Here is a 57671-nt window from a genome sequence, read left to right as displayed (position 1 = left end):
TTCATCCCCCACTGATTATTAGTTGAACCAATCGGGCGTTTACGGGCAGTTGATCTCCCACCTAACTTCTTTGCTCCAGCCGCATTTGGAGGTGGGAGTTTTACTGCCCGTTAATGCGGGATAAACTCTCGTCTAATCGTACAAAAATCATCATGATATTGTTTTATGAATGCATTAATTTCTTTTTCTGTATATTGTTTTTCAGCGTTTAACTTGCTAATCAAATGCTCTAACAGTACTAACTTTTTCTTTTTTTGACCTGGAATCGATTTTAAACGATCCTCTTTATCGAAAAAATTACGAATGGTCGTATCACGAAATTTCATTTGGCTGTCAGTCATTTTATTTTCCTCCTTATTATTTATCCTTTTCCTTGTCTTTTTCACCGAAAAGGTCCAGTGCATACCCTACGCTTATAAGGAAATAGTAGAATCCAAGAAATGCTAACGTATCTTTTACGCTAGTATGTTCTTCTTTGCGAAACAAAATAGGTGATATGGTGAAAACGAGGAAATAGACGCATGGATATAGTATGAAATAATAGTTGAATTTTTTTCTCATAGCTCCTCCTCTTTCTGTATATGATTCTATTCAAATATTTGTAATCCCTTTTTTAATATTCCCCTCTCCTTTAGGTAGGTCTACAGGAATTTTTAAATAAAAGTGATATGTTCTATCCAATGATCTTTCACATATATTTACATGGATGAATTACAAGTCAAGGGGGAATATGAATGCGGTGGATTTATTATGATCCTTTGTTTGAAGTAGATCAAGTCGTTCCATCTGTTAGAACTTCTTCGCCATGGGCTGGGCATAACAAGTTTGCTTACGATCTCGTTACATTTTTCAAACCTAATACACTAGTAGAATTAGGAACATATTATGGATCTTCCTTCTACAGTTTTTGTCAGGCTGTTAAAGATGAACAACTCCCGACACAATGTACTGCAATTGATACTTGGCAAGGAGATCCACACGGTGGTTACTATGGAGAAAATGTATTCGAAACCGTAACAAATGTGCTGGACACGTGTTATCCAGGAATCGGAAAAACGATTCGTTCTACATTTGATGATGCTTTAAATCAATTTGAAGATGAAAGCATCGATTTATTACATATCGATGGGTTTCATACGTTTGAGGCGGTCTCACACGATTATGTTACATGGTTACCAAAACTTAAAAAGAACGGTATTATTTTATTTCATGATATAGCCGTCTTCGAAAATGGGTTTGGTGTACATCTATTATGGGATACTTTAAAAGCACAATACCCTCATCTAGAATTTTCACATTCGTACGGTTTAGGTGTCCTCTTCCCAAAAGGACATGAAGAAAAATTTGAAAATGTGCTCACTAAAAATAAAGAACTACAGCAAAAGTATGGAGGATAATCCTCTAATTAAAATAAGATAAATAAAAAAGCACCATTTCGGTGCTTTTTTATTTACGCTTCAAGTGATTGATTTTCAGCAATATTTCTAAATTGTCGTTTGTGCATCCAAGTTAATGAAGCGATTGTTCCAAGTGATAATACAACGATAAAGATCATGAGTATCCCTATATTTTGCCACATGAAGTTAAAATCACCGCTTGATACGACTGCTTTAAACCCTGATACAGAGTATGTCATCGGTAGCCAAGCATTAAAGGGTTGTAAATACTTCGGAATCAACTCTAGCGGGAATGTTCCAGCGCTAGTTGTAAGCTGCATAATTAATGTTAAGATCGCAATGAAACGGCCCGCATCACCGAATGCTGTTACTAAACATTGAATTAATGCAATGAATGCTAAACTTGTAATAATGCTAAAGAGTATGAAGTATGGAATGCTTTGTACTTCTACACCTAATCCGAATAGTAATATGACATCTGCTACTATTGCTTGAATAATACCGACTGATAATAAAACACCAAACTTACTAATAAACCAGCTGAATCCTGATTTCGGAACGCCGACTGTATCGCGTAATGGGTATACGATAGATAATAGTAATGCCCCAACGAATAAACCGAGTGATAAGAAGTACGGTGTAAATCCTGTTCCGTAGTTTGGAACTTCCGCTATTTTCTCCACCTTCACTTTTACTGGGCTTGCAAACATATCATACGTTTTATCCGTTCCTTTTACTTCTCCTGTCTTTTCTGCACCTTCACCAAGTTTCTCAGCAAGTGTACCTGATCCATCATTTACTTTTACGAGTCCATCTGTCACTTTTCCTGAACCGTCTGTTAGTTTATTTACTCCATCGATTAGCTGGGTTGAGCCAGTTGCCATGTTATTTAGACCACCATTTAGAGTACCTAAGCCAGTTGTTACTTGACCCGAGCCATCTGCTAATTGATTTACGCCACCTATTATTTTGTTTGTTCCTACAGATAATGTACCTAAACCGCCTGTCACTTGGCTTGAACCATCTGCTAATTGATTTACGCCACCTGCCATTTGATTTGCTCCTGCAGATAATGTGTCTAAGCCACCTGTTACTTTACTCGAGCCATCTGCTAATTGATTTACACCACCTGCCATTTGATTTGCTCCTACAGATAATGTGTCTAAACCGCCTGTTACTTTACCCGAGCCATCTGCTAATTGATTTATCCCAGCAATTAATTGACCAGATTCGTTTTTAAATTTATTTGCGCCTTCTTTAGCAGCACTTAACTCCTTACCAAATCTTTGGAAATTTGCAACAAAACCTTTTTGTACACTATCTAATTCTTCAATACCACTCATTAAAGATTGTAATTCCGCTGTATTCGGTAGTTTGCTTTGTCCATCACCTGTTTTTTGATTTATTTCACCTGTTAATTGTTTTACTTCTTCATTTAATTTATTTGTTCCACCTGCTACTCCAATAGCTTTCTGCTGAACTGTCGCTGTACTTTTTGCCGCATTTGTTATATATGGTTGTAACTGCTCTTGATATTCTTTTGGTAAACTCTCAATTTGTTTTTGCAAATTAGCTACATCTTGTACTGCATTTTTCGCATCCCCTACTGTTGACTGAGTAATTTCATTTAACTGATTTACGTTTTCTTCAGCTCCATTTATTTTCTCATTTACTTTATTTAATGTAGAAGGACCTTTTGACTGCATTTCCTCTAAACCTGCAGCAGAACTTTTCACTTTACTATTTAAATCTTCCAAACCCTTTTCAATTTTTTGAGAAAATCCCTCTAATTCACTTTGTCCGCCAACAAGTTTTTCCATACCAGTTGATAATTCATTCGTTCCTGTTTTTAATTCACCTGTTTTACTTACTAATGTATTCAAACCTGCTGTTACTTTCTGAGATCCATCTTGTAATTTCCCTATACCTGTCTGCATCTCACCTGTTTTGCTATTTAACGTATTTAAACCTGCTGTTACTTTCTGAGACCCATCTTGTAATTTTCCTATACCAGTCTGCATCTCACCTGTCTTACTATTTAACGTATTTAAACCATCTGTTACTTTTCCAGACCCATCTTGTAATTTCCCTATACCAGTTTGTATTTCACCCGTTTTGCTATTTAATGTATTTAAACCATCTGTTACTTTTCCGGACCCATCTTGCAATTTATTAGATCCATCTGCTAATTTCTGAACTCCATCTTTCATCTCCCCAGATTTCCCTTGAAGTGTATGGAGTCCATCCGTCACTTTACTTGATCCATCATGCAACTCACTAGCTCCATCATGTAACTTATTTGCTCCGTCCGCTCCATCTGCTAATCCTTTTGATACGTCTTTAATGGAATCAAACATTTTCTCTGCATATGTTTTCGTTAACGTGCTTGATACTTCACCTTTAATTTTTTCAATGGCTGTTCCGCCGATTTGTGAAGATAAGAAGTTTAAACTTTCATTTGGAATATATTCTAAGTTTAATGGTTTCGGATCGTCTTGTAATAACGTTGTAGCGTTACTTGAGAAGTCATCTGGGATACGTACTAACATGTAATACTTTCTGCCTTCCATTCCCTCTTTCGCTTCTTTTTCACTTACAAATTCCCATTTAAAACTTTTATTATCTTTTAAGTTATCAACGAGCCCTTTCCCCACCTCAATTGGTTTCCCATCAAGTTCTGCACCTTTATCTAAATTGACTACCGCAACTGGCAAGTCATCTAGCTGTTCATACGGATCCCAAAAGGCCCATAAAAACATACCCGCATATAAAATCGGTACAAATAAAACCGCAATGATTGGGATTAATATTTTTTTACTTTTTATAATCTCTGCAAATTCTTTACTAAGCAACTTATGCCATTTCATAATTTATCCCCCTTTTTAAAATTGACCAAAATGTCTATTTAGTCATTTTTACCCAAATAAAAAGGCTATATCTGTTCATACATATGCCTTATCCCCCAATTTATACTATGCACATTTTCATCTACTTGATTATACTATTTAACCACCCTTCTCATACTTTTGACCAATTTGTTCAATTAGTCATTTTTTTATAATATTAAAAGGATTATCTTAATTTGACAATCCTTTTAGTAAATAAAGTTCGAATAATTCCGATATTTTTTCTTTTTCTAACGGTTCATGATTTTTTTCCCAATCAAAAATAAGCGATACGTATAGGCGAAGCATAATAAATGCTGTAATTTCTGGATCACATTTGCTAATCTCACCTTTTTCAATCGCAATCTCTAAATAAGATTGGATGACAGAAATGATTTCCACATCTACTTGTTGCATCACTTCTTGTACTTCTTTCGTTCCCATATCACGCTCTTCTTGAATTAGTTTAATCATGAGCTGATGTTCTTTTCTAAATTCTAATATGCTATATAATGCTCTATGTACATTTTCAAAAAATGAAATATCTGAACGAATTGCGTCTTTTGCGACTTGCTTCATTTCTGTAATTAAATTAGAAATAATTTCGCCAAATAGTTCTTCTTTATTTTTGAAAAAAGTATAAATTGTTCCTTTTCCTACATTCGCTAACTTCGCAACTTGATCCATCGTCGTTGCTTTATAACCGAATGCTGAAAAAGACTTTGTTGCAGCTTCAATAATAGAACGTTTTCGATCTATCGCCACATCGTCACCTCCAAAAATGACCAATTGGATGATATAGTCAATTGGTACATCTTTGATATTACCACACGCTTACATTCTATACAAGTTCTCTTTTTAGTTATTCCCAGTTTAAAAAAATTCCAGTCAATCTATATAATACTGTCATAGTGTATCAGAAAAAAAGGGGAAAGGAAAAGATGTTCTTCAGATATAATTTTTATGAACACCTTTTTCTTATTTCAACGTAGAAAGCGTAATTTTGTCTAAACTAGAATTCCATATGTCCTCTCTTTTCCTTTCGCTCTGACAATCTTCTTCTACAGTTAAACCTTACCTAACAATACAAAAATTCCTCTTTTTCTAATAATCAAATAAAAAAACAAGAAAATGTTTACAATTAATAGTAATATAGAAAATAGACAAGTTTATCAAAATAGTGGAGGCTTTTTTAGTCATGATGCGTGCGCTTCGTTTAAATATAAAGCAAGCTTTTTGTAATCGTGTTTCTTTAATTATTATGTTTAGTGGATTCGTTCTTATTTGTATTTATCATTATTATTATGTAATTCGTTATTTAGGAGATGCTGCGAATGGACCTATATCAACGGATATTAAATGGATTGGATTTCGTGGCAATGAAATGGATGTTTATTTGTTATTAATGCCAGTTATTGCGAGCCTTCCCTTTAGTACAAGTTACAACTCGGATAAATCAGATGGTTTTAAACCGTTTGTCAGTAAAGAAATTTCTATATTTCCTTATTCAGTAATGAAATATATCGTTACATTTTTTTGCGGAGGAACTCTTTATACGTTTCCATTCATCTTATCATTATTATTTTGCAAATTAACCATTCCAGACGGAGAACCGACGGCTGGTTCAGGTATTATAAATGATAACGGGATGTTCGCAAACTTATATTACGATACTCCCATCACTTACATTACTGTATATATCGGAATTAATTTTTTATTTGCAGGTTTAATGGCTCTTTTAGGACTTGCTGCATCTGCATGGTCACAAAAAGATTATATGGCGCTTCTATTTCCATTTGCAACTACCGCCATTCCTTACATCCTGCTAAATACGATATTCCCTACAATAGGCGGGGCACCTATTCATTTATATGATCCAAGGCAACCGCTGCATGGCATGTCACCATATATTTTAACAATACAATGTACCTTCTTCCTCCTCGTTAGCTTATTCATGTATATACAAGGAGTAAAGCGCGATAGAAAAAAATATAGAAGAAGACTGCAAAGAAGAGATCGGTGTAGAAAAGCGTTTCAAGCATAAAAAACCTAATTTCCACATTTTATCTTGGAAATTAGGTTTTTTATTCATTTACGGCGTACCAGCCACCCCCCATAAAATAACAACCGCCGCAAAATAAATTGCTTTAGTACCTACAACTAAACATAATGAAATAATTGCATATTTACTCCACTCTCTTCTTGCTCCTATTAAAGTAAAAATGACTGCCAAACTAAATGTTATATAAGAACTTGCTGTATTTATTAGGTTATACGTAATATCTAAATTCTGTGTAAGTCCTGTTATCTCGGCTATAAACTGAATCATGACGATACTACTAAAAAAGATTGCGATTTGATTCATTAATTTCCCACTTATTAACGCTTGCATCTTTAGCCCCTCTTCCGAAAACTAAATATTCAATTAATTTTATCACCATATTACAAAAAAAGGAATTCTATCTTCATAATTATATGACGATGTAAAAACAAAAAAGAACGCTTAGTTACCTAAGCGTTCCCCTACTTTAAGAAGCCTTCTTCAAATCAATTTGAGCAAGTACTGGATCGTGGTCACTTACACGTCCATGTTCTTTCATAATGTTTGAGTTTAAGTGTACTGGGTCTACAATTGTGTGCTGTACAATGTTATTTGTTACTAAAATATGATCTAGCACTTGTGCGTTACCTTCATGAATGTACGTGTAACGATTCTCTTTCGGTACTGTGTTTAACATATCTTTTAATATCGTTCCTTGCAGCGCTTCTAAAGGTTTAGAGAATTCAAAGTCATTCATATCACCTAATACAACAACTGGCGCATTCGTATTCTTTTTCTGAATACCTTGTACGAAATGATTCACTTCTTGTGCTAATTGAACTCGTTTTTCTTCACTCTTTAATACGAGCGGCTGCACTTTTCCAAATGGCGTTGCATCTCCTAGTTTTGAGTTTAAGTGATTTGCAACGACAACAACGTTTTGTCCTTGGAACGTAAATTCTGCTGCTAACGGTTTACGTGTACTTTCAAATAAAGGATTTTCGTCTCCAATACGAACAACATTTTTATCAAGTAACTTCGGTACTGCTGCTAATTTCACACGCGATGGGTTATAGAAGAAACCGACGCGAATATTCGCTCCTGGTGCTCCCCCGTCTTGATTGTTGCTTGGCGCAATTTCTACATACTCATACTTCGGACCACGAATTTCTACCACTGCATCAATGATACGTTTTGCGCTTAATGAAGCATCTGTTGTACCGTCATTAATCGATCCGTTATTATCTTGCATTTCCTCTACACCGATAATATCTGGCATTTTTAAATTGTATTTAATAGAATACGCTAACGCTTTTACTTTTTCATCTGTTGTTTCTTTTTTGTTCGCTGAGAAGTTTTCAATATTATATGTAGCAACTGTTAACTTATCAAGACGCGGCTGAATATTTGCCCCTACTTGCTTAAATCCACCGTCTACTACAGATGGTAATTCAGTTACTGGTGAAATGCGGTACGAACCGTAATCATATCCTACTACCCCTGTTATATCTCCAGTGAAAGCATCTCCTACTTTTGCAACATAATCACGAGGTACTTTTACAGAAAGACGCTCTGGATTTAATTGGTTTTCATCTAAAAGAGGTGTACCATACTTCGTTACTACTTTATCTCCGCCATTTTTTACTGTTACATATAAATTTCCGTTTTTCTGAGGTGCAATAATTTTTGGTGTTGGCATCGTAACGCGCATACCTTCTACACTTTCATAAAAATCGATTGCATCTTCATTTGGATCAAATAAGCCGAATGCGTCATTATCAATAATTTGATCAGGAATTTTCACACCGTTTTCCCCTAGTACAATCGGTGCTGGTAAAGGTTGATCTTTTGCGATTACAGCAATGCGACTCGCCTTAATTTCCGTCGTCGTTAAATCTGTTTCAAATCGTTCTGCATATCCAGGTCCAACATATTCTTCTACTTCTCCATCAACTTGAATAAGATCTCCTACCGCTACATTCGCATCTTTTTTGTATACATAAATACCTTCTGACGTAGCTGGGTCATTATCCGGTTGATTATCTTCTATATAAAAACCATTTTTATCAAGCGCTGTTACAACGCCTTCCACATTGTTTACTTTCTTCCCAGTGTAAGGAGAAATATGTGATTTCCCTTGAATATCATGAATACGAACTGGTTCATTTTTTACGATAATAAATGAAAATGTCGAAACCGCTGAAGAAGTAAGCCCTTCTTTTTCTGCGATTGCTTTCACTACACTATTTTCATTCACTACAATTTGTCCGTTATAACGAACGCTTTTATTTGTAGGATTAGAGCCATCTAACGTATAGTAGATTGTCGCTCCTTCTGTATTCGTTGTTAATGTTACCGCTGTTCCTTTCGCAACTTCCCCGCCATTTGGTGATGCCACTACATCGCTAACGCGGTTTTGTTCTTCTCCGTAAAACTTATGAGCTGTTACTGATTTTAAACCTGGGCTACCGAAATATAATTCAAGCGTCCCTGTTAAGCTAACTTTCTTCCCGATATTTTCAGGATGATCTTTCACGTTTACAGCCGATCTCACATCGCCTTTTGGCAACTGAACAGGCATGATTTTGTCTGGATTCGTTTCGTTTGGCGAATCGGCAATTGCCACGTTTGTGTCGTCAAACTTAGCCGGATCTTTCGTGTATTTAGAAGGACTTTGCGTATACCCAACGATATATCCTTCCACTATCCCCTTCGTTTTCCCTTGCTGCTTAAATACTTGAATTGCTTTTTCTACTGACATAGAAGTAGTTTCTTCCGCCTGCGCTAAAGTTCCAGTAAATGAAAGCAATAACATTAATGATAAAAAGACACTTAATAATTTCTTCACAGCCATCTCCCTCTCCCTATTTCATATTTTCTCAACATTTCTATCATATCAAATGATTCGTTATATAGAACTATATTTCGACAACTTTTACACAAAATTCATTTAATTTACAACTTTTCAAACTATAATACAAAATAACTTATATAGGTTTATTGACTAACAGGTATTTTATCCAATAAACAAAACGCCTTCAATATAATTAAAGGCGTTTTGCTTGAACTATTTTAATGTGCGACTAATTCGGTTTCCATTTCTTTGTCTAAATGAGATAACACACGTTTCACCGCTAACTCACCTTGCTCAATACAAGCCGGAAGACCAGAACCAGCGTAAGAACTACCTGCCAAATACACACCTGGCAACTCATTCTCCATAAATGTTGTGAGCTTTTTCATTCGCTCTTTATGGCCAACTGTATATTGAGGCATCGCTTCTTTCCAGCGGCTTACAATTGTAAACTCTGGATCCTCTGTAATATCCATTGTCTTTTGTAAGTCCTCTAATACGAGCTGCACAATTTCTTCGTCCGTTTGTTCAACAATCGCTTCATCACCAGGTCGTCCAACGTAACAACGAAGAAGTGCCTTTCCTTCTGGCGTTGTATGCGGCCATTTTTTATGTGTCCACGTACACGCTGTAATCGTGTAATCACTATTTCTTGATACGACAAATCCCGTACCATCAATATCACGCTGAATTGCAGACTTCGGGAAAGCAAGTGCCACGTTTGCAACTGATGTAGACGGAATGTTACGGAAGAAACGAAACTGCTTGTACTGCGCAAACATAGACGGCAATATTTTATGCGGTGCTGTAACTACAATCGCGTCTGCTTCCATTTCTTTTCCGTTACTAAGAGTAATCGTATAACTATCACCAAGTTTTGCAACTTTTTCAATACGAGTTCCCTTCATTACCATATCATTAGGAATCTTCACTTCAAGAGATTCTACTATAGATTCTAAACCGTTTTTCACAGTTTTAAAGATTCCCTTTTTCAATTCAGCCTTCTCTTGCTTTGGAGCGAGCGTACGCATACCGAGTGAAATACTACGATGCTCCTGTTCAATTTGATAAATTTGAGGGAATGTTGACATTAAACTCATTTCATCAATATCCCCTGCATAAATACCAGATAATAATGGCTCAATTAAATTTTCAACGACTTCATTTCCAAGGCGATGCCTGAAAAACTGCCCGAGTGATTGGTCAGATACTGGCTTTGATCTAGGCATTAACAGATCAAAACCAGCTCTTAGTTTACCAATTGGGGAGAACAATCCGGAAAATAGAAACGGCGTAATTTGCGTTGGAATTCCCATCATTGAACCGCTCGGCATTTTATGTAACCGATTGTTTACGAGAACGAACGATTGACCGGTCGCATTATTTACAAGTTCAGCATCAAGTCCTAATTCTTTCACTAATTTAGCTGTGCTCTCTTTTCTTGCTAAGAAAGAATCAGGGCCACGTTCAATTGTAAATCCATCTTTTTGAACGGTTTGAATTTTCCCGCCAAGTTTACCGGACGCTTCTATAAGCAATGCATCTATCGGCAAGTTTTTTTCACGAATTTCTTTTTGTAAGTTATACATTGTTGTTAATCCTGTGATGCCACCGCCGATGATCACAACTTTTTTCCTCAAGTAAGCTCCCCCTTTCTACTTACATTACAGATTCTTTTTTCTTTAATACAACATCTGCTAAACAGTCGATAAATGCGTCCGATGCGTTTGGCATTTCTGGACGATAATATTTCGCGCCAATTTCATCCGTTACAACTTTACACTCAAAGTCATTGTCATATAAAACTTCTAAATGTTCCGCAACAAATCCAACTGGTGCATATACGAATGAACTGTATCCGTACTTTTCATTTAGTTCTCTCGTTAAATCTTGTACATCTGGACCAATCCAAGGATCTGGTGTATTTCCGGCACTTTGCCAGCCAACTGCATAATTTGCTACTTCTGCACCGCGTGCAATATAGTCAGCTGTTTCATTTAATTGCTCTGGATATGGATCGCCGAGTGCGATAATTTTTTCTGGTAAGCTATGTGCAGATACGATTAACACTGCTTTTTCACGTTCTGCTTCTGACATACCGTTATATATACCTTTCACTGCATCGACCCAATACTGAATAAATTTCGGTTCTTTATACCAGCTATCAATGCCGTGAATTGTTAAGTTTCCAAGTTTTTCTGCTTCTTCTTGCGCTCGTCCTACATACGACTTCACACTAAAAGTAGAATAGTGAGGGGCAAGAACGAGTGCAATTGCATCTTCTATTCCACCTTTATGCATAGCTTGTACTGCATCTTCAATGAACGGTTCAATATGTTTTAAACCAAGATACATGTGGTACTCTACTTCATCTTGCATTTCATTTAAACGCGCCTCTAACTTTTTAGCTTGCTCTAATGTAATAGTAGCTAAAGGAGAAATACCACCAATTGCACGGTAACGCTCTGTTAAATCTTCTAGCATTTCAGGACTTGGCTTTCTTCCTCTGCGAATATGTGTATAGTAACGTTCAATATCTTCTTCTTTATATGGCGTTCCGTATGCCATTACAAGCAAACCAATTTTCTTTTTCATACAGACAATCTCCTTTACTTCGCTAACTGTTCTTTAGAGTACTCATGAATAAATGTAGTTAAGCGTTTTAATGTATCTGGATTTACTTCTGGGAATACGCCATGACCTAAGTTAAAGATGTAACCTGGCTGCTTCATCCCTTGATCTAAAATACCTTTTACATGTTCTTCAATAACAGGCCAAGGTGCTAGTAAGAATGAAGGGTCCATATTTCCTTGTACCGCCTTATGAACACCGCGCGCGCGTGCTTCTTCGATCGGTAAGCGCCAATCTAAACCTACTACATCAAGAGGCAAGTCGTGCCATTCATTCACTAAGTGTCCAGCCCCAACGCCGTGCATAATCATTGGAACACCCATCGTGCGAACTTCTGCAAAAATACGCTCCATCGCTGGTTTAATAAATATGCGGTAATCCGCTACATTTACTGTTCCAACCCAAGAATCGAAAATTTGAACCGCTTTTGCTCCTGCGTTAATTTGCGCTTTTAAATATGTAATAACCATATCTGCAAGCTTATCCATTAAAGCGAACCAAGCTTTCGGCTCTGCATACATGAACGCCTTCGTATTATGATAGTTACGAGAAGGACCGCCTTCAATCATATAGCTCGCTAACGTAAATGGAGCTCCCGAAAAACCGATTAACGGTACATCTAACATTTCTGTCGTTAATAAACGAATTGTATCTAATATGTAAGGTACGTCATCTTCTGGATTGATTTCCCCTAGTTTTTCTACGTCTTGTAAAGAACGGATTGGCTTATCGATAACTGGGCCAATACCAGATTTAATTTCAACATCAACACCAATTGCAGGTAGTGGTGACATAATATCTTTATAAAGAATTGCTGCATCTACGTTATATTGATCAACTGGTAACTTTGTAACGTAAGCACATAACTCTGGATTATGTGTAATTTCAAATAAAGAATACTTTTCTTTTATCTTTCTATATTCCGGCTGCGAACGACCTGCTTGACGCATATACCATGCTGGTACATACTCTGTACGTTCCCCCCTACATGCTTTTAAAAATGTCTCATTTATAGTTCTTACCAAGACCCTAGCTCCCTTCCTTACCAATGCTTTTTCTTTAAATATGCTCTATTCCGATATTTATCTTTTTTTACTATACAGCTTGTAAAAACAAAATGCATAACATTATGTACGTTGTTCATTAAATTGACACAAACATTCGTAAAACCGCTTACTATTTTCACAACATTCTTATTATAACACAGAGAAAAACTATGGTTTAGCTACTTTTGACTTTTCTCCTTCACGGTTCGTTTGTGTGTTATATGGTACAATGTAAAAACTTGGTTTTGAGAATATATTTATAAACTTTTCCTCATATTTCCCTGTTCCTTTTACCGTTCCAACGTGAGTATGCATTCCTTTTTCAACTTTATAAATCCGGTACATAATTCTCTCATCAGGAAGCGGCGTCCAGCTTAGTTTCATTGCAAATAAACCGAAAGGACTAAAAGCTAGTTTTGCTTCCACGTTTTGAATCTTATCTAAACGAATTGGCAGTCCAATTGTTTCAACACCTTTTGGCCTATGAAAACTCGCTTTATCTTGTATATTTGCTTTCGTTAAAATCTTTTTAAATAACATCGTTGCCGATGCATTTCCATCTTGTAATTGATGCTCTTTATCGGTGCGGTCATAGCCAATCCAAACTGCACCTACTAAATTCGGTGTATATCCAACAAACCACATATCGCGCGCACCATGGTCATCATTCGGCAGTGAAGTTGTGCCTGTTTTTCCAGCTAAAGCTCCATTATATACGCCAGCTTTCGCCGTACCTTCTTTCACAACTCCTTCAAGCATCTTTGTCATATACCATGCCGTTTGCTTTGAAAAGACTTTCGTTTCAGCTTTTGATGATTCTCCAATGACTGCCCCGTGTCTATTTAACACTTTATCAATAACGTGCGGTTCGATAATATTCCCGTTTGCTAAAAAAGAACGGTACATTTTGACAAGATCAAATGGAGAAACACCGTTTTTAAGCCCGCCAAGTGCTGTGCTTAAACCTGAGTCCGCAATATGAACATTCCCTTTCTCTAAATATTGCTTTCCCTCATCTACCCCTAATTCATTTAATAAAGATACAGCTGGCACGTTTGCTGATTCTAATACCGCATCGTACATCGTCATCTCTTTCGTATACTCATGATTATAATTTCGAGGTTCATAGCCTTCAAACGAACTTTTTTCATTCGTTAATAAAGAATATGGATTATATTTCTTCGTCTCAAGTGCTGGTCCATATACGATAAGTGGCTTTAAAACAGAACCCGGCTGCCGCTTTGCAAAAACACGATTAAGCCCTCTCGGAACATACTCTCTTCCACCAATCGCGGCTTTAATTCCGCCAGTCTGGTTATCCATTAATAAAAATGCACCTTGCGCCCCGTTTTCTTTACCAGGGAAATTTCTCGCATCTTGAAACTGGTTATATGCTACCTTTTGAACTTTTTCATCCATTGGTACGACAAACGTATATCCTCCGCGCAGTACTTCTTGATGCGATAAACCGTATAAACGCGCTGCTTCATCTATAACCATATCGATATACGGCATATATGCGAGTTCACGTTCATCTGCATTTTTATAAAGAGCGATTGTTTTTCCTTGGTAACGAACACTATCTTCCGCTGTTAAATAGCCTTGTTTATGCATAAGTGACAAAACAAGATCACGGCGCTCTTTACTCTTCTCAGGAGATAAGTACGGTGAATAGCCATTTGGCGCTTTCGGAAGCCCTGCAAGCATAGCTCCCTCTTCCACTGTTAAATCCTCTACATTTTTATTAAAATACAATTTAGCCGCCGCTTGAATACCATATGCCCCGTGACCGAAATAAATATGGTTCATATACATTTCAAGAATTTGCTGCTTCGTATATTTTTGCTCTAATTGAAGAGAAATTGCGACCTCTTTCAATTTACGCGTAAATGTTTTTTCGCGAGTTAAAAAGACATTTTTAGCTAGTTGCTGCGTAATTGTACTACCGCCTTCTACCTTCTCTCCAGCTAACGCGTCTTTATAAAGCGCCCGAAATATAGAAGGGTAATCAATTCCTTGATGCTCATAAAAACGAGAGTCTTCCACAGCAATAAATGCTTGCTGCACGTACTTTGGAATTTCTTCGATCGGCACGAGCTCTCTATTTTCTACATATAACTTCGTAATTTCTTTTCCTTTCTGGTCAACGATACGTGATGAAGAGTGGAAAACAAGCTGCTTTTCATCCATCATATAGCCACCAGCTAACACAATAAGTTTATAAAATACAATTGCTACTACAAACGTTGCTAACCCGCCCAATAAAGTCCACTTTGCTTTCTTCATACATCGGCCTTCTTTCCAAATGATGGTACATTTATTATTTGAAAAAGAAGTATCTTTATGTATATAATCTTCGAAGTTTTTCACAAGAGTTGATATAATAGAGACAAACTATAAAGGGGGCATTAAAATGAAGGCTATTATTTCATACGAAACACCTCTAGAACAAGCACATTTCACTGCAAAAAATAACGAAAAAGATATGTTTTATAAAGAAAATACTGAAGAATCTGTAGAATCCTCACTTCAATATGACGTATTAGACGCTGTTGGAGAATTTAAAGGACAACCTGGCTACATCGTTTGTAACAACATTTCTGTAACAGACGAAGGTCGCCCTGTATTTGAAAACCGTTTTAAAAACCGCGCAGGTCTTATCGAAAACGAACCTGGTTTCCAAGCAATCCGCGTTCTTCGCCCATTAAGTAATGATACATATGTCATTTTAACGATGTGGGAAACAGAGCAAAACTTTAAAGACTGGACAGAATCACGTTCATTCGAAAACGCTCATAAAAAACGCCCTGCACAAGCAGAAGGACAAGGACAGACACAAGCGCATCCACATGCAGAAGGGCAAAAAAGCATTTTCTCTCGCCCGTCGTTCGTGACTACTTTTGATGTGTTAGTTTAATTTTCGGAGTTCGGAGCCTGCGATATGTGAAATTATATCGGCGCAACTCAAATTATATCAGCGATTTTTTGAATATATCGACTTATCGACAAATGACGACACAAAAAAGGAAACACCATTACACACTGGTGTTTCCTTTTTCTTTGTACCAATTATATATGCGAAGCGCGTCTTCTTTTCGCATATGCTTCACTTCATAACCATGTCCCGCTACCGATACGGCAGCTGTACATAACTCGTCTTTCTTTTGAAAATGCGACTGATTATATCCTACTGCTTGAACATGCCTTCTTCGCATGATCCCTGTATATTTCGCAAGGCCTCGGTACACCATTACTAACTGATTTTCTCGTATCATATATCCACCACTTTTATATCTAGCGTATGCAAGTAACGTAAATACAATAAATAACGGTATAAGAACGAACAACGCAGTATGTTGTTTAAAATATATACTCGCACCGGCGATCGGCATTGCGAGCACAGCACTTGTAATCCAGCCCATTACGACATAACGACGCAATGCAGCCTTCGGTAAATGAACGATTTCTTCTTCTATTTCATACGGCAACTGTAAATATGTAAGTAACTGCTGCACATCTTTCTTCTTCATAAAAGGATGTAACATCACTTCATTCCCGGCGGATTCTATACTTTGAATCACTTCCACTTCGACAGAACAATAACCGAAAGGCTGGCGGAGAATTCCTTCTTTCACAGTAATCGCTTGAATGCGGTGTAATTTTAAAACAAACTCTTTCTTATCAAATAACCCTTGAACGATGCGAATTTCATTTCCTTTTCGCTCTATTTTAAAGTTCGCATATTTTAGCGCATAGCCAGCTGTCGAAACGACCCACGAAACCACCATTAAAATCGCGGCCATAACGATTAATTCATATACACCGTTATCCATCACATACGCTTCCACTTTATTTATGAGCCATTTTGGAAGAAATTCATTAAACTCTGTGTAAAGGATTACTAACATAGAGAACACTAATCCAAATCTGCCGGATGTAATAGATGCGAATAAAATTTCTTTCGCTGTTAACTGATAAACTGTCTTACTTTCTTCTTCTGCGAGCGTCTCTTCACTCACAACTCTTCTCTCTTTATGTAATAAAGCAATCAGTTCCTTCGCTTCATCTTCTCTAATACCAGCTAACATCACTTCTGGCTCACTACCGCCGCCCGCTACTTCTATATTTAATTTCGTAAGTCCAAGCATTTGATAAATGATAGTAGAAGATGTACTAATGTTTTGCACACGGTCTTTATTTAAATAACTTTCCTTCTTCACAAAAACACCGTGTTTTATATGTAAAATATTATTCTCAATCCAGTACACTTTGAAATACCATTTAATTGCTGAAAAAATAGCCATAATGAATAAAACAAACAGAAGGAAAAGATAAAATAAATACCAAGGCTTCACTTGTTCTTCAGGTTTAAACATAACAAGAATAATAAGTGGTAACAAACTCGCAATTCGAATACCTAACAAAATCGTGATCGGATGTTGCCTCTTATACACCCTCATCACTCACTTTCGCAAGCTCTCCAATTTGTCTTTTCAACTGCTCTGCTTCTTCTTTCGTTAAACCTGGAATACTATGAGAAGTTGCCGCTGTTGAAATATGTAATTCTGCTAAATTATACTTTCTCATAATCGGCCCTTGTTCAATTGTAACGTGCTGCACGCGGATCATCGGAATAAGCACGCGCTTTACAACGAACATTCCCTTTTGAATCTCAATCTCTTCTTCATTTAATCTGTAACTATAATAACGTTGACGTAAATTTGGAAATACAAAATAATCAAGTGGTATGTATATAACTGCTCCTGTCACTAACAATCCAAACAACCAACCCCACCAGTTAAAGTTAATCATAAAAAAGAAATACGCAATTACGACTGCTAGTATAACCGCCGCCCCAATTAAAGCATGAATTCTCCACACTTTTAGCATATTAGAATGAATCTCCTTTTCTAACGGCTGCATCTCATCACTCCAATTATATGAATTTATTAATTATATATTAGCAGAAAATAAGGCTTTATATACAATTTTGTAAAATTATAGTTATCACATCATATCGAGCATTTCTTTAAAATTCCCTTCATTAATTGAATACACATAAATAAAGAAGAACCAATAGCCTCTCTTCTTTCTACAAATCATTTCTTCTATAATAACTTTATTATTAAATATAAATTTCTTCTTTCCAACTACTGGATTTTGATTTGACCACAATTAAATTTTCATTTTCCCATTTTAATGTGCCTAAAAATCTTGAATACACCATTTCGTTACCTACCTCTTCCACCAATAACTGATCGCGAATCTTTAAACCCTTTTCATCATACACCTCGCATCGTAGCTGGAAACCTTTGACGCGATGAATCCCTTTTAATATCGCTATCTTCTTACGGCTTGGGCTTTTTTTAGGTGTCTTCCCTACTAAAAATATCCCTTCATAGTTTTGTTTCACAATTTCTCCTAAAGACTTTTCGACATACTCTCTAACAATAGATGGTGAGAGAGTAGAGTTTACTTCAAGTCCGGGGATAACATATTGACGTACTAGTTTACAAAACTCGTTGTATTTCTCTTCAACTGAATCAAGTGTTAAAAATCCCATAAAATCATAAGGAATATCTACACGAATTTCCCCTAAAGATCTATTCACGTTATATGAAATATCAGTGTTTTCATTAGCTAAACAGTAAACAGTAACTTGCTCAATCTCTCCTAATCCCATCTCAAAATCGCTAATTGCCTTTGAAAAAATTAACTCAAAAATCCTAATTTCATGCACACGCAAATAATGTTTTTTAGGACGTTGTTTTTTCCAATCATAAAACTTTACTTTGAGCACTATAATTCACTCCTTTTAATAAAAAACACTATAAAAATAGTGTAATCCTACAATATCATAGCCTCACACATCAATTATATTAAAAATAAAGCTAGTTTTTTATAATTTTTTTGATATAATTACTTACGGGAAAAGGGAAGACATTTATCTTCCCTTGTGTTTTTATTTGCATCTAGTACTTTTGCTAGATGCTTTTTTTTATGCTAAAAAGGTATCCTCCAATAAGAAGGATACCTTTTTACTTTCATTATCTCTGTTTTGTTGCTGTTAAAATCCCACTGCCTAGTACACTTGCGATTTATAACTATCTAAAGTTACAGATTAATAGTAGATTCAGAAAAATAACTTTACATTTTGTAGAATAATTTTTCTATGTCATATCTCCGTTACATCGTACTACTTCACTTTCTACCTGTGTTGTTCCACAATCGCACCCTATTCTGGAATAAGCTAATGAATATTTTTCTCATTCTATCATTTTTCACTTTACTAGGGACCCGAAAATCAACATATTATTTGAAGCTTGGAGCGAAGATAAAAGAAGTACAAAATCGTTTAGGCCACTCAATGTGAAGACAACGATGGATATCTATGCTCATGTTGCTTTTAGTAACAATTAAAAGACCAGAACATCTAATAATAGACGTTCTGGTCTTTTTGCCATCATTAATTTAGTAATCTTGCCCACCATATGGATTAGCAGAAATGCTTCTATTTTCTGAGTCATATTCATCACAATACCAACCATCTACATCAGCAAAATGTAGCGTTTCGTCTCCACAATTTTCACAATATGCTTCAATATTATTTGCCATAATTTCACACGCTCCTATTAGAAATTAGAAATTATAATTTAAAAATGGTAACTTTACACTAGTGTCTACTTCTCCTGTATACAACTCTACAAATGCATTTGAAGTTTCATGCGGTATATAGATTGTTGTGACTTTCTCGTCAATATGTACGTAAGCAATTACTTCCATGTATTCATCACAGTCTTTCATAGGTACAAAGGTTAGACAAGGAGATACCCCTAAAGGTACTTCTTTCTTATCTATAAATTCCTTACACATGACAGTCTTCTCTACTTGATATGTAGTTATATGTACATTGTCTACTTCTGTTATTTTTACATTAGTCGGTATCTCTATCCCTAATAGATTACACCAACTGTTTAAGATGGACTTTTTCTCTGTACTTAATATAATTTCACCTTCACCATTTAAAACAAAAAGAGACTCCTTTTGGTCTCTCCCTACTTTTACCTGTTTCATCTCAATCATATCGCATACCCCTTTGTGAGATATTAGTTGAAGTATTGTTTCAGTAACTCACTACCTGTTTTAAGTCTTGTATAATATTGCCCATCTTTCTTCTCGAATTCACCGTTGTTAGCAAATTCTTTCTTTACACTTTCTAAGTTTGATGAATCAATAATACCAAACACATCGCCTATTTCAAAGTTACCTTCTTCATTTATACACTCTTCTAATAAGTAGTGTTTGTCTTCTTCTAAAGGAACTATCTTACCTTTTGTAATCGAATACAGATGTTTTGTTTCCTCTACCTGTACCGTAATAAAAATCCAACCAACTCTTACAATGGTACATGGCGTTAACCCCTCAAATGTAAGTGCAACTACTTTTTGGTCTTTCTTGAATTTCCCCATCCTTGATACCCCTTTTAAATAGATTTATTTCTCCTAAAGTCTACTATTTTATAGCGTAACCATAGTCTCTCAAACATCTATCTGCCCTAAGTAATACATCTCTAAGAGTTTCCTTTTCTGTATATCCTAGTTCACTAATCTTTTTTTTTTGCATATTCTAGTTCACTATCAATCGTATTCCAGTATACTTTACCGTATTTCGTTACAGTTTCTACATGAATATCCTCAACATAAGCTTCGTGTCGTTCCATTACATCTTTACCGTTTTCTCTGTATCCTAAATACTTATAGAATGCACCTACCCCTAAGTCTTCTCCTGTACCACTTACCTTAGTGAAACCTGCTCTTGCACTACCTATATGGAATGGCATGTTCTACCCCTCTCTTATTTTAATATGATATTATAGCGTTCTCTTTGTTGTGAACTCATAAACTGCCCTACAAATTGTAGTTCATGCCATTTAAACTCTTTCATTTGCTGTTTTTGTTTATTTGTTTTCAAGTTTACTTTGACTACCATTTTAAAGGCTTGCTGACCTGTTTCATTTAATGTATTGTAGAAACTTTTTAAATAACTAATCTGTAAAGGAGATAGTTTACCATCTTCCTTTATTTGTTTTACAATACTATTATAGAAGTTATTATTCTTTGGTACAATTTTCTCATCTAATTCACGGTTTAAGAATCGTTTTAAATAATCATTCTTATCTTCTGTTAGACGTTTCTCTGTAACTACGTTTCCTTTTGTATCATAGAAAGTTTCTGTAAATCCTTCTGTAAACTTCTTGATACATTCAGAACCTACTACCATTTCTTGCTTGTTTAGTCGATTGATAATTGTAAACTCATAACGGATTCTTTCATGGCAACATAGATGACAGTTTGCTCCACAAAACTTATTGTCTACCATTCCATAATATACCCATTCTTGCTTTGCCTTTGAAAAATTATGCTTTTCTACACTTTGTAATAAATTGAAATTTTTTTATAGAGCTAACCTGCATGGTTAGTTCTATAAGAATTAAAGAAGATGACCTCTGTTGAATACAGAAATCATCTTCTTGTTGTTGCATAACTTTTTTCAAAATGCCCTTACAAAGGGTACAGATTAATCATTAAGCTTCTTTTATTATCTACTGTTTTCATAAATCATTATAACTACCAAAATATTTTTCACAAAAGTTTACCGTTATTTATGATACGGTTCACCGTACATACTTAAATGGCCGTTTTCACTTCTAAAATATACATGAATCTTTACTAGAAATATAAAGATTCATCGTATCCTCTTCATCGATTTAGTGCATTTCAATAACTGTACCATCTTCGAATACCTTGAATACTCCAGTAAATCCTGATCCAGCTGCGCCTTCTATTTTATATGTCGTACGCACTCTAATTTTATAATATTTCTTTCCATTTTCGACTTGAGTATCCTCTAGAGTGTAATCATATTCTTCATTATATTCTTTTTTGATATATTCTTTAGCTTTCTCAAAAGTAAATGCATCTTGATTCTTTCCTGTCTCTACCTTTTGATTCTTCTCTGTCTCTACTTTTTGGTTCTTTTCTGTCGCTACCTTTTGATTCTTTTCCGTCTCTGCTTTTTGGTTCTTTTCTGTTACTGCCTTTTGATTTTTTTCTGTCTCTGCTTTTTGGTTCTTTTCTGTCGCTACCTTCTGATTCTTTTCTGCCTCTACCTTTTGGTTCTTCTCTGTCGCTACCTTTTGACTCGTTACTGCATCATTTTTTTGTGCCTTCGCTGCTGCCGTTACATTCTTTGCACTTTTTTCTTCTTCACCAATTTTAGTGATTAATCCTAAAGCTTTTTTATTATATTCTTCAAGGTTCTTGTTATCTTTTGTTTCTGAAACTACCTTATTTAACATCTCTTTCGCTTCTGCATAATTTTTCTTACTTATTAACTCTTCACTTTTCACCAGCTGCTCTTCATACTTCTTTTTTTGTTCTAAGATCGCTACTAATGCTGTTCGTTCTTCCTTTGCTTGTTTTATAAGCGCATTACTTCCATTCTTCACGCTCTCTACTTTTTCAAGTGACTTGATCGATTCTTCTAATTTTGCTTCTTCTTTTAACTTCACTGCTTCAATCATTGCTTTCGTTTGCTCTACAAACACTTTTGCATCTGAATCATCTTTTTTCTCATCTAGTGCTCTTTCAAATGATGATAAAGCATTTTTATATTCTTTATTCGTTAACGCCGTCTTCCCCTCATCCATCGCTTTTTCAAAATCCCCATTACTACATCCCGCTAGCATTAAAAACGTAAGTCCAATTACTGTTAATAACTTTCTCATTTTCTCTCCCCCTATATATGCCTAAAACAATAACGTCATATGTATAAAAGTCTGTGTAGTAATTAGACTGAAAGTAAACTATGTACTACATTTTGTGTTGGAAAAGAAGTACATTTCATTCACTATCATTACTTAAAATTCCTAAATAGTTGGTAGTCTTCTTCTTTTAAGACAGAAAGGAATTTTAATAATGTGCATAAAGCTCTCACTCAGGCTCTTTACTACACACACTCTTATACACATAGAAAAACTATTTTTAGTTTGCTATTTTTTTAACTTTACATATTCTCGGTTAATTGGCTACGAACCACAATTCGTAACATACCGAAAAACAAAAGAAAACAAACCGTAACATAAGTTACCGTTTGTAACTCTTTTGTAACACAAATGTAACATAAGTTTTTTAAACATACAATAGTTTTTTTACATTATTTTCCCCCACCTATATTTTAAGGCGTCCATACGATTCCAATCCTTAGTGTAAATAAGGATTCTTCATAAGAGTATGCAATGGATCTCGCCTCATTATCATCAAGTCAAAAAGTAAACAGTACTCTGAAACGAGAATTTCGTACACTAATAAAAAAAGCCTACTAATTAAAGTAGACTTAAAATAATGCCGTATAAATTTTACACCTAAAGATTTTTTAAGATTATCAAATTAATAGTTTGTCAGTTCATGTTCAGGAGTTTGAATAATAACAGGATTTTTCCCTGGATCGATCCATCTCAACATATCAATAACATTTTGTTTATCTACACCTGTACACCCTTCTGTCCATGAAGTAGAAACATGGAAGAAGATTGCGCTTCCTTTGTATGGTGTACGTGATTCAGTATTATAATTAATTACGAATCCATAATCATATGCTGGAATATACATATTTTCAGCTGATTTCCATCTACCTTTTACAGGCTTTTCCTGTAAAGTATTATAGTATGGAGATGTAGAATCATCTACCCAAACATGATTTTGCGTTAAATTAATAAAGGGAAGTTTCGTACCAGGATTCCCTTGTCTACCGAAAGCTGAACCAATTGTGTATTTTCCTCTTGGCGAACTCATACCACTTTCACTCATCTCAACTGCAAAACCTTTTTTCCCAATATATCCACTTATATTCTTTTGCTCTCTCCATTTCCCATTTGAATTTTCAAATGTACGAACTTGAGCTTGATTCGTATTATATCCTTTTGTTGTAACTAAGATGACCTGTTGATTATTTTGGATCGTTTTTAAGTTATCAATAACTGTTCTAGATTCATTCATATTCATCCATTGTAGACCTGAACCAGTTCTTATACGCAACCACGTACCTCTCTCTTCAACTACTGTCACCGTTTGCGCTGTATATTTTACAAGTACATTCGCCGAGTCCGCTGGATAATCATACGTGAAAAATTCTCTATTAATATGCATTCTTTTCTCGTTTAATAAGATCCATTTGAACCCTTGATATGTATGGATTTTAACCCAGCCATCTCCTCTTTCTTCATACACTGTTACAGTTTGCGGGGCACCTTCAAAAGCGATTCCTGAAGATAATGATGCATCGTGATAAGCAAAGAAAGATTTGGACATCTGAATTTGTTTACGTTTGAACTCTTTATCTTTTGAAGTATCTGTTCGAGCAACTAAACTTACAGTTTCAGCACGAGTAATCGTTTGATCAGGCTTCCAATTATCATCACCGTATCCACTTGAAATACTTAATTCAACTAGGATGTTTACATGTTTCTCGCTCCAATGCTCTTTTAAGTCGTTAAATACTGTTGGAGGATTCCCTGTCACTTTCTCTTGTAATTTGTATGCATTTACTAACATAGAAGCCATTGCGCCCCTCGTTAGCTTTCCAGTAGGATTAAACTTCCCGTTCCCATCTCCTTTAATAACACCCGCTTTTTCTATAGCCGCAATATACGGAGCTGCCCAATGCTTTTTTGAGTCATCAAAAGAAGGCTGTGCCGATTGATCGATAGGAAGATCCAATATTTTAGCCATAATTGTTGCGGCTGCCCCTCTATCTATCTCTAAATTTGGTGAAAACGTACCATCAGGCATACCTGACAATACATTTTTATTTATAAGATAGTCTACTGATGGCTTTACCCAACCAGGAACATCAGGAAAACTATTTGGAGCTGCTTGTACTTTTGATGGTTGCTCTTGCTGTATCACGTTCTCCTGTTTTGTTTGTTCTTTCGGAGCTTCCGTTTCCACTTCATTCTTTAGCTGATTTTGTTGCATTTCAGCTACTGTTTCTGTTTCTGCCTTTTCCTCTACTTTCACTTTTGAATCGCTCTCTTTATTTACCTGATCTTGTTGCGCTTCAATTTCTTTTTTCACTTGATCTTCCTGAGCTTTTATTTCACTTTCTTTTTGTTGCGAAAGAACACGTTCCTCTTCTACTGTGTATTGTGTAGAATCGATTTTATTATTAGCTGCATGTTCAATTTCAGCTAATGAACTTGAAGAAATAGCAAGAGACCCTACTGCAATCATACTTATTGTTGCGATTTTTATAATCTTCATATTTATATACGTTCTCCTCTTTCTGATTAAACTAAATCGTAGTACCTCGACCTTTTGTGATTCATTTCACAAAATCTATCGTAATCATAAACTGATAAATGTTAATTATAACCTTTTATCCTAAATATTCCAATAGATAGTTTAGAAGTCTTTTTTGAAACTGGCCTTCCTATTACTTTATCATCTTTAGTTTTTTATTTTGTAAAACGGTGCCAATTCTTTAATCACTAAATAAAACATGTTATTACTTCTCTTTCTATAAGTAATAACATTTTCTACTTATAAACCACTTAACAAATTTGCTTCCAACTAGCATCCTTCACATCTTCGCTAGCCGGCTTTCTAACTAATCCCACACAACATTCCTCGCAAGCACCAAATGCAATGAAATTTTTCTGCGCTTGTCTTAACGGGGGCTTATTTGCTCCGCCTTCATAGTCATGATCGTTAAACTGAACAGGATCATCTTCCCAATAACATATGTTACAAATTTCATATGTGCCGGGTGGTTCTTCTTCTAATGTTTTATCCCGCATTAACGGGCAGTAAAACTCCCACCTCAAAATTCAGCTAGAACAAAGGAGTTAGGCGGAAGATCAACTGCCCATAAATGCCCGATTGGTTCAACTAATAATCAGTGGGGAATGAACAAAATCCCCACTGATTAAAGTTTCACTTTATATCCGCAGCATGGACACGTGTATTTCATTTTGTCACTCCATTATTAACTTATTTTTTTCTCCCATATATTCCGGTTCACAAAAAATGTAACAGCGCAAATCATAGTTATCCCCATGAAATACATCATTTGAAGAGTACGAACTTCTTCATATGCTGCTGGAACTCCTACCATTACAGACAAAAAGATAAAAACAATACTAAAAGCTAAAAGTAGATATAATAATAAAGATATAATATAGCTTAATTTAAATCGTAAAATGATACTTCTAAACAATAGCTCACCAAGTAGACAGCCACCTAAAATAATAGGTGCTCCAAAATACAATGTAAGGACTCCCATTTGCGAAGTAGATTGAATTACCTTTCCAAGTATGTTCGGCGAAGTCATCTCATTATTTTTTCCCATCCTATCATATAAATCAAGTACCGTTACTGAAATAAAGAAACTTAATATAGAAAATGAATACGGAATTAAAAATTTGCTCACTCTCATTCACCTCACCTTTTCCTTTACATATATTATTCATTATTTTCTATCATTTTTACATAAAAAAATAACCCTCTATGATAAAACATAGAGGGAAGAATTTCTATATAAAGTGAAACTTTAATCAGTGGGGGTTTTGTTCATCCCCCACTGATTATCAGCCCGCACCAATAGGAGTTTTACTGCCCACAAATAGCGGGATAAAAACCTATACCTCATCCTGAAGTGACCCCCGAAAAACAGAACACATATCAAAACACCTAAACCATCTGTTCCCTATATTCTTTAGGGGATAAGTGGTTTAGGTGTTTATTAGAAGGTAGTACCTTCTTTTTTATAATATTCTTTTGAAATCTCTTCATAAAATGCTGCCGATGTCGCGTAGAAATAAGGTGCTAACCATAAGAAACCGATTCCTAAGGTAAGAATACTTAAAAGGAACCAGCCAAGGAAACTTAAGCATAGTAAAAAGTAATCCATTTTATGTCCATTCATCATACGGCGACTTTCGGTAATTGCTTGATTCGCTGTGTATTCTGGATGATCATTCAAAATAAAATACGTCATAGAATAAGAAAATGATTTAATAATACCCGGAATAATAAGAAGTAATGTCCATAGAATCAAGTATACATACATTAATAAATATGTTAAAAACGACTTCATAAGCTTACTTCCATCGCTAAACCATCTAAATATATGACCGATGCGAACACTAGTCCCACGGATTGCATTTAAAACAAGATAATAGGCGCCTATTGTTAACGGACCGATAACAAGCATTGCAATAATACTTACTGTAAGCGAATCACTTGCTTCTTTCCAACCCCAAAACATCGAGAAAACACCTGTGATTAGAAGTTCAACAGCTCCAATAAGGATTCCAAGTAATAGGGTTGCACCTACCGCTAATCCCCATTTTCCTTTTAATGCATCAAGTGCTTCTCTTTTCAACTGACTTATCATATATAACCTCCTACTATTATTTCTATATTAGTATACCATTTATATCAAAAATTTCACGAATTTTCCTGAAATAGAAGGATACAACCTTTTTTCTGATACGTATTGAGAAATGTGATCTGTATTTGCACCCATATATAAATTACACTAAAGAAAACCTAGTCCAATTGCAAACTATTCATTTTTCTATAACAAAAAAGCCTGCCTTTCATACTAGGCAAGCCTTTTCAAATTAATTCTCACTTATTCTCTTCTTATACCAATCCTGCATTCTCTCCGCATCTTCTACTCTCGTATGCTCTAGTTTATAATTCGATGATGCACTAGAAAACGTATACGTACATAAATCCGCTCGGCGCTGGAAATATGATTGTGTTTTTTCAATTGATTGGACGTGTCTTCTTCTTACAAGTCCTGTATGTTTCCCAATACTACGATGTACCATTGTAATTTGCTCTCCGGTTACACCATAACCGTTTGTTTTAAATGTTGCGTATCCAAGTGTAAAGATGAGGATAGCGAGCGGTAATAACGCCCACATGATGAAATACTTTTCAAAGTATATGATTATTCCTGTAAGCGGGATTGCGAGCATTGCGAAGAATATAAAACTATCAATTAAGTAACGACGCAGCGCTGCTTTTGGTAATGAAATAATGTTTGTATTTAGTTCATATGGTAATTGTAAATGAGCGAGTAACTGTTGCACACGATCTTTTCGAATGATTGGATGTAGTGTAACTTTTTCCTCTTTCCCCTCACTTTGAATGACTTCTACTTGCACGGCACAATAACCGAATGGTTGGCGTAAAATGCCTTCTTTTATTGTAATCCCTTGAATACGATGTAACTTTAGTACGAGTTCTTTTTTCTCAATTAAGCCTTGTGAAATGCGTACCTCATCATTTTTTCGATTTACTGTGAAATTACCATGTTTTAACGCATATCCAATTGTGGATATAATCCAAGAAACGACGAGCAAAATGGCTACCATGTAAATCCAGCCGTATATATCATGATCCATTACATACGACTCTACGCTATTTTTTATCCATTTCGGAATGTACTCATCCACTTGGTTATAAACGACAAATATTAAAGAGAATAATAATCCAAATTGACCAGATGTAATAGACGCTAATAAAATTTCTTTCCACGTTAACTTGTACTCTGTCGCTTGTTTTTCCTCTGTAATAATTTCTGTTTCTACTACTTCTTCTAATGTTTCTTCTGCTTTCACTTCTGGCGTTGGCTCATTTAGCATTGCAATAAGCTCAGTCGCCTCTTCTATTGTAATACCAGCTAAGCTAACTTCTGCATCATCGCCTCCGCCAGCTGTTTCGATTTTAATTTTCTTTAGTCCTAACACTTGATACAGCATGCCTGAACTCGTATTAATCGTTTGGACACGTTCTTTATTTAAGTAGCTCTCCTTCTTCACAAAGAGCCCTTGTTTCACATGTAATACGTTATTTTCAACCCAGTATGTTGTGTAATACCATTTTTCAAATGCTGAAAAAATAGTGAGTAAACCGAATCCAGCGGGAATTAAATACCAAAATGGGAACTTTCCGTTTAAACTAAACATGAAAATAATTAATGGTATAAAATCTGTTAATTTTAATTCTAATAACATCGTGATTGGATGCTGCCTCTTATACATCCTCATCACTCACTTTCGCTAATTCTGCGATTCTCGTTTTCAGCATTTCAGCTTCATACATCGTTAAGCCGGGAATGCTATGAGAAGTTGCTGCCGTTGAAATATGTAATTCTGCTAATCCATGTTTTCTCATAATTGGCCCTTGTTCAATTGTAACGTGCTGTACACGAATCATCGGTACTAATACGCGCTTTACAACGAAAAGACCGTGCTGAATTTCAAGCTCTTCTTCATTTAATTGATAGCTATAATAACGTTGACGCAGTTTCGGGAATACGAAGTACGAAAATGGTGCTAGCGCAACTGTTAACCCAACCATCACATACAAAATCCACGCCCACCAATCAAACTTTATCATGAGGAAAAGGTATACTAAGATGACGAGAATACCTATCCCTTCTTCAATTACAGCACGAATTTTCCACACCTTGACCATGTCAGGATGAATTTCATTTTTCAATGGATCCATGTAACCACTCCAAATCTATTAATCTAATATATGAATTGTCTCAATCTACATTTTACATAACTTTACATAAAATTGAAAATTTATTATTTATTCCCCCTTCATTACGTTTTTCACATTTTGAATCCAAATTTCTTTATACTTTAACTGAAATCCTATTAATATGTAATTACTCATATTATCAATAACGAGCGCTAACGTATGCGCGTTTTCTTCTGTTGCATGTTGTGACACAACACCAAGTTCCACACCTTGCTTTAATAAATCGTGGAATCCATTTAAGAAATCTTCTTGTATTTCAAATAAGCGTTTCTGGTATTTTTCATTTCGCGTCGCAGTTACGATGAATTCATTTATAACGCGTAATATGCCTTCTTGACCTCTATACTCCGACAACATATGTAAACCATCTTCGATTAACTTTTCTGCAAAGTTTTCTTTCGTATATTGTTCTTTAACGAAGTAACCCGCGAATTGATATTCAGAAAAAATCTCTTCAAATAAAAAATCAACTAGTGCTTCTTTAGACGGAAAATGATAATAAATAGCGGGCTTTGATATGCCTACTTCTTTCGCAATCATTGAAAGACTCATCTTCTCAATGCCATGCTCTGCCATCAGTTTAAATGATGCCTCTACAATGTTGTGCGATGTTTGTAAATTTTTTGTCATACTATACCTCCTCTATTTTTACTTACCGGTCGGTAAATAAATTGTAAAATGAAAAGGAATGATTTGCAAGTTAATTAGAGTTTTAAAAGGAACTTCTTGATGAACCTAGAAAAATATAAAGTAAAAACAATGTATAACGATAAGGAGGATTTTCATATGGGATCTGGCGGTAAAGGTGGTAGCGGCGGTGGTGAAGATGGTAAGAGCGGTAGTAGTGGGCTTTTATTACTCATTCTGCTCTTTATCGTATTCATTATAATTGGAGCTAGTTATAGTGTGCTTAGCTTCTAAGAAAAGACACAATTCAGTTAGTTATAGTAGCGTAGAAAACTGAAACAGATTACATTTTTCCTTTATAGGATTTCTCCACCAGTTGCCTGCCAGCTACTAGGCGACTGGGCACACAAAATAAAAAGCCCCGGTTATATTTAACAGCCAGCGCTTTCTATTTTCAGTATTCTTATAATGCTTCAGCTATATTTCGCGCTCTGTCGCAAACGTAAATCATTATTGATCATCCACAATAATATAGGCTGTTCTAATTGGTCCATGTACACCTACGACAAGATTCATTTCAATATCCGCGCTATTTGACGGACCAGAAACGAAATTCACACAAGCCGGCAGTTTTTCTCCCGCTTTATTTTGATCATGAATCAGTTTTGTAGCATGGGTTAATCTTGGTACAATCGTACTTTTGGGAACAATTGCAATGTATGACTCTGGAAGCAGACTAACATGTCTTCCTTTTAACCCATCATTAAATAGCACAACGGTTCCTGATTCTGCCAGAGTCATATCACTGAACGTAATGCCAAGGTCGGCAGCTTTCGCAAATGCTATGTCCTCTTCTTTATGATCTAATCCCCATGTACGAAAATGTGTTGTACCTTCATTGCTGAAACATGGCGTAAGACCATACTCATTAAAGCGCTCATCATTCGAACATATAACAGATTTGATATTCCATTCTTTTATAAAAGACCCCAATGTTTCAACAAGATTTTCCGTTGTTGTTCGCTTTACTTCTGTATGAATTACTTCGCAGTGCTCTATTAACTTTAATACAAGTTCGTCTTGCGAAAGTCCGTCAAAAACATTCCACTGCGGGGAAAAAGACCAGTTCGGTTTTTTCACTGCTTCTGGACGTTTTCTACCAAGCTTTTCTGATAATTGGAGTAAAAATTCCTCACGATTTTGGATGGCCATCATCGTTCTCCTTTACGTGTTTTTTAAACCACTCTCGAAACGGTTGTTTTTTCGGAACTGGAAAATCTCTCGCGTCCGTCCAAGCTTTTAACGGTCCAATGCCGCGCTCAATCTTATCTCCTTTTGCGAGAGGTTTTAATGCATAGGGAGCGCTCTTCGCTGCAAAAGAAAATAATTTAGGACTCTTCACCGCTTTTTCAAAACCTTTCATAGCCACGTTCCAAGCTACAGGTGATTGTTTTTCTTCTACAATGCGGCTGCGGTGTTTAATTAATAAGTCATGTAACGGGATTTTCACTGGACACGCTTCTGTACAAGCACCACAAAGGCTAGATGCATAAGGCAAATCCTTATATTCATCATATCCCCCTAAAAGCGGTGTTAACACAGCTCCAATTGGTCCTGGATAAATAGAGCCATATGCATGTCCACCAATATGCCTGTATACAGGACACACATTAATACATGCCGCGCAACGAATGCACTGAAGGACACTTTGGAATTCTGTTCCTACAATATCGGAACGACCATTATCAACAATGACTAAATGAAATTCCTCAGGTCCATCTGTCCCGCCAGGCTCAGTTAACCCTGTAATATAACTTGTTAACTTTTGTCCTACAGAACTTCGGCAGAGTAGTGTTACTAAAACATCAAGCTCTTCCCATGTCGGAACAATACGTTCCATCCCCATAACTGTAATCAACGTTTTCGGAAGTGTCGTAGTAAGCCTTGCATTTCCTTCGTTCGCTACGATAGAAATTGACCCAGATTCTGCAACAGCAAAGTTACATCCAGTCACCCCTATATCCGCTGCAAAAAAATCATCACGTATATACGATCTTACAAACCTCGCCATTTCCGTCGGATCAGATGTTCCCGTATAATCTAACTTTGTTTTAAATATTTCACAAATGTGTTCTTTATCCTTGTGAAGACACGGAACAACAATATGTGACGGCGGATCATGGTCGTTCACTTGTAGAATAAATTCAGCAAGATCTGTTTCTAACACTTCCGCTCCAGCTTCTTCAATCGCTTCATTTAAACTGATTTCTTCCGTTACCATAGATTTTGATTTCACAATTTTTTTCGCGTTTTTCTTTTTTACAATCCCTTTTACATATTCCCTTGCGTCTTCTGCAGTCTTTGCGAAATAAACAAAACCACCGTTTTTCTCAATATTTTCACTCAGCTCATATAAATAATAATCAAGGTTTTCTAATGTATGCTTTCGAATTTCTTCTCCTAAAGCTCGCCATTCTTCCCAGTTTCCAAGACTCTCAGTAGCTTTTAATTTCTTGATTCTAAGACCATCTTGCGCTTTCCTGACAGCCTGTCGCATAAATGGATCCCCAATGCCTGTTTTAGTACGCTTATGAAAGGGATCGTTCCCAATTTTCATTCCCATCTCTATATCCCCCCTTGTTTTCGATCTTCATTTAATACTTGAGCAATATGTTTTACATCAATTGGATAACCATTGCGTGTTAAACGTCCTTTTATATTCATTAAGCAGCTACAATCCATCCCAATTAACACTTCCGCACCGGTTTCCATAATATGCTTTACTTTTTCCTCAACCATTTGCTCAGAAATTTCTGGCATTTTCACTGAGAATGTGCCCCCAAATCCGCAGCAATCATAATTATGCGGCAGTGAAACAACTTCCAGTCCCTTTACACATTTTAATAATTTTTGCGGTGGTTCCTTAATCCCCATTAATCGGCTCATGTGACAAGATGTATGAACCGTTGCTTTTTTATGAAGCTCCGCACCTAAGTCTTCTTTCCCTAATACTTCCACAAGAAATTGTGTGAACTCATATGTTTTATTTCCAAGTTCAGTAGCTTTTTTCTTCCACTCCGCTTCACTTTCAGAAAATAAGCTAGAAAACTCGTGAACCATCATAGCGCAAGAGCCCGATGGTGCCACAACATATTCTGAACTAGCAAAGGCTTCAATCATATGTTTTGCAGCTGTTTTTGTTTCTTTAACATACCCGCTATTATAAGCTGGTTGTCCGCAGCAAGTTTGAGTTTTAGGAAAATCCACTTCACACCCTAAATCTTCAAGAATTTCCACAACATCTCTTCCTACTTCTGGATAAAAAACATCTGCAACACAAGTAATAAATATTGATACTTTCATATTTGCACCCCTAAATACAGTAAAGTAACTTTATAGACAAATCTACCTTCTCTGTATATTATTGGTAAAAAACAAAAAAATATGAATAGAAATAGCAAAAAAAGACTCTCAAATTTGAGCATAGCCATCAACTTAAAAAATGCATTGTCCCCAAAACGAAAAAAACGAGTTGAATTCACATAAATAACTGTAAAAAAATTAAAAATTTTGTTTAGAGGGTACTTAAAGACCTTAGCTTGATGGGCATGGGGTATCGCCACACGACTAGCCAGCACTCACACCCAAAAACAGGAGGGAATGATAAAATGTAGTTTTAGGAGGGGAAAGGATGAAAAATGTACATAGATGGTTAAATTATTTTGGTTTTATATGTGTGTGCATGTCTAGCTTCGGTTTTGTTTCTCGTTGGATTTTTCGTGATGTGATTGCACTCGATCAATTACTTGTTTTGAGTATAGGAATTATTATTTTAATAACAGCGTTTTTTGTAAAACGTTGTAGTAAAGAGTTACGTGGTGATAAAGGTTAATCGCTCTAAATGTAGTTTTAGAATTTCGCAATCGGACCATATTGTTGAATAAGACTTATTGAATAATGACAGTTTATTTTAAGAAAGTAGATCGATAATATAGTAAATAATACTTTCCTTGACCCTGTACTATGGTACAGGGTTTATACTTTATATGAGGTGCGATAGATGCAATATCTTATTGGAGGACTGGCTGAAAAGTGTGGCGTTAACACGGAGACCATTCGATACAAATGGTCGATCGCAATGAAGCAAAGTGCGGTGACATATATGATTTCACTGTTCTTAAATTAGAGGACATCCAACGTAAAATTCAAGAACTAAAAAAAAATTAAACAATATGTGAAAAATGGACTTACTCCTAATCCAGTAGAGCTTATTCGCGAAAACATAAGAGAAAACCGATGTGGTTGTGAAGTAAACAATCCACAAGGTAGTTGTTGTTTAGGCAATGTTATAACTTACATTAGAAAAATGTCATTAGGAACTTAAATGTTTCTTTTTTTCACCAAAATACTTGGTGCTATTTCAAAATCTCAGGTTGATGGGCATGTGACGGTGCCTCATGCTCACCAAGCTAGTTAGTGTATGTTAAGTAAACCTTATGGATTTGTATATCTCATCCATCCACTTTCAGATTGTTTCGCTTTATACTTCCCATAAGACAGAAGCTTCATTGCCGAGCGATTGGCCGCATGAAAAACCAAGTTCAGCTTCCATTCTTCCTCCATTTCACTGGGATAGGTGGTGGATTCATAAACATAATAACCCGCCATGATACAGGGGACTACTTGCTCCGGTTCAAATCCATAAGCAGTTGCATCATCCACAACCAAATCAATGATGCATCGGTTTCCATCTTTAACTTTTTTCTGGAGTAATTTTTTTACCGATCCTGGTACTAATTCTAATATTTTATCCTTCATGTCAGTCACCTCATCTTTTATCATGTCCAGATAGCCTGGGGATATGTGTCAAACAGCATGAAATTCCAACCGTAATTGCACAGGTTTAACAAGATCTTAAGGACTATATCACCCTAAAAGGGAAAATGGCTTTAAATACAAGAAATCTGGTGAGACAGGGAGAAACGTATTCGTTCATTTTGCAGTCGATTGGAACGAAACAATTTAAATGTAGGAAAACGTGTCGTGTCTAAAGTGGACAACCTATGTTTCTATGATTCTCCATATTGGCAGGATAATAATGTTGTAGGCATCTGTAGATGCAAGATTAGGATTTACTATAGACGCAAAAGTAACTGTCAATGGATCCACAATATAAAATACACAACAGCAAAGGCAAAACTAAAAGGCATGAGCCCTCGTACAATACCGGACCCATGCCCAAGAAGCTTCCTAATGAAATAACGTGTCTAACTTTTAGATATCATTTTGTGGCCATGAAACAAAGTTTAATAAAAGGATGATTTAATTGAATATAGAAAAAGCGTGTTTTGAACAATCTTTTTTCGAACCACGCTTTTTTTATTTGCTCTTTTATCAAGGTTTATTAAGTTAATTTAATCAAACTTTATTCCAAGTAAAGCATCTTTGGCTAGATAACCACCTTTACACTGATTTCGCCATCGCTCTACTGAATATCAAGTTCACTGCAATCACGATGACTGCACCGATAAGGGTTGCAAATACACGGTCGAACAGAATGATAAACTGGAACGGCTTGCCGGCTTCCATGATCAAAATAATGAGTGGGATCATGGTTGCAGAGTATACAAGATAATTTCGAACCTTTAGAAGAGGTCGAACACCTGCAAATAGCCCGATACTTATAACTAACCCCCAAATTGGTAGACTAGTTGCGAGAAGCAAGCTCGCAACAATCACGCCGATTACTGTACCAAGCACTCGTTGTGTTGTTTTGATTGGAAAGAGTTCTATTTTCCGCTGAGTAAGGATCGCTACGGTAATTGCAATCCAATAGAAGTGGTGCTCGGGCCAAAGTATTCGCAATCCCTCAGCTATACCTAGACATAATGCGAGCCTGATTGGGAATTGCCAACCGGATAGGTGTGCAAGAGAATTCCGCCATAGAATGATTTTTTTCGATGTTGGCCCTTTCACATCTCCATCCAGCGATGATTTATAACAACGGTGTACCCAGATGCCTAGCACCAAGCTGATACTGACGGTCCAAATCGCCCCTGCTAAGATTGAAAAAATTAGTTCCATCCGGTACTCCGTCTGGTCGACCATGTTGAGGATGATGATCAGGAATACGACAAAGCGTGTTGTTGCCACCGCCAAGGCACGACTATATCCGCCAATTAACGCAGCAAGGCTTACCAGCAGGATCAAGACTCCAAATGTCAGATAGCCATGTCCGAAAGAGAGAACAGCAGCAATCGCAGCGAGAACTACTGATAGCAGCGCTGATGCCAACTTTTTCCCGTGATTTATAAAACTCGAACCGACTTTCACGCTACTGACTGCCAAACTGCCGACCGATGCAGCAAAACCAAGAGCGGGATAGCCTAGAACTGTGGCGAACAGAACAGGTCCGGCCATACCTATGCCGGCGGAAATGAGTTCTACTATTTCTACCTTGGTCTCCTTAGACCAAGAAAACACTTGAGCCCTATATGTCTTTACATTCATCTATAGCACCTCTTCCGACCCAAAGAGTAGGGTACAGTTTAATAATAGGCTCTTTCTTTAATCCATGGACATGTGGTGATACCTATGTCCACCAGGCTAATATTTTGAAGTATCCCCAAAATGAAAATTTTATCTTTCCAGAGTTATTTATAATAATTCAGCTCATTTTTTTCGATATGGGGAAATGCCAATTTCTTAAGTTGATGGCGATATGGCGAGACCCCACTTATAAGTAATTGATTAGAGGTGGTAAAGATATTGTTATGGTTTAATAAGATTTCCGTAAATATATTATAGGGACTGCGCTCCATTCCTTCATTCGTCAGGGAATAATAAATATAAATAAAAAAGAAGGCATCCTAAATGTGTAATTTAGGATACCTTCTTTTTTATAAAGCAAATTAATTTCTATTAAGCAAGCGCATACGATAACAATTCATCGTCACTTCCCCAAGCCTTTGCAATAATTGATAGTTCGCATACGCGCCGACCGGGGCACCGATGATCGGGACAAGCTGAAGCATTTTTGCTAAATCAATATAGTCTCGGTATTCTGTTTGGAACTTTTCCCAGTCCATATGATTTTCTTCTTCTGTATCCCACGTTTCAATTGCTTTCCATACTTCTTTTCTATGGTCATCACTCGAAAAAGCAAGTTGGAAAACGTGAAGAATAAAAAGGCGCTCTTCTTTTTTACTCGTATCAAATCCGTACAATGTTGCTGCATCGAATAAAAATTTTATTTTAATGGTAAGTAGAAGCGGAAAATCAGCAAGACCGAGGAGAATACCACCTGCTCCCGTTCCTGCTCCTTCTGCCGCTGCGACTTTTTTGTACTCATCCATTTTTTTACGTACTTCATCGTCTCGTCTTTGCAGTGACCAGTTCGTTTCTTTTAGCTTCGGTTTTATGAAGTTTGATCCAGCACTAATTGTTTGTACCATCATCCGAATCGTTTCTGTTAGTACCTTTTGCACTTTCGCCGGCACTAGTTGTTGCACTTTCACCTGCACTTTTTTAGAGAACCGTGTCATCATAGAAGAATCTTTCATGAATGTAGCTTTCCACTGCTCCAATTCTTTTATAACCTTCTCTTCATATGTAATCATAGGTTCATTCCCTTCAGTTTAAACGCTCAATGCGTTTCGCACCGTATTGATAAACGAAACCAATACTAAATAATATGCTTACGACAAATAAAATGCCGGTCATTATGAAATCTTTCGTCGCAAGTGCAAATATAACTGTAAATACAACGCTACCGATGATGAGAATCGCATTTAATAAAGTAAGAAAATCGTTCTTCTTCTCGTCTACCCCTACTGGATATAAATCAAGCCAAATTTTCATGCGGTGATGTTTCCAAAGGGTTAATAGCTGATAGCCGATTAAGTATAAGAAAATAAGACTTACGATAAAACGTCCATATAAAAATGGGATGAAGTAAAGAATGACTCCTCCAAGAACGAGTAAACGCATATATAAGCCGAAATAGTTACCTGATCTTAAAAACGTTCTCGTATATAAGTATAAATATGTACGTTTCTCACCAATTATCGAAAGAATGAAATCAAGCCATTTCCTACGTGATACTCTCTCTTTTAACGCTGGTACATCAACGAACATATTCGCAATGCGGTACAGCAGCATCATTTTTTTACCTTCTTCAGAAATTAGATACTCCCAGTTTAGCGGCTTTCCCTTCACCTTTTGATGCATAACAGCAAGGTATAGCGCCATAAGAAAAACAATTACACCGGTAAAAATGACTGAAGTACGTTCTACAAGGACGTACACAAATAAGCCGTTTAAGATAAAGCGAATGAACCAATCTGCTTTTTGAACGCTTTGATCTGTTAAAAATGATTTTTCCCACGCTACGAATAAATTCCACGCTTTTACAATGACGAACGCGATTACAATCCATATGTAAGCCGCTCCTGTTTGCTTCATTTGCTGGAAGTATAACGGGGCAAGCGCAGCGGCTACCATTGCGATTATGTATAACTGAATCATAAACGTAAAGAGAAATGCCTTTGTAAAGTAAGGCTTTAACTTTTCTTCAACTGGCAGTAAATACACAAGGTCTGCTTCTTTTAATAACGTTTGTATGGATCCAGCTGTTAATACGAGGCCAAGTAAAACTGCCATAACGACCGCTGTCGGAAACGATGGTGTTAACGTTTGTAACCATTGCTGGTAATAATACGCTCCTGCGCCGATGATAAATACGAAAATAAATTTCAAATGATCATTAAATACGTATTTACTATATGTACGAACTTCTTTTAGAAAGTGCCGAAATCGTTCTTTCCATAACGCTGTGCTATTCATAATCTTCTTCCTTTGTTAATGCAATGTAAATATCATCTAACGTTGCACCAGGCATGTTAAATTGTGATTGAAGTTCTGATAATGTTCCCATCGCCCTCACTTCACCTTGATGCAAAATAATGAATGAATCACAATAGCGCTCTGCTGTCGCTAAAATATGTGTACTCATTAAGATGCCCGCACCACTCTTTTTCATTTGATCCATCATTTGAAGAAGTGATTGAATCGCTAACGGATCAAGCCCGACGAAAGGTTCGTCCACAATGTACAGTGATGGTTCAACTAAAAATGCACTCATAATCATCACTTTTTGTTTCATCCCTTTTGAGAAATGAGACGGAAACCATTTTAAACGATTTTTCATGCGAAATTCTTGTAATAATTGTCCTACACGTTCTTCATATTGTTTTTCATCAACACCATACGCCATCGCTGTTAATTTCAAATGCTCTTCTAACGTTAACTCATCATATAATACTGGCGTTTCTGGAATGAAGGAGAAACTAGAACGGTACGCTGTCATATCATCACGAATTGTTTTTCCGTTAATTGTGACAGTTCCTTTTTTCGGCTCCATTAAACCGATGATATGTTTAATTGTCGTACTCTTCCCGGCTCCATTTAAACCGATTAAGCCGACAAGTTCGCCTTTATTAACAGAGAACGAAACATTTTGCAGTACAGGTCGTTTCGTATATCCTCCTGTAACATTTTCTACACGCAATAACTCGCTCATACGACACCACTTTCTTCATTTATATTCATTCACTTTTGTAAGAAATGTATATATTCATCTTACCAAAAATCATGGTGCACTACATAGTATCGATGTCTCCAAAAAAAAATTTAAATTTCTTCGCATATATTTTTACGAAAGCGGACATCATAATTAGTGAAGAAGGAACACACTTGAAAAAGCAACCACCAATTGATGAGTACAACAACATAGTGAAGTCATCATGAAATGGGGTGTCCAAATTGGACAATGAAATTTACACATAACCAGATAATTTGTTTCATTTTCGAAACGGGGTGTCTCCGAAAGAGCATATACTGTTTTAAAAAATAAACAATTTCATTTTTAAAAAGATTGCAATTCATTTCACTTGAAAATGGGGTGTCTACGGCAGAAACTTTAGCCGATTTACCGTGCATTTCTTATATAAATGAGGTGTCTGCGAACCGTAAATTATAAAAAAATGCTTTTTCAATCCCTCTTCAGAAAACAGGAAGCTGAGTCAGCTTCCTGTTTTTCGTGTTTGTTCTCCTATGTAATTATGGTAAAATACGGCTAAGACTATTTGAAAGGATGAGATTGATGAATCATACAGCGGACAATTGTATTTTTTGTAAAATCATTGACGGGCAAATCCCTTGCTCAAAAGTATACGAAGATGAACATGTACTTGCATTTTTAGATATTAGTCAAGTAACAAAAGGACATACTCTTGTTATTCCGAAAGTTCACAAACAAGACATTTTTGCGTTAACGCCAGAAATCGCATCACATATTTTTGCTGTCGTTCCAAAAATCGCAAATGCAATGAAAGCAGAATTTAATCCAGTTGGCTTCAACCTACTTAACAATAACGGCGAGAAAGCTGGACAAACTGTATTCCACTTCCACCTTCATTTAATTCCACGCTACGGTGAAAACGATGGTTTCGGTGCTGTTTGGAAATCACACCAAAATGAATATACAATGGAAAATTTACAAAACATCGCAAGTACAATTGCAAATAGTGTGAAATAGTGCCACTATAATAAGAAGTAATACATATCAAGCCGATTCCTCTGGCATTTATTGAATGGCTTATTTCTTCACCAAAAATGCCGGGGATATGATTTTTTGTGCATAGCATGTACAAGAGAGAAAAGCTCACTTTTCTTCCCCTTGTCTTAAAGATATGCACACTTTTATACATCATGAATACGAACGAAAAATAAGGAGGTTTCCTTTTATGTCAAAAGCTAAATCCTTTATTACAGGTGTACTTTGCGGCGGAGCAGTTGCTGGAATAGCCGTTCTTTTCTCAACTCCTTCTTCTGGTAAAGCTATGCGCGGTAAGCTGAAAGAAAAAGGAACTGATATTAAAAAGACATTAGCTGATATTACAGCTGATACAAAATTATTAAAGCGCCAAATCGTTGAAACTGCTTCAGAAGGTAAAGAAGTATTTCAAGAACTAAAAGACGATATGCAAGACACACTTTCTAACTGGAAACAAGATATTTCTCAAAACAAACGACATATTGAAAAAGAAATTTTAGACATTCAAAAGTCAATTGAGAAACTACAAGAAGCCGTTCCAGAAAAAGCGTAAACATATTCCTGCTTAGTTTTTTGCATATAACAAATATTTTTCACACGAATTGACCTTAACACGGCATATCACATAGATATGCCGTGTTTTTATGCATTTACAATATATGTTATCTCTTAACATGTAAAGAAAACACATGTATTCTTGACTCATAAACCGCTTCCATAGTTATGCATGATTTGTATAGAATGTTGTTTTTCCGAAAAATTTTCACAATTCTCACAAAAAGACTTTATTAATTTTTATTTTACTGGCATAATAGATAATAATGAAAAAAGAATGTTAAAGTGGGTGAGTAAATGAAAAGTGGAGAAAAAAATTACTCGGTAAAAGAAGCGATGATTTTCAGCCAACGTATTGCTCAATTATCGAAAGCGTTATGGAAATGCGTAGAGAAAGATTGGCAACAGTGGATTAAACCTTACGATTTAAACATTAATGAGCATCACATTTTAACCATCGCTTATCATTTAAAAGGGGCTTCTATTTCTGAGATTGCTAAATTTGGAGTTATGCACGTCTCAACAGCGTTTAACTTCTCTAAAAAGCTTGAAGAACGCGGCTATCTTGTATTCTCAAAAAAAGAAGATGATAAACGAAATACGTACATTGAAATTACAGACAAAGGGGAAGAATTACTACTTTGCTTAATGGAGGAGTATGATCCTGAAAATAATTCTGTTTTTAATGGGGCACTTGAACTTCGTAATTTTTACGGTAAGTTCCCAGAAAATATCGAACTGATTGCGATCCTGCGTAATATTTACGGACAAGACTTCATCGATATTTTTGAGAAATCATTAGAAGATATCGAGGAGAACTTTACGGAATCCGATCAAAAGTTAGTTAAGAAATAATCTATTTATTTTTTCGCAATCATGCGTAAGAATTCATTCATAAGTGGCTTAAATAAACCTTGTTTTGCTAGCGCTTCCGCAGTTTCGTGTACTTCGAGCTGATGTGGAAGCGCTTTTTCAAATTGATCTAATAGCGCATCAAACAATAGAAGGCCTTCTGCTTTCTCCACTACATATTGTTCGTTCAGCTTTTCACAAAGTTTTAGTATACGTTCAATGTCTTTTTTACGAGCTTTTTTCTTTATGATTAAAGAATAAAATGGACACTTTTCTTCATCAATCATTTTAAATAGTAGGTCTACGTAATATTCAGCTTGTTCTAGTCTTCTTACAACGTCCATTTTCTCCCTCGCTTCCTAACACAAAGTCTTCTATTTCTGAATTTTGTAACACGAACAAAATATCGTATGATACAATATATAAAGTATATGTATTTTAGCCAAAAGGAGGTCTCGCCTCATGACTCTTATAACCGTTGTTTTTGTTGCATTCGCACTTCTTGTTATATTTTACACGAATTTCATGACACATACACTGTGTGAGCGAAAACAAATATCTGCGAGCCGCCAGCCCGGTGTCTTTCGAGTTATTAATGTATGTATTACCATTCTATTAATTTCTAGTTATATAGAAATTATATTTCATGGAAAGTGAGGAAGGAAAGCCCCTTCCTCATTTTTTTCCTCTATAAGCAAATTATACCTACTATAACCAATAAAATAAACAGTACAAGTAATAAAATAAGTTGAGAATTCATCCCCCATCCCCTCCTCTTTTCTATATATGCGGCATTCGCCCAATATGGTACCCTTTCAAAATCTGACACAAACTGGTTAAAATTTCTTTATCAATAGGAAAACTCGTCGAAATATGATATATTAAATTTTGTACATATTGCTTATACTATGAAATAAACGACACGCATCTAAACTTTATCCTAAAGCCTAGGTAAGCCCTGTTAAGCGTGCTTTTACATATACAAAAAAGCAAAGACATCAGTGAGACTTAATCAGGTTCTTATGAACGAAAATAACCTATCATAAGGCGTTTCTTCATTTGTACGGGATAAATTAAAAATACATAATAGTAGGAGTGTTTATTGAATGAAGAAAGCTATGCTTGCCTTAGCCGCAACAAGTGTAATCGCATTATCAGCATGTGGAACATCATCATCATCAGACAAAGTTGTTACATCTAAAGCTGGTGACATCACTAAAGAAGAGTTCTACACTCAAATGAAACAAACAGCTGGTAAACAAGTACTAAATAACATGGTTATGGAAAAAGTACTTATTAAAAACTACAAAGTCGATGACAAAGAAGTGGACAAAAAGTACGATGAAATGAAAAAGCAAGTCGGTGACCAATTCGATACACTAATGAAACAACAAGGTCTTAAAGAAGAAACAGTTAAAAATGGCGTTCGCGCTTCATTAGCTCAAGAACAAGCGATTGGAAAAACAATCACTGATAAAGAACTAAAAGAAAACTACAAACCTGAAATTAAAGCAAGCCACATTCTTGTAAAAGATGAAGCTACTGCGAAAAAGGTTAAAGAAGAGCTTGGACAAGGTAAATCTTTCGAAGAGTTAGCGAAACAATACTCTGAAGATACTGGTTCAAAAGAAAAAGGCGGAGACCTTGGCTACTTTACAGCTGGTAAAATGGTTAAAGAATTCGAAGACGCAGCTTATAAAATGAAAAAAGATGAAGTAAGCGAACCTGTAAAATCACAATTCGGTTACCACATCATTAAAGTAACAGATATTAAAGAACAAAAACCATTTGATGAAGTAAAAGGCGACATCAAAAAAGAACTTGTTCAAAAGAAAGCACAAGATGCTCAATTCATGAACGATCTTATGATGAAAGAAATCAAAAAAGCTGACGTAAAAGTTGACGATAAAGATTTGAAAGATCTTTTCGAAGAACCAAAAGCTGACGCTAAAAAAGACGAAAAGAAATAATGAAAAGCTCGGGCTAAGCCCGAGCTTTTTTTGTATGCCCTCTCCTTGCGTTACATTACGTTCAGATTCGGTAAATGAAATTATATGATCCGTTCTCCGGATCAATCAGCTGCGGATCTAATTATATCAGCGATTTTTCAATTATATCGACCGCAACGCCAATTATATCGGCGATTCTCAAAATTTATCGACCATAACTCCAATTATATCGACTTACCGACAAAAACTGACAATGATCGCTCTTCCCTCTTAAAAAACAACAAAAAACCTCGATTCCACCACATGCGGAACCAAGGTTTATCTTATTATCATTGATTAAATTAAAAAACTATGTTAAATTAGTACAGAAACGCATTCTTAAAAAACAAGAGAATGTATTTATCCGTATCTTAATTGTACAACAAAACACATCTTCAGTCAACCTCTATTTTTCACTTTTAAAGGAGTGCTTACCGTATGAACAAAAAACTTGATCAAGAGCAAAAACGCTTGGATACCGTAATAGAAACGATTACGGAACAAATTGATAAACTGGAAAGCGAAACTGGCAGACGCCGGGCAGAAGTAATCAACATTCGCAAACACTTCTGGGATGATGTAAAAGTTAACACTGATACTTTTGACGATTATCTTGAAACAGTTATCAACTTAAGACAACAAGCTCAGTCACTAGCCGTAACACAAATTACCCATAAGCACACCTTTAATCGACTTGCCGCACTACGCCGTATGCATAAAGCACCTTACTTCGGACGAATCGATTTCAAAGAAGAAGGAGAAGTTGGTGCAGAACAAATTTATATCGGGGTGGCTACCCTTACCGATGCAAGCGGAGAAAACTTTCTTATATACGATTGGCGCGCACCCATTTCAAGTGTCTACTACGATTATCCACCAGGACCAGCTGAGTACAGTACACCAGGAGGCGTAATCCACGGCAATGTGGAGAAAAAATTACAATATATTATTCAAAATGGCGAGATTGATTCCATGTTCGATACGAGCCTCACAATTGGAGATGAAATCCTGCAACAAGCGCTCGGAAAAGGTACAAACAAACATATGCAAAGTATTGTTGCTACTATCCAGCGCGAGCAAAATGAAATTATCCGTCACGATGAAGGGCGACTACTTATCGTTCAAGGCGCTGCTGGTAGTGGTAAAACATCAGCTGCATTGCAGCGAATCGCCTACTTACTATATAAATATCGCGAATGGCTAAAAGCGGATCAAATCATTCTCTTCTCCCCTAACTCCATGTTCAACAGCTACGTGTCTAACGTACTACCTGAACTCGGTGAAGAGAATATGCAGCAAGTTACATTCCAGGAATATTTAAACCATAGACTAAGCAAGTCATTTGACGTTGAAGACCCTTATGAACAACTAGAATATATGCTAACTGAAACGAATAGCCCTGCCTATAAAACTAGAAATGCGAGCATTCGATTTAAAGCATCTACTCAATTTTTCGATATGATTAGAACGTACAGACAATCGCTTGAATCTTCAGGCATGTTATTTAGAGGAATGAAATTCAGAGGAAAACTGATTGCCTCTGCTAAAGAAATTACAGAGCAATTTTACAATACAGACTCCTCCCTCCGTTTCCATAATAGAATTGAAAAGTTAACGGATTGGCTAAATAAACAAATAGATACAATCGAAAAAGCAGAACTGAAAAAACCTTGGGTAGAAGAAGAAATTGAATTACTTAGTAAAGATGAATATCAAAAGGCTTATAAATATTTACAGAAAAAGGGCGAGTTTGACGACAACTCCTTTAATGATTATGAAAAAGAAACGAAAGTACTCGGACGTATGATTGTCCGCAAAAAATTAAAGCCATTGCGTAAAGGCGTTCAAACGCTACGCTTCATCAATTTCACAGGAATATATAAACAACTCTTCACAAATTCATCATGGGTTACTGGAGAAAAACCTAAAGAATGGGACGACATTTGCTCATTAACAGTAAACATGCTTGATGAAGGAAAGCTATATTACGAGGATGCGACTCCATTTTTACTTTTAAAAGAATTAATTGAAGGCTTCCAAACAAACAGATCCATTAAACACGTACTCGTAGACGAAGCACAAGATTATTCTCCGTTTCAATTCGAGTTTTTAAAACGTCTCTTCCCTGCCGCAAAAATGACGGTACTCGGAGACTTTAACCAAGCGATATTCGCTCATGCGAGGGAAACTGTTAATTTCAATACACTTACTAGCTTATACGGGCCAGACGAAACAAACGGCATCAACTTAACTCGTAGCTATCGCTCAACAAGACCGATTATTGAATTTACACGCTATCTCGTACCGGAAGGAAAGAACATTAACGCCTTTGAACGTGACGGCGAGAAACCTACAGTAACGAAAGTTTCTGATTACAACGAACTGCATAATTGTATTACTTCCAAAGTTGTTGAACTACAAGAACAACAGCACAATACGATCGCAATTATATGTAAATCCGCAGCCGAAAGTGCCGCTGCCTACGAAGCACTCAGCCATATCGAGAATATAAAACTTGTGAAAAGTAACTCAGCCGAGTATGAACAAGGCATTGTCATTATCCCCGCTTATTTAGCGAAAGGTATCGAATTTGATGCTGTTATTATTTACAATGCCTCTAAAGATGTGTACAGTGATGCAAGCCTTCGTAGATTGTTCTACACTGCTTGTACGCGCGCGATGCATGAATTGCAGCTTTATAGCGTTGGTGAGGTTAGTCCTTTTGTAACCGGGGCTGCTTCGGAGAGTTTTAAATGTATAACGAAAACACCTTGATTTTTATCAAGGTGTTTTTTTCATTCTAAATGACATATCTTTACGTCGATATACACTTAGCACGATCCCCATTATAAATGCATGAAACAGAGTTGGTACTAATCCATAACTAATAAAAGGTAATGATATAGAAACACGTGGTAATATCCCGAGGATCATGCCAACGTTACAAATGAAATGGACTACAAAAAGAGTTACTCCACCAACGAGTAGCAATTTACCATAACCATCATTTGTTTTATACGATATGGTCATTATTCTCACTACAAAAAGAGAAAGAATCAAGACAAGAACTAGCGCAAGCACATATCCATAATAGTAAGTCAAACTCGCGAATACAAAATCAGTATGGGCAGCAGGGATAGACTTTATATTTCCATATGTAACAAACCAACCTGCTGAAGACATCGCCTCTTTTAATCGTAAATCCCATTGATCATGCGCTGGGTTTAAAAATCCTAAAATTCTAGCTATCCGGTATTCTTTTACGGCAGACCAGGAAAATAGATCCCTAATAATAAAGGGTAAAATTGGTAAAATCGTAATGAGCCATGCCGTTTTCTTTCCTAGCTTACTCCACCAAAGCATAACGAATACCATCGTAATATAGATGAAAATTGGTAAAAGAATTGATGTAGTTGAAAATAGATATAAAGAAAATACGTACAACATGAGAAGATGCATAAACTTTAACCTACTATTATTGAAAAAAGAAGCCCAAGCTAGAAAGAAGAATGGTATCGTCATTAAACAGTCAATTTTGATAGGGCCAATTTTTATTATTGCTTCCCCAATCACGTAACCAGTCGGAAAACATTTTATCATTAACAAGATAAGTACACCGATTGTATAAAACAGCCACCCGAGCCTCTCTAACTTCCGATAATCAAGTAGCATGATCCCAACAGCTGTTGCAATGCCGAGAATAACAGAAATTACTTTGTTCATTAGTAAATCGTTCGTATGCCCAAGAGCGATTATTGGTAAAAACCCTAACCCCATAGCAGCCACTAATAAAATAATTAAGAACCAATCAACCTTTGGCTTATGAAGTTTGTTAAGTTCTCTGCCAAGCTTGATCGGACTTCCCATTTGTTCAACAGCCTTATTTTCAGCAACTTCCTCACTTAACCCTTTTTCAATCCACATATTCTTCGCCTGTTTCATGTGAAAATCTAGTTCAGTTGCCACAAAGCTCTTTGCTTCTTTTGATTTAATATGATTGGTAACTTCGCTTAAAAAACGCTCCCCTTTTTTGTTCAATTTTATCTCACTCCTGTACTAATCCTTTTAATATAAATCGCGCCTTCGTAGAATCTTTTTCTGCCTTTCGTAGCATCTTGTTTCCTTTATCATTTAATTGATAATATTTAGCTCCCGCGTGATCCCAGCTAGATTGGATAAAGCGATTCTGTTCTAGACGATGTAATAAAGTGTATAGAGAGCCTTCATCGCCTTCGAATTTTTGAATCCCTCTCCCCCTCAGTAACTGCATCAATTCATAACCCGTTTTTTCATTCATAAGAAGTTGCAACACTGCTAAAAGGATATCTTCTTCCTTTTCGGACGATTGATTGATTTTTTCACGTACCCGCTTTCGATGCTGATCAGAAAAACTCAAATGTTTAAAAGTTGTGTTCTCCATTGATTTTCGCAAGCCTTTTAATCGATCTTCCATTTGATTATTCCTCCAATCCTTTCTTCAAAAGCTCCTTCGCTTTTTTCAGTCTAGTTTTTATCGTGTTTTCCTTCACTTCTATTACAATCGCAATCTCTTTAATTGATAATTCTTCATAATAAAATAGATAAATGACTTCTCGATATTTTATCGGTAAATTCATTACTGCAGAAGCCAGCCTACGGTCCTCTGCATTTTGAATAACAGTTTGTTCAACACTTTCTTTTTGACTCCCAATATACGTAGACTCATCCTCTGTCACGATTACCTTTTTGTTATACCAACTTTTTATATAGTCCTTACAATGATTAATGGCAATTCTCCACAACCACGTTTTTACATTCGATTTCCCTTTGTATGTATGAAGAGATTTATAACATTTAACAAATATATCTTGCGTTAAGTCCTCAGCGACTGCTTTATTATTCACATATGAATACACAAGCTGTAAGACTTCTTGTCCATACTTGTTCATTATTTCATCGATAAAGAGTTCCTTATCTTCTATTTCAAACGCTTCTACCATTAATTCATCCACATCATTTCCTCCTTCCCATTTATTAGACGACGCACGCCATGGAAAAGTTTTATAAATTCATAAAAAAATACTGTCGGCAATAACTTTTTTATAAAACACTTCCTCAGCAAATTACATATAATAAACCGAATAGTCGTTACAATACATTCACCTAAAGAGCGTCTTCCTCCCAATACGCTCTTTCATTTTGCAATAAGGGGTAGCATCAGGAAAATGCGGATTTACAACGATAAGGAAAATCCAAATTAAAAAGCCCAACTTCTCTGCAAAACAAAATAGAGAAAGTGAGCTTTTCAGTTACTTCATTATTTTTATTTGAACTAATATAAAACTGCTAAGTTGATTTTTTAGCTCAGCTATTTATTGAATTCATTAACTGGAAGAAGTATTCAGGTTTATGAGTCTTATTTAGGTTATACCATGAATGTAATGTATCTGGTGCAAATACATCTAATTTTTTCAGTACTTCCATCGCAAATTCCAGAGGAGCTATTCCTGATGCAGTAACTAAATTCGCATCAGATACCGCAGATCCCACCTCATAGAACTTTTCTCCTTTATAGTTAGGACATACCATTTTAGTGTATTCTAAATTATTACTTGTATGCTTTCTAGTATCTAAGTATCCCATATTCGCAAGGGCCTCAGTTGCACCACAAATTGCAGCAACAATAGTGCCAAGCTTTAAAGCTTGGCCAATTCTTTCCAAGATAGGTTGATGAATTTCTTCACTCCAAGTAGTCCCTCCTGGTAAAATTAAAAGATCTTTACTCTCAAGAGTACATTCATCAAGGGAAATATCTGGTTTTATGCTCAGTCCTCCCATAGTAGTAATCATTTCTTTATTAGCTCCTACTGTAATTACTTTTAAAGGTACTAAATCTTTTTTGAAATATCTTCCTGAGTTTAGTTCAGCAGTTAAATATCCATATTCCCAGTCCGACATTGTATTAAATACATATAGAAAAACTTTTTTTGTTTGCATCCAATAACACTCCAATCACAATTGATATGGCTATTATAATATAACTTCCCTGACAGTTAACGTCAGGGAAGTTATCATACTTGATGAAATTTTATTAATTCCGACAGAACTTCAATAAGTCTTTTCTTAAGACTTATTGGCTCAATAACTTTAATAGATTTATTGTACGGTAAAAGTAAATAAGGTACATATGTATGTATCATATCTTTTTCAAGAAGAAAAACTGCTTGATTTGAAGTCCGTTCTTGTAAATAATGTCCTAAAAACCAATGTTGGCAAATATCAGCCAATACACTTTTATCCCCATTAATAACCAAAGAAATAATCCCTTCCTTACCTTCTATAGTTGGAAGAAGATTTTTTATAAAAAAGTCACGTGCTGAAAAATTTTCTAGCCGATTAAACTTATTTTCGGTTAGCATTAGACTTTCAATTCGATCTACTCTAAAACTACGGATATCATTCCTAAGATGACAAAATCCAATCACATACCACTTATTATTCCAATAGATAATTTTGTACGGATCGACCAATCTATAATTTAATTGCTTTTCGCCATTTTTATGGTAAAGAATTTTTACTGAGTACCCGTCAGCTAAGGCCTGCTCCAACTCCTTCAAAAAAGATTCCATAGAGAGAGAACTTAATCGACTTATTACTTCAAGACTAGTTAAATGTTGGTTTATCTTTGTTTCCTGCTCTTGATTTGAGTATTTACTTAGTTTTGAAATGGCCCTATTTAGTGCTTCACCTCCATAATATCCGGCTTCTTCCGCAAAAACAGCAGCGTGAAATAGTGAAGTTTGCTCCTCAAAATCAAAAAAAAGAGGAGCTTCAATAAAATTGTTCAATAAAGTGTATCCACCGTTATGTCCTGGTTCTGAAATTATAGGTACGCCACTTGTTGAAATTGTATCAATATAACGATACACAGTCCTTATATTAATTTCTAACTTTTCCGAAATTTGTTTTGCAGTAATTTTTTCACCTGAACGAAGCATCCATAGAATTGCTAACATGTTGTCAATTTTAGGCATATAATTCCACCTCTATATGAAATTTATTTTCTATTGAAGTTTTCTTTTTATATATTTTACTCCTATTTGTTAATCCTTTTAATTTACGAGCATTTTCTCCAAAAAACTCTATCCCCACTATACGATCAAATTGATCTATATCTACATTTAGTTTTGGATTTTCTTCCAATTCTTCAGTCGATTCAATCTCAATTTCTGAAGTGAATGGAATTAAATAAAGATATGCCATCTGGATTTCAGAATCATAAGTAATTAATTTTTTCATGATACACCTCATATCGGTATCTTATTTTTTGTATCAAACTTCTCTCGATAAACTAAATATTAGGTTTTTTGGTTATAAAATACAAGTATAGTATTTAAAATTCTATAAATAACGCACAAAAAACCACCTAAAGGCTCCCCTTCAGGTGGTTTTCTATTTTACGCTAACGCAGCTGCCTGCTCTTGTTGATCTACAGGAATTACAGCATCTGTTAATGCTTTTTCTAGTTCAGCTGTGTATTTCATTTGCTCTTCTTTGCTCCAGCCTAGTTTTGCAGCCATGTAGTTGATTCCTGCTTCTTTCCACTCGTATACCCAGTGGATGTTGAAGAATACAGCGCCTCTGCGGCGTACGAAGAAGTCAACTGGTTTTGCTGTCATTTCGTAATCCATTGCGTATACAAGCGGGATTAGAACATCAAGCGGCATGTTGTATTCTTTCGCTTCGTCTTTATGTTTTTCCGCTAGGCCGAACAGTACGTCAACGTTAGAGCCGTAGAATTTCGCGAATTCTTCAGCTTGAGCTGTCGTTAAACCATATTTCGTACCTTCTCCTGCTTTTTTTGCGATAAATGCCGGGAATCCGTGTGAACCACTTACATGACCACCAGAGATTGGCATATGTTTCGTATCGCTCTTCGGATATGCACTATGTCCTTCTTGTTGCAATAGATTCGTTACGTAGTTTACTACCATTTCAGCCATTTTGCGGTATCCTGTTAATTTTCCGCCCGCGATTGTAATTAAACCAGATTCAGAAGTCCAAATTTCATCTTTACGAGAAATTTCAGATGCATTCTTACCTTCTTCATAAATTAACGGACGTACACCAGCCCAGCTTGACTCCACATCTTTTTCTGTAATTTTCACGCTTGGGAACATGTAGTTAATCGCATTAATGATGTATGTGCGATCTTCTGTTGTCATGTGCGGTACAGCTGCGTCTTTATCATAGAACGTATCTGTTGTACCTACGTACGTTTTTCCTTCGCGAGGAATCGCAAACACCATACGTTTATCTGGTGTATCAAAGTAAATTGCTTGACCTAACGGGAAACGTTTTTGGTCAATTACTAAATGCACACCTTTTGATAACTGAAGTACTTTCCCTTTTTTAGAGTTATCTTTTTCACGAAGTGTATCTACCCAAGGACCAGCTGCGTTTACAATTTTCTTACCGTAAACTTCGTACACTTCTCCGTCTAGTAAATCGATTACACGTACACCGCATACTTTTCCATCTTTATATAAGAAACTATCTACTTTTGCGTAGTTAACAGCTTTCGCACCGTGTTCAATCGCTTCTTTCATTACTTCAATTGTAAGACGCGCATCGTCTGTACGATATTCTACGTAGTAACCGCCGCCTTTTAATCCTTCTTGTTTTACAAGAGGCTCTTTATTTAGCGTTTCTTCACGGTTAAACATCTTTCTGCGCTCGCTTCGTTTTACGCCTGCTAAGAAGTCGTATACACGAAGACCAATTGATGTACTAAATGACCCGAACGTGCCGCCTGTATGGAACGGAAGTAACATCCACTCCGGTGTTGTTACATGGGGACCGTTCTCATATACGATCGCACGCTCTTTCCCCACCTCTGCTACCATTTTCACTTCAAGTTGTTTTAAATAACGTAAACCGCCGTGTACAAGTTTCGTTGAACGACTTGATGTACCTGCTGCAAAGTCCTGCATTTCAAACACAATTGTTGATAAACCGCGTGTTGCCCCATCTAATGCAATACCAGAACCAGTAATACCTCCACCAATTACGATCACATCTAACTCTTGTTTATTTACTCCGTTTAATACGTCTTTACGTTGTTTACTTGAAAATTTCATGGTAATTCCTCCCTTTGATAACGAAAAAAGAGACCACGAACTCCGCTATAGATTTCGCCTCTATAGCGTGTTGTGGTCTCTCCAAATCTCCTACCGAATTATTAACTTGTCATCATTATAACACTGTTTATGATTATTTGAAAGCTTTAGTTGCTTCAATTGCCTTTTTCCATCCAGCATATAGCTCTTCGCTTGTTTCCGCTTCCATTGCCGGTGTAAAGCGTTTATCCATATTCCACTGCGCTTTAATTTCATCTTGGTTTTTCCAATACCCAACCGCAAGACCAGCTAAGTATGCTGCACCTAAAGCTGTCGTTTCACTGATCACTGGACGCTCTACAGGAACGTCTAACATATCGCTTTGGAACTGCATTAAGAAGTTATTCTTAACTGCCCCGCCATCAACGCGTAATGTATTCAGTTCAATACCTGAATCTGCTTCCATCGCGCATAGTACATCTTTCGTTTGGTATGCTAAAGATTCTAGCGTTGCACGAATGAAATGCTCCTTCGTCGTACCGCGCGTTACACCAAACATAGCGCCGCGTACTTCACTATCCCAGTACGGTGTTCCGAGTCCTACGAATGCTGGTACTATGTATACACCTTCAGTTGATTCAACACGGCTAGCATACACTTCACTCTCACTCGCATCTTTAAACATGCGCATTCCGTCACGTAACCACTGAATTGCAGAACCTGCTACGAAAATACTTCCTTCTAATGCGTAATTCACTTTACCATCTAAACCCCATGCAATTGTTGTTAATAGGCCATGCTCAGAAGCTACTGCTTTTTCGCCTGTGTTCATTAACATGAAGCAACCAGTCCCATAAGTATTCTTCGCCATACCTTCACCGAAACAAGCTTGTCCAAATAATGCTGCTTGCTGGTCACCAGCTACACCTGCAATCGGTACATTTTGACCGAAGAAGTGGTAATCAATTGTTTCTCCATATATTTCAGATGATTGACGTACTTCTGGAAGCATGCTCTTTGGTACTGTTAACATGTCTAGAAGCTCATCATCCCACTGTAAATCGTGAATGTTAAACATTAATGTACGTGATGCATTTGAGTAATCTGTTACGTGCGCTTTCCCGCCAGACAATTTCCATACAAGCCATGTATCAATTGTTCCGAATAATAACTCGCCGTTTTCCGCTTTTTCTCTTGCACCTTCAACGTTGTCTAAAATCCATTTTACTTTCGTACCAGAGAAGTATGCATCAATTAAAAGACCTGTTTTTTCGCGAACCATCTCGCTATAACCTTTTTCTTTTAACTCATCACAAATTTCAACTGTTTGACGAGATTGCCATACGATTGCGTTATAAATTGGTTTTCCAGTCGTTTTATCCCATACAACCGCTGTTTCACGTTGGTTCGTAATACCGATACCAGCGATTTGTTCTGGCTTCACATCTGCTTCGCTTAAGCAAGTTGCGATAACTGCTAAAATAGATCCCCAAATTTCTTGTGCATTATGCTCAACCCAGCCTGGCTTTGGAAAATGTTGCGTAAACTCTTTTTGAGCTGAATGAACGATTTTTCCTTCTTTATTGAAAAGAATTGCGCGTGAGCTTGTTGTTCCTTGGTCTAATGAAAGAATATATTTTTTCATATCAGTTTCCCCCTATGCTACTTTTCTACTATTTGTAGTAGTTTCACTTTTTTTACTTGTCATATAAGAGATTGCTAGTACAATCACAGTTGCAATAATCACATAAATAAGTGCTGAATTTTGTTTTCCTTCAAATACAACTTGATGGAATAATCCTGCAAGTGATCCACCTAGAATCGGACCAACTACTGGAATCCATGCATACTTCCAGTTTGAACCGCCCTTTCCTGCAATCGGAAGGAAGAAGTGTGCAATACGCGGACCTAAATCACGAGCCGGGTTGATTGCGTATCCTGTTGTTCCACCTAATGATAAACCAATACTTACAATTAAGAAACCTACGATAAATGGATTTAAACCATCTGCAAATTTATTTGCTCCAATTGCTAATATACCAAATACTAAAACGAATGTTCCAATCATTTCACTTAAAAGGTTTGTAAATGTGTTCGGAATTGCTGGACCTGTTGCAAATACACCTAACTTTGTTCCTGGATCTTCTGTTTCTTTCCAGTGTGGTAAGTAATGTAAATATACGAGAACTGCCCCGATAATTGCCCCAATCATTTGTGCTGCGATATACATAGGTACGTCACTCCATGGGAACGCTCCCTTAAAAGCAAGTCCTATCGTTAAAGCCGGATTCAAATGTGCCCCACTAATTGATCCAACTGCATACGCTGCCATCGCTACCGCTAAGCCCCAGCCCATTGTAATTACAATCCAACCAGAATCTTTCGCAAACGATTTCTTTAAACTTACACCAGCGCAAACACCGCCACCAAGTAAGATTAACAACGCAGTCCCTATTAATTCCCCTAAAAATGCTGACATAAAATCCCTCCACAATCAATTTAAATGCTTTCGAAAAGTGATAGAGGTAAAATGAATGGCCATTCGTTTTTTTTTCAAAAGAAAAAGATCCACAGCTTACATGCTTCTATATAATATATAGAAACAATAAAATGTGGATCTCTTCTTTTCTCCGTCACGTTTATTAACTTGTCTATAATGTTAACCTCTAATGAAAGCGGTGTCAACAGAATTTTTTCACATTTCCGTCACTTTTTTTGGTAATGTTTCCATAATTCTTTTTTCGATGTCGTAATTGCTGTCGCACCAGCATTTAACGCTCTTTCAACGTCTTCTACAGTTCGAATAAAACCACCTGCTAAAATCGGTACACCTGTACGCTCTTTCACCTCAGCAATGACACCCGTTAACGCACCAGGAAGCACCTCTATATAATCCGGCTTCGTCTTTTCTAGTAAATTACAGCTCTTTTCCATTGCGCTAGAATCAATTAAAAAGATGCGTTGAATGGAGACGACACCTTTTTGCTTCGCCTTCATAATTACGCTCGCCTTTGTCGATAATAACCCGTACGGTTTATATTCTTGGCATAAAAACTCCGTCGCATGCCCATCACTTTGTAATCCATGGATCAAATCAACATGTAAAAATACTTTTTTATTATGCTGCTTCGCGAGTGACACAACACTCTTCAATTGACCAACATGAATGTCTAAAATAACAATATACTCATACGAACTATGTAATAGCTTTTCCAAATCTTTAATTTGCCTCACTGCCGGCAAAATCTTCTGTTCATGAAATTCCATTCTAAATGTCCCCTTCTTTATATCATCCTATCCTTTATAGTACACAATTTAAGTGAAAAGAACAGCTAGTGTAGGGGATTTCTTACAAATCTTTCTCTTATCTATATATTTTCTTCAACTTATCAGAAACCGTACCACCTATAACCATTAATATGAGGGGTAAAAAATTCATTACATATGGTGCATCTGCGACAATTGTAATGCTTGCTCCTACAAACTTATTTACCATCCATACAACAATTTTTGTAATAAACAAAAATACGCCCAGCATGAATAGACTATCAAAAAACACCTTCCATTTTGGATACGCTAATTGTTTACTATCTTCGATTACCTTCTGCGTCAACTCTTCATCGCTCCTCAACAACTCATCAATTGTAATACCGAACAGATCACTTAAATGAATAATAATTTCAATGCTCGGATAGTTCTTTCCCGTCTCCCATTTCGAAACAGACTGCCTACTTACATGAATTTTTTCAGCCAAATCATTTTGCGACCAATTTCGTTTTTCTCTTTCTTGTTTCAAGCGTTCACTAAAAATCATACTGTGTTTATCACCTCTCTACGTCTAGTATGGGCAAATAAATGATGAAGAGTAAAGCTAGTTATCGTTGCATAACTTACGCAACTTGTGCGTTACACCTTATAATGGCGCCATTTCATACTCTATGTCATGCAGATTTCATATGTTTTTCTTCTATAATAATTTCCCGAACAATAATACAAATAACGAATACTAGTAAAGACAGGACTAGACATAAAAAATACGCCATTCCTTCCTATCGTTCTCCAGAAAGAATAACGCATATATCCATGTTTACTCATCCGTTTTCGGTTTATAAGAAAAACCCGGATATTTCACAACAGGCCACTTTTCTTTACGTAAAGAATCCACCAATTGCGGGCCAACATGTACATTACTTTCCACTATTTCTTTAGGAGTCAGTGCCATCCATTGATTTAACGATACATCTTCAAAACGGTTACTTTTAAACATCTCTAAAAACCATAATGTTTCATTGCCTGTGTTTTGAATATAGTGTCCAGTCGCAAACGGTACATATCCGACATCACCAGCTCTATAATCAAATGTACGAGCTGTACCATTTCCAAGAAACACCGTCATTCTCGCTTGCCCGGTAAGATAATATTGCCACTCATCATTATTCGGGTGCCAATGAAGCTCTCTC

The 57671-nt window shown here is 36.2% G+C and carries 56 protein-coding genes and 4 pseudogenes (1 of these 60 only partly in view); 13 read left to right on the top strand and 47 right to left on the bottom strand.

From position 1 onward, the window contains the following. Positions 1-110 precede the first annotated feature (110 nt). Together JTF23_RS13375 and JTF23_RS13370 are read right to left on the bottom strand one after the other, a co-directional pair. The gene (locus JTF23_RS13375; RefSeq protein WP_204208954.1) at positions 111-341 is read right to left on the bottom strand and encodes a DUF2087 domain-containing protein; all 231 of its coding nucleotides are present in this window, start codon (positions 339-341) and stop codon (positions 111-113) included. Positions 342-357: 16 nt separating this feature from the next. Beyond that, positions 358-561: a hypothetical protein gene (locus tag JTF23_RS13370; protein ID WP_002201454.1), complete on the bottom strand. Its 204-nt coding sequence runs from the start codon at positions 559-561 to the stop codon at positions 358-360. Between the two features lie 173 nt (positions 562-734). Here JTF23_RS13370 and JTF23_RS13365 point away from each other — a divergent pair, with 173 nt between their 5' ends. Then, positions 735-1397, top strand: a complete 663-nt coding sequence (locus JTF23_RS13365) for a class I SAM-dependent methyltransferase (protein WP_002158968.1) — start codon at positions 735-737, stop codon at positions 1395-1397. A gap of 53 nt (positions 1398-1450) precedes the next feature. Here JTF23_RS13365 and JTF23_RS13360 read toward each other — a convergent pair whose 3' ends face one another. Together JTF23_RS13360 and JTF23_RS13355 are read right to left on the bottom strand one after the other, a co-directional pair. Further along, positions 1451-4264 carry a YhgE/Pip domain-containing protein gene (locus JTF23_RS13360; protein ID WP_204208953.1) on the bottom strand — a complete coding sequence of 938 codons (2814 nt, stop codon included), beginning with the start codon at positions 4262-4264 and terminating at the stop codon, positions 1451-1453. 210 nt (positions 4265-4474) lie between these two features. Then, positions 4475-5047 carry a TetR/AcrR family transcriptional regulator gene (locus tag JTF23_RS13355; protein WP_002116844.1) on the bottom strand — a complete coding sequence of 191 codons (573 nt, stop codon included), beginning with the start codon at positions 5045-5047 and terminating at the stop codon, positions 4475-4477. 433 nt (positions 5048-5480) lie between these two features. On the opposite strand from JTF23_RS13355, the gene JTF23_RS13350 reads away from it, so the two are divergent. Continuing rightward, on the top strand, positions 5481-6326 hold the full coding sequence (locus JTF23_RS13350) for a hypothetical protein (protein ID WP_002158970.1): 846 nt from the start codon (positions 5481-5483) through the stop codon (positions 6324-6326). Positions 6327-6374: 48 nt separating this feature from the next. Here JTF23_RS13350 and JTF23_RS13345 read toward each other — a convergent pair whose 3' ends face one another. The 6 genes from JTF23_RS13345 to JTF23_RS13320 form a co-directional block, all read right to left on the bottom strand. Then, positions 6375-6674, bottom strand: coding sequence for a hypothetical protein (locus JTF23_RS13345; protein ID WP_204208952.1), 300 nt, complete (start codon positions 6672-6674; stop codon positions 6375-6377). 136 nt (positions 6675-6810) lie between these two features. Beyond that, on the bottom strand, positions 6811-9177 hold the full coding sequence (locus JTF23_RS13340) for a DUF6359 domain-containing protein (protein ID WP_204208951.1): 2367 nt from the start codon (positions 9175-9177) through the stop codon (positions 6811-6813). A gap of 218 nt (positions 9178-9395) precedes the next feature. Then, positions 9396-10817, bottom strand: coding sequence for a protoporphyrinogen oxidase (gene hemY / locus JTF23_RS13335; protein WP_204208950.1), 1422 nt, complete (start codon positions 10815-10817; stop codon positions 9396-9398). Positions 10818-10836: 19 nt separating this feature from the next. After that, on the bottom strand, positions 10837-11772 hold the full coding sequence (hemH, locus tag JTF23_RS13330; RefSeq protein WP_204208949.1) for a ferrochelatase: 936 nt from the start codon (positions 11770-11772) through the stop codon (positions 10837-10839). A gap of 14 nt (positions 11773-11786) precedes the next feature. Then, positions 11787-12833: a uroporphyrinogen decarboxylase gene (gene hemE, locus JTF23_RS13325; protein WP_204208948.1), complete on the bottom strand. Its 1047-nt coding sequence runs from the start codon at positions 12831-12833 to the stop codon at positions 11787-11789. A gap of 189 nt (positions 12834-13022) precedes the next feature. Then, complete coding sequence (locus JTF23_RS13320; protein WP_204208947.1) at positions 13023-15140, bottom strand: transglycosylase domain-containing protein; 2118 nt, start codon at positions 15138-15140, stop codon at positions 13023-13025. Between the two features lie 127 nt (positions 15141-15267). Here JTF23_RS13320 and hmoB point away from each other — a divergent pair, with 127 nt between their 5' ends. Beyond that, on the top strand, positions 15268-15771 hold the full coding sequence (gene hmoB, locus JTF23_RS13315) for an antibiotic biosynthesis monooxygenase family protein (protein ID WP_204208946.1): 504 nt from the start codon (positions 15268-15270) through the stop codon (positions 15769-15771). Positions 15772-15889: 118 nt separating this feature from the next. Here hmoB and JTF23_RS13310 read toward each other — a convergent pair whose 3' ends face one another. From JTF23_RS13310 to JTF23_RS13235, 16 genes and pseudogenes are all read right to left on the bottom strand, one after another. After that, positions 15890-17308, bottom strand: a complete 1419-nt coding sequence (locus tag JTF23_RS13310; RefSeq protein ID WP_204208945.1) for a PH domain-containing protein — start codon at positions 17306-17308, stop codon at positions 15890-15892. Further along, complete coding sequence (locus JTF23_RS13305) at positions 17301-17777, bottom strand: PH domain-containing protein (protein ID WP_088031239.1); 477 nt, start codon at positions 17775-17777, stop codon at positions 17301-17303. The genes JTF23_RS13310 and JTF23_RS13305 overlap by 8 nt, the downstream gene beginning before the upstream one ends. A 202-nt stretch (positions 17778-17979) precedes the next feature. Then, positions 17980-18654: a hypothetical protein gene (locus JTF23_RS13300; protein WP_204208944.1), complete on the bottom strand. Its 675-nt coding sequence runs from the start codon at positions 18652-18654 to the stop codon at positions 17980-17982. 671 nt (positions 18655-19325) lie between these two features. Continuing rightward, positions 19326-19469: a hypothetical protein gene (locus JTF23_RS13295; RefSeq protein ID WP_016104104.1), complete on the bottom strand. Its 144-nt coding sequence runs from the start codon at positions 19467-19469 to the stop codon at positions 19326-19328. Between the two features lie 24 nt (positions 19470-19493). Continuing rightward, positions 19494-19937: a hypothetical protein gene (locus JTF23_RS13290; RefSeq protein WP_002202867.1), complete on the bottom strand. Its 444-nt coding sequence runs from the start codon at positions 19935-19937 to the stop codon at positions 19494-19496. A 23-nt stretch (positions 19938-19960) separates the two neighbouring features. After that, positions 19961-20323 (bottom strand): hypothetical protein, encoded by a 363-nt coding sequence (locus JTF23_RS13285; protein ID WP_016104102.1) that lies wholly within the window; start codon positions 20321-20323, stop codon positions 19961-19963. A 43-nt stretch (positions 20324-20366) separates the two neighbouring features. Further along, positions 20367-20694: pseudogene (locus JTF23_RS13280) on the bottom strand (hypothetical protein). A 14-nt stretch (positions 20695-20708) separates the two neighbouring features. Then, positions 20709-21233 (bottom strand): hypothetical protein, encoded by a 525-nt coding sequence (locus JTF23_RS13275; RefSeq protein ID WP_078173360.1) that lies wholly within the window; start codon positions 21231-21233, stop codon positions 20709-20711. A 388-nt stretch (positions 21234-21621) separates the two neighbouring features. Further along, entirely contained in the window at positions 21622-22641 is a 1020-nt protein-coding gene (locus tag JTF23_RS13270; RefSeq protein ID WP_204208943.1) for a hypothetical protein, read from the bottom strand. Positions 22642-23302: 661 nt separating this feature from the next. Continuing rightward, complete coding sequence (locus tag JTF23_RS13265) at positions 23303-24889, bottom strand: S-layer homology domain-containing protein (protein ID WP_374100896.1); 1587 nt, start codon at positions 24887-24889, stop codon at positions 23303-23305. Positions 24890-25464: 575 nt separating this feature from the next. After that, complete coding sequence (locus JTF23_RS13260) at positions 25465-25710, bottom strand: CPCC family cysteine-rich protein (RefSeq protein ID WP_204208941.1); 246 nt, start codon at positions 25708-25710, stop codon at positions 25465-25467. Positions 25711-25898: 188 nt separating this feature from the next. Continuing rightward, entirely contained in the window at positions 25899-26348 is a 450-nt protein-coding gene (locus tag JTF23_RS13255) for a hypothetical protein (RefSeq protein WP_213020053.1), read from the bottom strand. A 306-nt stretch (positions 26349-26654) separates the two neighbouring features. Then, entirely contained in the window at positions 26655-27308 is a 654-nt protein-coding gene (locus tag JTF23_RS13250) for a DUF975 family protein (protein WP_002158990.1), read from the bottom strand. A 229-nt stretch (positions 27309-27537) separates the two neighbouring features. Then, complete coding sequence (locus tag JTF23_RS13245) at positions 27538-28968, bottom strand: PH domain-containing protein (protein WP_204208939.1); 1431 nt, start codon at positions 28966-28968, stop codon at positions 27538-27540. Continuing rightward, entirely contained in the window at positions 28961-29437 is a 477-nt protein-coding gene (locus JTF23_RS13240) for a PH domain-containing protein (protein ID WP_000371347.1), read from the bottom strand. The genes JTF23_RS13245 and JTF23_RS13240 overlap by 8 nt, the downstream gene beginning before the upstream one ends. An 87-nt stretch (positions 29438-29524) precedes the next feature. Further along, positions 29525-30106, bottom strand: a complete 582-nt coding sequence (locus tag JTF23_RS13235; protein WP_204208938.1) for a TetR/AcrR family transcriptional regulator — start codon at positions 30104-30106, stop codon at positions 29525-29527. A 156-nt stretch (positions 30107-30262) separates the two neighbouring features. On the opposite strand from JTF23_RS13235, the gene JTF23_RS13230 reads away from it, so the two are divergent. After that, positions 30263-30397 (top strand): sporulation protein YjcZ, encoded by a 135-nt coding sequence (locus JTF23_RS13230; protein WP_100247421.1) that lies wholly within the window; start codon positions 30263-30265, stop codon positions 30395-30397. Positions 30398-30613: 216 nt separating this feature from the next. On the opposite strand, the gene JTF23_RS13225 is transcribed toward JTF23_RS13230, so the two are convergent. The 3 genes from JTF23_RS13225 to JTF23_RS13215 are packed head-to-tail and all read right to left on the bottom strand — an operon-like array spanning position 30614 to position 33466. Next, the gene (locus JTF23_RS13225) at positions 30614-31315 is read right to left on the bottom strand and encodes a LutC/YkgG family protein (RefSeq protein ID WP_204208937.1); all 702 of its coding nucleotides are present in this window, start codon (positions 31313-31315) and stop codon (positions 30614-30616) included. Continuing rightward, positions 31296-32726 (bottom strand): LutB/LldF family L-lactate oxidation iron-sulfur protein, encoded by a 1431-nt coding sequence (locus JTF23_RS13220; protein WP_204208936.1) that lies wholly within the window; start codon positions 32724-32726, stop codon positions 31296-31298. Before JTF23_RS13220 ends, JTF23_RS13225 begins: the two co-directional genes overlap by 20 nt. 2 nt (positions 32727-32728) lie before the next feature. Continuing rightward, positions 32729-33466 carry a (Fe-S)-binding protein gene (locus tag JTF23_RS13215; protein WP_002158996.1) on the bottom strand — a complete coding sequence of 246 codons (738 nt, stop codon included), beginning with the start codon at positions 33464-33466 and terminating at the stop codon, positions 32729-32731. Between the two features lie 328 nt (positions 33467-33794). Between JTF23_RS13215 and JTF23_RS13210 the strand changes: the two genes are divergently transcribed. Further along, positions 33795-33995, top strand: a complete 201-nt coding sequence (locus tag JTF23_RS13210; protein ID WP_002158997.1) for a hypothetical protein — start codon at positions 33795-33797, stop codon at positions 33993-33995. Positions 33996-34319: 324 nt separating this feature from the next. Further along, positions 34320-34487 (top strand): annotated as a pseudogene (locus JTF23_RS28470) (bacterioferritin-associated ferredoxin); the annotation flags it as partial. A 110-nt stretch (positions 34488-34597) separates the two neighbouring features. Here the strand turns inward: JTF23_RS28470 and JTF23_RS13200 are convergent. Continuing rightward, a complete protein-coding gene (locus tag JTF23_RS13200; RefSeq protein ID WP_002146752.1) occupies positions 34598-34921 on the bottom strand; it encodes a hypothetical protein in 324 nt (107 codons plus the stop codon). A gap of 210 nt (positions 34922-35131) precedes the next feature. Here JTF23_RS13200 and JTF23_RS27790 point away from each other — a divergent pair. Then, positions 35132-35424 (top strand): annotated as a pseudogene (locus JTF23_RS27790) (hypothetical protein); the annotation flags it as partial. Positions 35425-35566: 142 nt separating this feature from the next. Here the strand turns inward: JTF23_RS27790 and JTF23_RS13195 are convergent. The 4 genes from JTF23_RS13195 to ecsA form a co-directional block, all read right to left on the bottom strand. After that, on the bottom strand, positions 35567-36613 hold the full coding sequence (locus tag JTF23_RS13195; protein ID WP_204208935.1) for an FUSC family protein: 1047 nt from the start codon (positions 36611-36613) through the stop codon (positions 35567-35569). Positions 36614-37014: 401 nt separating this feature from the next. After that, positions 37015-37722: an ecs operon protein EcsC gene (gene ecsC / locus JTF23_RS13190; protein WP_002030211.1), complete on the bottom strand. Its 708-nt coding sequence runs from the start codon at positions 37720-37722 to the stop codon at positions 37015-37017. A gap of 13 nt (positions 37723-37735) precedes the next feature. Next, positions 37736-38947, bottom strand: coding sequence for an ABC transporter permease (locus JTF23_RS13185; protein WP_204208934.1), 1212 nt, complete (start codon positions 38945-38947; stop codon positions 37736-37738). Beyond that, positions 38940-39683 (bottom strand): ABC transporter ATP-binding protein EcsA, encoded by a 744-nt coding sequence (gene ecsA / locus JTF23_RS13180; RefSeq protein ID WP_105586545.1) that lies wholly within the window; start codon positions 39681-39683, stop codon positions 38940-38942. The genes JTF23_RS13185 and ecsA overlap by 8 nt, the downstream gene beginning before the upstream one ends. Before the next feature lie 582 nt (positions 39684-40265). On the opposite strand from ecsA, the gene JTF23_RS13175 reads away from it, so the two are divergent. From JTF23_RS13175 to JTF23_RS13165, 3 genes are all read left to right on the top strand, one after another. Further along, positions 40266-40700 carry an HIT family protein gene (locus JTF23_RS13175; protein ID WP_001016832.1) on the top strand — a complete coding sequence of 145 codons (435 nt, stop codon included), beginning with the start codon at positions 40266-40268 and terminating at the stop codon, positions 40698-40700. Positions 40701-40908: 208 nt separating this feature from the next. Then, positions 40909-41271 carry a YtxH domain-containing protein gene (locus JTF23_RS13170; protein ID WP_002159008.1) on the top strand — a complete coding sequence of 121 codons (363 nt, stop codon included), beginning with the start codon at positions 40909-40911 and terminating at the stop codon, positions 41269-41271. Positions 41272-41570: 299 nt separating this feature from the next. Then, positions 41571-42128, top strand: coding sequence for an HTH-type transcriptional regulator Hpr (locus JTF23_RS13165; protein WP_002159009.1), 558 nt, complete (start codon positions 41571-41573; stop codon positions 42126-42128). 5 nt (positions 42129-42133) lie between these two features. Here the strand turns inward: JTF23_RS13165 and JTF23_RS13160 are convergent, their stop codons facing one another. Continuing rightward, positions 42134-42469, bottom strand: a complete 336-nt coding sequence (locus JTF23_RS13160) for a DUF1878 family protein (protein ID WP_002150076.1) — start codon at positions 42467-42469, stop codon at positions 42134-42136. 118 nt (positions 42470-42587) lie between these two features. On the opposite strand from JTF23_RS13160, the gene JTF23_RS13155 reads away from it, so the two are divergent. The 3 genes from JTF23_RS13155 to helD all read left to right on the top strand — a co-directional run bounded on the left by JTF23_RS13155 (position 42588) and on the right by helD (position 46888). Next, positions 42588-42782: a hypothetical protein gene (locus JTF23_RS13155; protein ID WP_000172692.1), complete on the top strand. Its 195-nt coding sequence runs from the start codon at positions 42588-42590 to the stop codon at positions 42780-42782. A gap of 449 nt (positions 42783-43231) precedes the next feature. Beyond that, positions 43232-44095 carry a peptidylprolyl isomerase PrsA gene (prsA, locus tag JTF23_RS13150; RefSeq protein ID WP_131231801.1) on the top strand — a complete coding sequence of 288 codons (864 nt, stop codon included), beginning with the start codon at positions 43232-43234 and terminating at the stop codon, positions 44093-44095. Between the two features lie 456 nt (positions 44096-44551). Next, positions 44552-46888, top strand: a complete 2337-nt coding sequence (helD, locus tag JTF23_RS13145) for an RNA polymerase recycling motor HelD (protein ID WP_204208933.1) — start codon at positions 44552-44554, stop codon at positions 46886-46888. Positions 46889-46894: 6 nt separating this feature from the next. On the opposite strand, the gene JTF23_RS13140 is transcribed toward helD, so the two are convergent. From JTF23_RS13140 to JTF23_RS13085, 12 genes and pseudogenes are all read right to left on the bottom strand, one after another. Continuing rightward, the gene (locus JTF23_RS13140) at positions 46895-48151 is read right to left on the bottom strand and encodes an FtsW/RodA/SpoVE family cell cycle protein (RefSeq protein ID WP_204208932.1); all 1257 of its coding nucleotides are present in this window, start codon (positions 48149-48151) and stop codon (positions 46895-46897) included. A gap of 7 nt (positions 48152-48158) precedes the next feature. Beyond that, positions 48159-48566, bottom strand: a complete 408-nt coding sequence (locus JTF23_RS13135; protein WP_204208931.1) for a PadR family transcriptional regulator — start codon at positions 48564-48566, stop codon at positions 48159-48161. Between the two features lie 4 nt (positions 48567-48570). Continuing rightward, the gene (locus tag JTF23_RS13130) at positions 48571-49104 is read right to left on the bottom strand and encodes a sigma-70 family RNA polymerase sigma factor (RefSeq protein WP_204208930.1); all 534 of its coding nucleotides are present in this window, start codon (positions 49102-49104) and stop codon (positions 48571-48573) included. Positions 49105-49456: 352 nt separating this feature from the next. Further along, on the bottom strand, positions 49457-50089 hold the full coding sequence (locus JTF23_RS13125; protein ID WP_204208929.1) for a type 1 glutamine amidotransferase family protein: 633 nt from the start codon (positions 50087-50089) through the stop codon (positions 49457-49459). Positions 50090-50163: 74 nt separating this feature from the next. Continuing rightward, a complete protein-coding gene (locus JTF23_RS13120; RefSeq protein WP_204208928.1) occupies positions 50164-51126 on the bottom strand; it encodes a helix-turn-helix transcriptional regulator in 963 nt (320 codons plus the stop codon). A gap of 19 nt (positions 51127-51145) precedes the next feature. Further along, positions 51146-51391, bottom strand: a pseudogene (locus tag JTF23_RS13115) (DUF2283 domain-containing protein); the annotation flags it as partial. A gap of 158 nt (positions 51392-51549) precedes the next feature. Then, positions 51550-53232 (bottom strand): glycerol-3-phosphate dehydrogenase/oxidase, encoded by a 1683-nt coding sequence (glpD, locus tag JTF23_RS13110; RefSeq protein ID WP_204208927.1) that lies wholly within the window; start codon positions 53230-53232, stop codon positions 51550-51552. Positions 53233-53365: 133 nt separating this feature from the next. Beyond that, a complete protein-coding gene (gene glpK / locus JTF23_RS13105; protein ID WP_002201498.1) occupies positions 53366-54856 on the bottom strand; it encodes a glycerol kinase GlpK in 1491 nt (496 codons plus the stop codon). Between the two features lie 12 nt (positions 54857-54868). Next, on the bottom strand, positions 54869-55690 hold the full coding sequence (gene glpF, locus JTF23_RS13100) for a glycerol uptake facilitator protein GlpF (protein ID WP_002159020.1): 822 nt from the start codon (positions 55688-55690) through the stop codon (positions 54869-54871). A gap of 227 nt (positions 55691-55917) precedes the next feature. Then, positions 55918-56478 (bottom strand): glycerol uptake operon antiterminator GlpP, encoded by a 561-nt coding sequence (glpP, locus tag JTF23_RS13095; RefSeq protein ID WP_000394293.1) that lies wholly within the window; start codon positions 56476-56478, stop codon positions 55918-55920. A 97-nt stretch (positions 56479-56575) separates the two neighbouring features. After that, the gene (locus tag JTF23_RS13090; RefSeq protein WP_204208926.1) at positions 56576-57025 is read right to left on the bottom strand and encodes a helix-turn-helix domain-containing protein; all 450 of its coding nucleotides are present in this window, start codon (positions 57023-57025) and stop codon (positions 56576-56578) included. 273 nt (positions 57026-57298) lie between these two features. Next, positions 57299-57671, bottom strand: the final stretch of a protein-coding gene (locus JTF23_RS13085) for an oxalate decarboxylase family bicupin (RefSeq protein ID WP_204208925.1). 824 nt of this gene lie beyond the right edge of the window; the window shows 373 of its 1197 coding nt (coding positions 825-1197); its start codon lies off the right edge, out of view — the gene reads right to left on this strand; it ends in the stop codon at positions 57299-57301.

It is taken from the genome of Bacillus sp. RIT 809 (assembly GCF_016892495.1).
In the GTDB taxonomy this organism is placed as follows: domain Bacteria; phylum Bacillota; class Bacilli; order Bacillales; family Bacillaceae_G; genus Bacillus_A; species Bacillus_A cereus_U.
The sequence above is the reverse complement of the archived record's forward strand: the minus strand, read 5'-3'. Positions and strand labels throughout refer to the sequence as shown.

What these genes read in the sequence shown, in the direction of transcription:
- JTF23_RS13220 (WP_204208936.1), bottom strand. Translation starts at nt 32,726, where the DNA reads ATGGGAATGAAAATTGGGAACGATCCCTTTCATAAGCGTACTAAAACA.
- hemH (WP_204208949.1), bottom strand. Translation starts at nt 11,772, where the DNA reads ATGAAAAAGAAAATTGGTTTGCTTGTAATGGCATACGGAACGCCATAT.
- JTF23_RS13290 (WP_002202867.1), bottom strand. Translation starts at nt 19,937, where the DNA reads ATGATTGAGATGAAACAGGTAAAAGTAGGGAGAGACCAAAAGGAGTCT.
- JTF23_RS13375 (WP_204208954.1), bottom strand. Translation starts at nt 341, where the DNA reads ATGACTGACAGCCAAATGAAATTTCGTGATACGACCATTCGTAATTTT.
- JTF23_RS13195 (WP_204208935.1), bottom strand. Translation starts at nt 36,613, where the DNA reads ATGAATGTAAAGACATATAGGGCTCAAGTGTTTTCTTGGTCTAAGGAG.
- glpK (WP_002201498.1), bottom strand. Translation starts at nt 54,856, where the DNA reads ATGAAAAAATATATTCTTTCATTAGACCAAGGAACAACAAGCTCACGC.
- JTF23_RS13320 (WP_204208947.1), bottom strand. Translation starts at nt 15,140, where the DNA reads ATGAAGAAAGCAAAGTGGACTTTATTGGGCGGGTTAGCAACGTTTGTA.
- JTF23_RS13135 (WP_204208931.1), bottom strand. Translation starts at nt 48,566, where the DNA reads ATGGAAGATCGATTAAAAGGCTTGCGAAAATCAATGGAGAACACAACT.
- JTF23_RS13225 (WP_204208937.1), bottom strand. Translation starts at nt 31,315, where the DNA reads ATGGCCATCCAAAATCGTGAGGAATTTTTACTCCAATTATCAGAAAAG.
- JTF23_RS13235 (WP_204208938.1), bottom strand. Translation starts at nt 30,106, where the DNA reads ATGACAAAAAATTTACAAACATCGCACAACATTGTAGAGGCATCATTT.
- JTF23_RS13370 (WP_002201454.1), bottom strand. Translation starts at nt 561, where the DNA reads ATGAGAAAAAAATTCAACTATTATTTCATACTATATCCATGCGTCTAT.
- JTF23_RS13215 (WP_002158996.1), bottom strand. Translation starts at nt 33,466, where the DNA reads ATGAAAGTATCAATATTTATTACTTGTGTTGCAGATGTTTTTTATCCA.
- glpP (WP_000394293.1), bottom strand. Translation starts at nt 56,478, where the DNA reads ATGGAATTTCATGAACAGAAGATTTTGCCGGCAGTGAGGCAAATTAAA.
- prsA (WP_131231801.1), top strand. Translation starts at nt 43,232, where the DNA reads ATGAAGAAAGCTATGCTTGCCTTAGCCGCAACAAGTGTAATCGCATTA.
- JTF23_RS13265 (WP_374100896.1), bottom strand. Translation starts at nt 24,889, where the DNA reads ATGCAACAAAATCAGCTAAAGAATGAAGTGGAAACGGAAGCTCCGAAA.
- JTF23_RS13170 (WP_002159008.1), top strand. Translation starts at nt 40,909, where the DNA reads ATGTCAAAAGCTAAATCCTTTATTACAGGTGTACTTTGCGGCGGAGCA.
- ecsC (WP_002030211.1), bottom strand. Translation starts at nt 37,722, where the DNA reads ATGATTACATATGAAGAGAAGGTTATAAAAGAATTGGAGCAGTGGAAA.
- JTF23_RS13185 (WP_204208934.1), bottom strand. Translation starts at nt 38,947, where the DNA reads ATGAATAGCACAGCGTTATGGAAAGAACGATTTCGGCACTTTCTAAAA.
- JTF23_RS13165 (WP_002159009.1), top strand. Translation starts at nt 41,571, where the DNA reads ATGAAAAGTGGAGAAAAAAATTACTCGGTAAAAGAAGCGATGATTTTC.
- JTF23_RS13285 (WP_016104102.1), bottom strand. Translation starts at nt 20,323, where the DNA reads ATGGGGAAATTCAAGAAAGACCAAAAAGTAGTTGCACTTACATTTGAG.
- JTF23_RS13155 (WP_000172692.1), top strand. Translation starts at nt 42,588, where the DNA reads ATGACTCTTATAACCGTTGTTTTTGTTGCATTCGCACTTCTTGTTATA.
- JTF23_RS13350 (WP_002158970.1), top strand. Translation starts at nt 5,481, where the DNA reads ATGATGCGTGCGCTTCGTTTAAATATAAAGCAAGCTTTTTGTAATCGT.
- hmoB (WP_204208946.1), top strand. Translation starts at nt 15,268, where the DNA reads ATGAAGGCTATTATTTCATACGAAACACCTCTAGAACAAGCACATTTC.
- JTF23_RS13120 (WP_204208928.1), bottom strand. Translation starts at nt 51,126, where the DNA reads ATGCCTAAAATTGACAACATGTTAGCAATTCTATGGATGCTTCGTTCA.
- glpD (WP_204208927.1), bottom strand. Translation starts at nt 53,232, where the DNA reads ATGAAATTTTCAAGTAAACAACGTAAAGACGTATTAAACGGAGTAAAT.
- JTF23_RS13160 (WP_002150076.1), bottom strand. Translation starts at nt 42,469, where the DNA reads ATGGACGTTGTAAGAAGACTAGAACAAGCTGAATATTACGTAGACCTA.
- JTF23_RS13345 (WP_204208952.1), bottom strand. Translation starts at nt 6,674, where the DNA reads ATGCAAGCGTTAATAAGTGGGAAATTAATGAATCAAATCGCAATCTTT.
- JTF23_RS13340 (WP_204208951.1), bottom strand. Translation starts at nt 9,177, where the DNA reads ATGGCTGTGAAGAAATTATTAAGTGTCTTTTTATCATTAATGTTATTG.
- JTF23_RS13360 (WP_204208953.1), bottom strand. Translation starts at nt 4,264, where the DNA reads ATGAAATGGCATAAGTTGCTTAGTAAAGAATTTGCAGAGATTATAAAA.
- JTF23_RS13255 (WP_213020053.1), bottom strand. Translation starts at nt 26,348, where the DNA reads ATGAGAGTGAGCAAATTTTTAATTCCGTATTCATTTTCTATATTAAGT.
- JTF23_RS13270 (WP_204208943.1), bottom strand. Translation starts at nt 22,641, where the DNA reads ATGAGAAAGTTATTAACAGTAATTGGACTTACGTTTTTAATGCTAGCG.
- JTF23_RS13175 (WP_001016832.1), top strand. Translation starts at nt 40,266, where the DNA reads ATGAATCATACAGCGGACAATTGTATTTTTTGTAAAATCATTGACGGG.
- ecsA (WP_105586545.1), bottom strand. Translation starts at nt 39,683, where the DNA reads ATGAGCGAGTTATTGCGTGTAGAAAATGTTACAGGAGGATATACGAAA.
- glpF (WP_002159020.1), bottom strand. Translation starts at nt 55,690, where the DNA reads ATGTCAGCATTTTTAGGGGAATTAATAGGGACTGCGTTGTTAATCTTA.
- JTF23_RS13250 (WP_002158990.1), bottom strand. Translation starts at nt 27,308, where the DNA reads ATGATAAGTCAGTTGAAAAGAGAAGCACTTGATGCATTAAAAGGAAAA.
- JTF23_RS13210 (WP_002158997.1), top strand. Translation starts at nt 33,795, where the DNA reads ATGAAAAATGTACATAGATGGTTAAATTATTTTGGTTTTATATGTGTG.
- JTF23_RS13365 (WP_002158968.1), top strand. Translation starts at nt 735, where the DNA reads ATGCGGTGGATTTATTATGATCCTTTGTTTGAAGTAGATCAAGTCGTT.
- JTF23_RS13240 (WP_000371347.1), bottom strand. Translation starts at nt 29,437, where the DNA reads ATGGATCCATTGAAAAATGAAATTCATCCTGACATGGTCAAGGTGTGG.
- JTF23_RS13230 (WP_100247421.1), top strand. Translation starts at nt 30,263, where the DNA reads ATGGGATCTGGCGGTAAAGGTGGTAGCGGCGGTGGTGAAGATGGTAAG.
- JTF23_RS13090 (WP_204208926.1), bottom strand. Translation starts at nt 57,025, where the DNA reads ATGATTTTTAGTGAACGCTTGAAACAAGAAAGAGAAAAACGAAATTGG.
- JTF23_RS13275 (WP_078173360.1), bottom strand. Translation starts at nt 21,233, where the DNA reads ATGGTAGACAATAAGTTTTGTGGAGCAAACTGTCATCTATGTTGCCAT.
- JTF23_RS13260 (WP_204208941.1), bottom strand. Translation starts at nt 25,710, where the DNA reads ATGCGGGATAAAACATTAGAAGAAGAACCACCCGGCACATATGAAATT.
- JTF23_RS13200 (WP_002146752.1), bottom strand. Translation starts at nt 34,921, where the DNA reads ATGAAGGATAAAATATTAGAATTAGTACCAGGATCGGTAAAAAAATTA.
- helD (WP_204208933.1), top strand. Translation starts at nt 44,552, where the DNA reads ATGAACAAAAAACTTGATCAAGAGCAAAAACGCTTGGATACCGTAATA.
- JTF23_RS13245 (WP_204208939.1), bottom strand. Translation starts at nt 28,968, where the DNA reads ATGTATAAGAGGCAGCATCCAATCACGATGTTATTAGAATTAAAATTA.
- JTF23_RS13305 (WP_088031239.1), bottom strand. Translation starts at nt 17,777, where the DNA reads ATGCAGCCGTTAGAAAAGGAGATTCATTCTAATATGCTAAAAGTGTGG.
- JTF23_RS13295 (WP_016104104.1), bottom strand. Translation starts at nt 19,469, where the DNA reads ATGGCAAATAATATTGAAGCATATTGTGAAAATTGTGGAGACGAAACG.
- JTF23_RS13125 (WP_204208929.1), bottom strand. Translation starts at nt 50,089, where the DNA reads ATGCAAACAAAAAAAGTTTTTCTATATGTATTTAATACAATGTCGGAC.